We start from the raw sequence: 53,671 nt of genomic DNA on the forward strand, positions 1-53,671 counted from the left end.
TACTTCCTTCTGAAAGTCCACCAGCACTGCGGACTCCTCAACCAAAGGCGCTTCAACTAAAAAACGAAAGACTCTATTAATAAGTGCTTTTGATAAAGTCAGCCTAACAAGCGGTGCAGGACTACCGAGAGGGTTAAGTATAAGCTCAACTCTTGCTGAAATTGTAATGAGAAGTTTCGATAGGTATGTGTCACAGCTAAATGGGGTATACTTTTATTCAAGATACGTTGACGATATTATTATTTTTAGCCACCGTGATTCGGGCTACATATATACTGATGTTGTGAATTTCTTGAAAGAAGAGCTAGGAATGATCCTTAATAACAATAAAACAAATCTTATTAAATTTAACTGTTATTGCGACGAGTTATGCAAATGCACTATTTCAGGATCATGCAAGCTTGTATGTAAGTGTTCTAAGCAAATAGGTTGTGAGATTTGCTTTGAATACCTTGGCTATGGATATAGGTTGAAAGTTTCTGCTGATATAAAAAAACCAAATACTCCGGTAGTCTATTTGTCAGAAACTAAGGTAAAAAAATATAAGTCAAGATTGATTCATACTTTATTATCACATGCAAATAACCCTGATTTTGACTTACTTAAGAAACGGATTAGTTTTTTGACAGGGAATTTTTTTGCTGATCCTGAATCAGACAAAAATATCATTAAATCTGGAATTTATTACAATTATCGAATGCTCACGGAATTTAGCGCACTCGATGAATTGGACAAGTTTTATCATAAATCATTATTTTCGAGAAATGGGAGCCTTGGCAATAAAATAGCAATATCATTGCTGCCAGCGCAACAGTCAGAACTAGTTAGATACAGTTTTAAGAGTGGATATGCCAACAAGATACTTCATAAGTTTACTAGAAGCGATATGGCTAAAATTAAGGAGTGCTGGCAAGCATGAAAGTAGATAAAAAAGATTACTACCGTGTTTTATTAACCGAAGTACTTCCATATGAAATACCTCTTTGGTTTTCTAATAGAGGTATTCATTGTTTTTACACATCTACAGCAAGCAAGACTTGTCCAACTCTGGTTAACTTACTACTTGGAATCAAGAAAACACTTATATATTCGCCATTTAAATACAAAATAAGAAAAAATCAACACAGTTATCGTACGTTATCGATTATACATCCAATAAGGCAGCTAGCAGTTGTAGAATTTTATAAGAAGTATGATCATTTAATTCTTGCCTTTTGCAATAGAAGTCCAGTCTCTCTAAGGCATCCAAAATCAATTGCCGCAACTTATTATGAAGGTTCTCTTAAAAAGAAAGAATCATCATATGATTCTGACCATGTAGAAATATCTAGGGATGGTTTTGACCCGCAAAATACACATTCTAGCTCATATTTCTGTTATGAGCATTATCCTTTTCTATATAAGTTTTTCGATTCATACGAATTCAATAATCTGGAAAAGAAATATACATATTTGACCCGATTCGATATTGGGAACTGCTTCAATAGCATATATACGCATACTGTCTCATGGGCTGCAAAAGACAAAGAAACAATAAAGGAAACACTAAATTATTTTTCGTTTGAAAATGAATTCGACAAGTTGATGCGTGAATCGAAGGCTAATGAAACTAACGGTATCGTGATCGGTCCCGAAATATCTCGAATATTTGCGGAAGTCATACTGCAGAAGATTGATATATTGGCTATAGATAAAATAAAGACTGAACTGGGATTGATACATAATTATAATTATTCTCTTAGAAGATATATTGACGATTATTTCTTATTCACACACACAGATGGTGAATCTAACAAAATAAGAATCATAATTGAATATGTATTGGACGAGTTTAACTTTAGCTTAAATGAATCAAAAACAAAAAAACTTGTAATTCCATTTGTAAGTGACTTGTCTCTTGCAAAAAGCGAAATCAATGCCGTTTTTGAACGACTCGACACTCTTTTAACTAAATCAATTGACTCGAGTTCTGACTTGATAAGGCCATTAAGATCATCATATGAATCGACAAAATATACGCAATCGTTCAAATCACTAATATCTAAGTATAATATTCCAGTAGAAGGTATATCTACCTATATTATGGGTAGACTTAGGGGTATGTTTTTTAAATTAATAGATCATATTGACGAAATGGAAACATCTTCAATCTCTAATATTGTGAAGGAAAATATTGGAAATATATTTCTTATACTAATAGATATTGTTTCCTATTTCTTATGCGTTGATACTCGTCCTAGATCAACTTATATTTACGCGCAAATTGTAACAAAATTAGAGAAATCAGTACTGATAAGTAATGACGTAATACTAACTAATTTGATTTCAAAAAAAATGTCTGATGAAGTAATTGCAGCTATAAAAAAGGTGTCATTAAAAGAAGATTCCTTTAGCTTAGAGATGATAAATATGTTAGCTATTCAGAGACAAATCGACAAAGAATTTAGTTTCAGTCCTGATGAGTTCGACAAACTAACTAAAATATCAAAACTAATTGAACTGAAACTGATAGATTATTTTCAGACAATTGCAGCATTGAAATATTATGCTGATAAACATGAATTTATGCCTTATATGAAAACTCTTTGTGATTACATAGTAGAAGTATTCACACTAAATCCTAAAATTATGAATGATGCTGGTTGGTACTGCCTAGTCTTCGATTTTTTAGCCTGCCCATACGTCGATAACAATTATAAAATAAAGCTATCTGATAAACTTTTTGAACATTTTAAAATACAAAGCACACCTGTAAAAATTCAAGAAGCGATTAACTATATGAAAAAACGTGAATGGATGACTAATTGGAATCCAAAATTGAATTTAGAAGTTCTCCTTGAGAAATTTGAGTTGAATCAAGCCTATTAATCTTCTATATTGGGAATGGAATCGGTTAGGAGTGCAAAGTGGTGATGATGAATAATCACCATGAATACCATTTCAATTACTTTTATGCTTTGCTAGCTTTTTTTATAGTGTGAAGGTGATTGGATATGGGGTCTGTTGTTTTTAACAATGGACACACACACAACTCTCCAAATCGATTTCAAAAGGCGGCCAATTGGCCGCCTTTGCTGTTTGTCATGGCTGAAAAAAACCTCTTGACCCGTCTACCACTTCACAGTTTAGCGTTGTCCTTGTCATGGCCATGATACAATTACAAACGAGATGAAAAGGAGAACGAAAGAGGTGGCCCCCATCAGTAGGACGGGTTGGCGGCGAAAATAAGGTGGATTGCAGTTGCCGTTATGCCGCCTCTTGAAGACAAGGGCCGGCGTAGCCGGGCCGGGGTCTTTGCCAATATGCTTCATCCGGTGTGCGGTCGTCCAGACTGGAGTGAGGACGGCGCGTGTTGTAGAAATCGATCCAACGCTTCAGGCCTTGCCGGACTTCGCTGCCGGTTTCGAAAGTGTGCAGGTAAATGCACTCGTATTTCAGTGAGCGCCATAGACGCTCGATCATGACGTTGTCCATCCAACGTCCCTTGCCGTCCATTGAGATGCGGATGTTGGCATCTTTGAGCACTGTTGTCCAGGCGTCGCTGGTGAACTGGCTGCCTTGATCAGTGTTAAAGATCTCTGGCTTGCCGTAGCGCTCCAGCGCCTCTTCGAGGGCGGCTACGCAAAAATCCGCCTCCATGGTGTTGGACAACCGCCAGGACAGGACCTTTCGGGTGGCCCAATCCATGATCGCCACCACACAGAATCTACGGGGTCAGGTCTTGAATTATAAGTTTTTACTGTTACCCTTTTCCCCATGGCTCGCCCCTTACGCATAGAATCCCCCGGCGCCGTCTATCACGTCACCTCCCGCGGCAACGCCCGGGCGGACATCTTCGCCGATGACCACGACCGCCAGACCTTCCTTGCCATCCTCGGCCAGACCGTCAAGCGCTTCAACTGGCTCTGCCACGCCTACTGCCTCATGGGCAACCACTACCACCTCCTCATCGAAACCCCGGAAGGAAACCTTTCCGCCGGCATGCGCCATCTGAACGGCGTCTATACCCAGGCATACAATCGCACCCACCGGGTGGATGGTCATCTCTTCAAGGGGCGGTTCAAGGCCGTGCTGGTGGAAAAGGAGAGCCACCTGCTGGAGCTGTGTCGCTATGTGGTGCTGAACCCGGTGCGGGCCGGTATGGTCGAGCGGCCGGACCAGTACCGGTGGAGCAGCTATCTGCCGACCCTTGGCAGGGCCCCTTTGCCCGGGTTTCTCTGCACTGAGTGGCTGCTGGCCAATTTCTCCGCCACCCTGGCCGAGGCCCGGCGTCGCTACTGGCAGTTTGTCAAGGAGGGGATGGGACAGCAGGAATCACCATGGGAAAAGCTGTGCGGTCAGGTCATCCTCGGAACGGAGCTGTTTGTCGAGCAGGTGCGAGAGCGTCTTGGCGGAAAGGAGGAGATCCATGAAATCCCGCGCCATCAGCGCCATGCGGGACGCCCGGCACTGGATCTCCTGTTTCCGCCTGGCGAAAAGCGCGCGAAGGGGGAACGCAACCGGCTGATCCAAATCGCCCATGGGCAGCACGGCTACACACTGACGGAAATCAGCCGGGCTCTCGGTATCCACTACACCACGGTCAGCAAGGTGATCAACGCGGAAAAGTGATAATTCAAGACCTGACCCCATGGATGCTTGACCCCATGGATGCTCTGACCCCATGGATGCTCTGACCCCATGGATGCTCTGACCCCATGGATGCTCGGGAGGTGGTGGCCGAGGCCCTGGGCCGCGACTACAACAAGGTGGCCAATTACCACCGCGAGGGGATCTGCGGCGAGCGGACGAAGGAAGAGATCGGCATGCAGACCGTGCGCGGCGGCGACATTGTGGGCGAGCACACCGTCTACTTCATCGGCATGGGGGAACGGATCGAGATCAGTCACCGGGCCATGACCCGCGACATGTTCTCCCGCGGCTCCGTTCGCGCCGCCCAGTGGGTGGTGGGGAAGGCGCCGGGGCTCTATGACATGCAGGATGTCCTGGGTCTGAAATAACTTAACTTCTGCCACAGAGACACAGAGGCACAGAGAAAACCTGAAGACTTATAGGTTTAACCCCAACGTCCGGTTTTGGTGAAGCCAAAAAAGTTTTTTGCTTTTCTCCGTGTCTCCGTGTCTCTGTGGCAAATTTTTTTGGAGGGTTTTTCGTGGCAAAAATCAACGACAACTACCTGAAACTCAAGGCAGGCTACCTCTTCCCCGAGATCGGCCGCCGCGTGCGGGAGTTTTCCGCCGCCAACCCCGAGGCCAAGGTCATCCGCCTCGGCATCGGCGACGTGACCCGCCCCCTTGCCCCGGCAATCATCAAGGCGTTCCACGACGGCGTTGACGATCTGGCCACCATTGACAACTTCGCCGGCTACGGCCCGGAGCAGGGGTACGACTGGCTCATCAATGCCATCATCGAGAAGTCCTACCAGCCCCTGGGCGTTTCCCTCAAGACCGAGGAGATGTTCATCTCCGACGGCTCCAAGTGCGACTGCGCCAACATCCTCGACATCTTCGCCCTGGACAACGTCGTGGCCATCGGCGACCCGGTCTACCCGGTCTACAACGACACCAACGTTATGATCGGCCGCACCGGCGATGCCGACGAGAAGGGGTACTACAAGGGGATCGTCTATATGCCCTGCACCGAGGCGAACGGCTTCATCCCGTCGCTCCCCACGGAAAAGGTGGACATCATCTACCTCTGCTTCCCCAACAACCCCACCGGCACCGTGGCCACCAAGGCCGAGCTGAAGAAGTGGGTCGATTACGCCAACGCCAACGACGCCGTCATTTTCTTTGACGCCGCCTACGAGGCCTTCATCACCGATCCCGCAATCCCCCACTCCATCTACGAGATCGAAGGGGCCAAGAAGTGCGCCATCGAGTTCCGTTCCTTCTCCAAGACCGCCGGCTTCACCGGCGTTCGCTGCGGCCTCGTGGTCGTTCCGGAAGAGGTAATGGGGACCACGCCGACGGGGGAGAAGTACAGCTTCAACAAGCTCTGGCTCCGCCGCACCACCACCAAGTTCAACGGCGCCTCCTACCCGGTGCAGAAGGCCGCCGCAGCCGTCTACTCCGACGAGGGGTGGAAGCAGAACAAGGAAATCATCGATTACTACATGGAGAACGCCCGGATCATCCGCGAGGGCCTTGCGGCCGCCGGCCTCACCGTCTACGGCGGGGTCAACGCCCCCTATATCTGGCTGAAAACGCCGGGCGGCATGAGCAGCTGGGACTTCTTCGACAAGCTCCTCACCGAGTGCAATGTCGTGGGGACGCCGGGAAGCGGCTTCGGCCCCAGCGGCGAAGGGTTCTTCCGGCTCTCGGCCTTCGGCCATCGCGAGAATGTGATTGAGGCGGTGGAGAGGATAAAGAAGAATTTGAAGTAGGATGAGCAATTGCGAAGGGCAGCCGATGGGCTGCCCTTCTTGCGTTTCGGGAATCGCGGAAGTATACTCCGGTTAGAATATTTCAAGGGGTGGCGCTATGGTCAGGAACAAAAACGATATCATCATGTTCTTGCAAAAGCACAAGGATGAACTTGCGCAGCGTTTTGGCGTCGTGAGTGTCGGTCTCTTCGGCAGTTACGCCCGTGGTGAGGCACGCGAAGATTCAGATATCGACATCGCCATCGAACTGACCCCCGACAAGAAATCCCTGAGCAATTTTCTCGGTATCCGGCGGTACCTCGAAGAACAGTTCGGCAAGACGGTAGATCTGGGGATAGAAAGCACCTTAAAGCCGTTGGTTCGGGAACTGGTTGCCAAGGAAATAATCCATGTCTAAACGTTCACCGCTGCTCTATTGTCGGAATATCCTCGAATCCGTTGGAGCTGGTGGAAAAGGATGAGGAGAGCCGGCTCTTCGTCCCCTGGGACGAAATCGATGCGACCTTCCGTCTGGCGACGTGAGGGGAGTTAAGCAAGCTTTGCCGGGAATTTCAGGAGATCCACATGGCTACTTCAGCTGATATTCAAAATATTTCCGATCAGATCCGCAGGGAGTTCTCACCCCGGAAAATCATCCTGTTCGGTTCCCATTCTTGGGGTACGCCGTCGGACGATTCGGATGTCGATCTTCTGGTAATTGCGGATTTCGAGGGGAAACCGTGGCGTTTTGCCGTTGAGATCAGGGAGCGTATCAGAGCCACTATCCCGCTCGATTTGATGGTGCGTACACCGGAGCAACTCCGGGAACGTCTGGCCAAGCACGATATGCTGCTGACCGAAATTGTCGACCGCGGCACGGTGCTGTATGAAGCCTGAGACTGCCGAATGGACGAGCAAGGCTGATGCGAACCTTGCCACGGCGCAACGTGAGGCCTCTGTTGATGACGGGCCGAATTACGATGCGGTCTGTTTTCACGCCCAGCAGTGCGCCGAGAAATATCTGAAGGCCATTATGGTTGAGACGGGCATGCGCGTACCGCGCATCCATGATCTTGAGGCGTTGGTCAATCTGTTGTTCGGGGAATATGCCGACTTGGAGCGGATTCTGCGCTTCGCCAGAATACTGTCGGCAATGGCGGTTGAGGTCAGGTATCCGGGAATGACGGCGGATGAGGATGATGCTGCGGAGTCGCTCAAAGCTGCGACGTTGATTCGTGAGGCAGTGCAGGAGATTTTGTGCAGTTTTGGGGATGATGGAATTAAATAAGGTGTCACCGGAATTTCCGGAATTTCTTTCATATACATCACATCAGGAGGTGCATAGCATCATGTTGAAATGGCATATCCGCAACTTCATCTTATTTGCCGCTACCGTTTTTGCTCTCGGAGGTTGCGTCACTCCCTACCCGCAGCAAGGTGCTTCTGCCGGTGCCGCTATCGGGGGGATTACCGGGACAATTCTTGATGAGCGCTATCCTTGGCGTGGTGGAATAGTTGGTGCTACCATTGGGGCCATCGCTGGTGCAACCCTTTCAGAAATCTCTGCGCAGGGGGCACGCGAAGTCGCCTATGCGGAGCGGCCGGTAGAATATCGCATGGAGGGAGGTGGCGGTTACTACTATGCTGAGCCGGCCGGGTACGATGAGCGTCGCTGCAAACGTGTGAGGGAAAAGATCTATGACGATGGCCGACTGATTCGAGAACGGATCAATGTAATCTGCGATGAAGATAACAGCCATTATCGCCACCGCCATCATCACGAAGATGATCAGGGTGAGGATGACGATGATGACTGATATGCCTTTATGGTTTACAGAATTCCGGGGACAGCATTCTTAACGTAAAAGGCGGCCAAATGGCCGCCTTTTACGTTTCCTGCGTATATGTGACAATGAATTACAGCGTCACGTCCAGTTCGTTCTGGGTCAGTTGCTCCCGGTCCTGCTTCTTCCGGATGAGCACCAGTTCGCCGGTTTTGGTCCTCATGACGGCCCCCGGCTTGCGGTGGGAGTTATAGTTCTCCGGCGACATGCTCTCGGAGTAGGCGCCGGTGCCGCCGATGACGACGTAGTCGCCGATCTCCGGCTCAACAATCATGACCGGTACAATGTTCCCCTCTTTGTCGAGGCGGACCGAGTCGCCGCTCTCGCAGCAGCGGCCGACGATGCCGAAGGGCTTCAGGCCCGCCGTGGGGGTCTGGTCGTACTCGCTGGAGAGGAGCGTCCCGTCCTGGCGGACGATGGCGATGGGATGCTCGGAGCCATAGAGGAGTGGCCGGGTCAGCAGTTCCATGCCGCCGTCGACGATGAGGAAGTTCATCTCATTGGTGAACTTCTTGTCGATGATGCGGGTGACGATGTGCCCAGAGTTGGCCACCACAAAGGTCCCCGGCTCGATCTCCATCATCAGTTCGCGGCCGGTGGCGGCCTTGAACTCTTCGATCCGCTGCTTTGCATAGGCCCCCAGGGAGGCGATGTCGGCCTGCTTCTCGCCCGGCATGCGGGCCACCTTGAGGCCGCCGCCGAAGCTGACGGTGACTGCATCGGGGAAGTAGGTTTTGACGAAGCCGAGCTCCCGGTCGATGTTCTCCTGCCACTTCTCCGGGGCTCCGCCCGAGCCGATATGGACGTGGACCTGGGTGAAGCGGAGCCCCTTCTCGTCGGCCAGGGCTTTCACGGTTGGGACGTCGCGAAGATGGACGCCGAAGCAGGAGTACTCGCTGCCGGTGTCGCGGGTGGCGCTTTCGCCGCCGCCGGCTGCACCCGGATGGACCCTCATGGAAAGGTCGATCTTGTTCTGGGCGGCAAAGTCGGCGATCAGCTGGAACTGCAGCATGGAGCAGACGTTGTACCTGAGACCGTCCTTGATCATGGCTTCCAGTTCGGTCCGCTCCTCGCCGGTGGGGACCTCCTGGGTGGTGAGCATCATCCGGCTGTAGGGGATGCCGGCGGCATGGGCCCGGGCCGCTTCGTCCAGGGAGGAGCAGTCCAGATCCAGCCCCTTGCCGGTGACGATGCGCAGGACGGTGCGGTCCGAGTTGGCCTTGATGGCGTAGCGGACGTGCAGGCCGTAGGCATTGGGCATGGCAATCAGCTGGTCGCAGCTGTTCTCGATGTACTGCTGGTCGTGGAGGTAAATGGGGGTTCCCCATTCCCCGGCGATCTTCGGGATAAGCGTTGCGTCGAGTCCGGTCGGACCAAAGGAAGTCATTGTCATTCGATCAACCTCATGGATGTGATGGTGATGTTTGGTTCCAAGATGCCGTCACGGCGGCATGAAAATGTTAATTCACTTTTTTAGCATTTTACATGGTTGCGGCGCAATAGCTCTTTCACAGGCGTTCAGGAAATGACCTGGGGCATGCGAAGGGATTCCGGGCCTAATTCCGGAGAATTCCGGCGGACAACTATCTCGAATAGTTCAAAAGGCGGTCAAACGGCGCCTCTGCCGTATCTGGATAAACTTCTTGCCGCCTGCTACTGGCTGTGGCACACTGTAGGTACTTAATTTGGTACCTAAAGGAGTGCCGATATGAATACCATTCCGGCCCAGGAACTGAAACGTCGCGGCATTGCGGCGGTTGACGGCTTGATTGAATCGGGTGATATCCACGTGATTCGCAACAACCGGCCCGAGTATGTCATTCTCTCTGAGGAGCGCTACCGTGAGCTGGTGGCCGAGGCCGAAGAGGCATATCTGGCCAGGGTGAAGGCATCGCTTGAAGATGTCAGGGCGGGACGGGTGAGGCGATTTGCCTCCGCCGAGAAACTGTTGCGGGCGCTCGACGCTGAGGGGAAGTAACCGTGTACAGTATCACCACATCGGAACAGTTTCTCCGCCAGGCGCGAAAATCCTTCAATAAACACCCCGATTTGAGACCCTGCTTTGCTGCCATCTTCGAGGCGCTCAAGCTGGATCCCTTTCAGCCAGGCCTCGGGCTGCACCCGCTTTCCGGCAAGCTTGCCGGCTGCCATGCCGTCAGGCTGACCTATTCCTACCGAATTACCCTGACCCTGCTGATCACCGAAAAAGAAATCATTCTTCTCGACATCGGCAGCCATGACGAGGTGTACCGGTAGTCAGTTCTGAAATGACAGGCGGCCAATAGGTCGCCTGTGTCGTGTCTGGAGGAGGAGCGTTGAGCCTCCCTGCTACTCCCGTACCCAGTGACAGGTATACCCTCCCGGGTTCTTCACCAGGTGATCCTGATGATACTCCTCGGTCCGTCACCAGCGGCCGGCCGGAACGATCTCGGTGACGACGGGCCGATTCCACTTCGCCCCGCCCGCCAGGGCGAGCCTCGTTGGTCCCATCCTCGGCAGCATCATCCCCCCGGCTGCGGCAGCAAGGCCCAGGAAGCAGATGGCGAGGCTGAAGACCCATGCCACCTGGCTGTTGGTCCAGTGGGTGTCGCAGAACGGCTTCTGGAAGAAGCTCCAGGCGTACACGGTCCCGAGGCAGACCATGAGCAGCGTGCAGATGATTGCGATCCCCCAGCGGTTGGGCGTCTTTTCCACCAGTCATCTCCTTGAGGGCTGCCCCACGGAGTCAGGAGAGGTGTGGGGCGTATAGAGGGGGAGGATAGTTTGTCGAGTCATATTGACGCCCGGAGACTCGCTAGCGTATTTTTGTGCATGGGATTCTTTACTGATAAACGAAATCGTCGAGAAGCTCGAGGGAGGATAGTGGTAGGGAAATGAAAATACAGAGATTGACGCCCGAAAATCGCCCAAAGGTCTACGCGCTCCTGCGCGGCGCCTTTCCCGGCAGTGACTATGAAGCCGCACTGGTGCAGAAACTCCATGATAATGGCAGAGTTATCCATGAATGGGTGTGCATCCATACCGGGAAGGCCATCGCCTACATCGCCTTTACCAACGCCTACCATGGCCGCGACATCTGCGGGCTGCACCTGGCGCCCATGGCCGTGGCCCCGGAATTCCAAGGGCGGGGGGTGGGGTCGGAACTGCTCAGGTTCGCCCTGCGACAGGAGACGATCAGCAGCCAGCACCTCTTCGTTCTGGGTGAGCCAGGCTATTACAGCCGGTTCGGCTTTGAGCCGTGCCGTGTGCCCATCTGCCCCTTCGACAAGAACAATGCGCATTTCCTGAGCATGCGCAACGCCACCGCCATCAATTTCGTGGTGGGCTATGAGCCCGAGTTTACGACCGCTGCCGCACCGGCGGAATCTCCCCGGAGCAGGAAGCGTGGGAGACGGTGATCGTCGGGAAGGCTCCGGATTCCGGGGACAGTCACGCATGAATAAATGGCGGCCAGTTTGCCGCCTTTATGGATGTGAACCGACGCCGTGCCGCTGTCTCAAGAACAACCAGACCAGCGGTGGCAGCACCAGCAGGTAGACGAGGAAGAGGAGCCGGAAGCTGTTCCCCACCCCGTGGGCATCGGCAAATCGGCCAAGGAGGGGGGCAGTGATGGCGAACAGCAGCCGGAAGCAAAGGGACTGGAGCGAGAGCATGCCTGCCCGGTTGGCCGACGGAATCTCGGCCTGAGCCACGTGCAGCAGGAACGGCCCCCGCATCCCCCGCATGGCCGTCAGCAGGTAGTAGAAGAGAAATCCCCACACTCCCGCCGCAAGCCCCAGCCCCAGGTATCCGCCCCAGACGAGGATTATCAGCAGGAAGATCATGCCGCGGTCGCGGAGCTGCTCCCGCAGCCGGTGGCTGAATACGGCAAAGATGGCCACGGTGAGGTTGGCCCCGGCCCAGATCGGGCCGAAAGAGGCGAGCGGCACGCCGGCGTCTCGCATGTAGGGCTGGATCAGCCAGACGGGGTAGAAGGAGGAGAGCCCGAGGGCGATGCTGAGGAGGACCGTCACCCGGAGGCGCCGGTTCTCGATGAAGACGTAACGCGCCGAGGCAAGGGACTCCTTCAGGTGGTTGACCTGGTGGTGCCGCTCGCGGGGCGGTTCGGCCATGCCGCGGGTGAGGAGGAGCGCCAGGACCCAGACCGCCACCTGGAGCATAAAGGGGAGGAGCGGATAGCGGGCGTAGAGCACCCCGGCGAAGAGCGCCCCGGCGGCCTCGCCGGTCTGGCCGAAGAAGGTGGAGCGCCCCTCGAACCGGCCGTATGCCGCTTCATCCCCCTTCTCCTTGAGGGATTCGTAGAGGAGCGCGCTGTCCGTGCCGCTGATGAACGAGGTGGAGATGCCGAGGAGGGTCTCGGCGATGAGGACATCCCGGAACGACGAGGCGACCGTGTAGACCCCCCAGCCGGCTATGCCGAGAACCGACGCCAGGGTCAGGGCGGTGCGGTAGCCGACCCGGTCGCTGATGTAGCCGGAGGGGTACTCCATCACCACCATTGCCACGGCGAAGATGCTCTGCAGGAGCAGGATCTGGGAGAGCGAGAGCCCGATGTGGTCCTTCCAGAAGAGGGTGATGACCGCCATGGGGAACAGGGTCATCTGGAGGAAGGAGAAGCCGTAGAGGAGGGGAATGTTGCGCCGGAGCGAAGTCATGGCGGCATTATGAAGCATTCCGGACCAATTATGAAGCGGGAAGGTAAGGCAGCCGACGGGCTGCCGTTGTCGATTCCCCTCTTGCAGTTTTGCCCGACTTTGCACCACAATGGTTGGGACGGCTGAACTTGGAACGTACGTTCATCCATGGACAGAAGGCGAGGCGGGCACGAAGATGTTTGACGGGATTTTCTGGGACAACGACGGGGTGTTGATGGAGACCGAGCACCTCTACTATCAGGCCAATGCCGAGGCGTTGGCCCAGGCGGGGGTGACGCTTACCCTTGACGACTTTCGCCGGATATCCCTGCGCCAGGGGGAGAGCGTGCTTGGCTTGGCCGCCGGCGCGGGGCTGGGTGACGAGGAGGCTACGGCGCTGCGCCGGGTGCGGGACGGAATCTATTACCGGCTTCTGGGGGAGGAGGCCCGGGTGATGTCCGGGGTGCGGGAAACCCTGGCGCGGCTCCACGGCCGGCTCCCCATGGCGATCGTCACCAGTTGCCGCCGGGAGAACTTCCTGCAGATGCACCGGCAGAGCGGACTCCTCGACTACTTCGATTTCATCCTCACCCGCGAGGATTACGGCGCCTCCAAGCCCGATCCCGAGCCATACCGGACCGCCTGCTCCCGGGCCGGGCTCGACCCCGGTCGCTGTCTGGCAATTGAGGATTCGGAGCGGGGTGTAACCTCCGCCGCCCGGGCAGGGCTCGTCGTTGCCGCGATCCCCGGCGACATGAACCGGGGGGGCGATTTCGGGGCCGCCCGCTGGCTTCTGGACGGCGTCCACGAACTGCCGACGCTTCTGAAGCTCGACGAGGCGAAAGGATTGTAATACCACGCGGCGCCGCCTTCACCAGGCGTTGACAAAAACACCGCCGCCATGTCATAAATCAACTGCCTGACGGGAAGCCGCTTCCACCTCATGAAGCGGCTTTCGTTCGTCATGGGCAGGCGCGAAAAAATGATCCGGAGAACGTGTGTGGACACCAGAAAGCAAGCATTGATCAGAAACAAGACCATAGCAACGGGATTGATGATTGGCGCGGCGATCCTGTTTTTAATCGCCCGCCTGCAGAAGGGGCATGGCGCCTGGGAGTGGGTGGCCGCGTTCGCGGAGGCGGCCATGGTGGGCGCCCTGGCAGACTGGTTTGCGGTGGTGGCCCTGTTTCGCCACCCGCTGGGGGTGCCGATTCCCCATACGGCGATCATCAAGAACAAGAAGGACGCCATTGCCGGGAACCTGGCCGGCTTCATCCGTGACAAGTTCCTTGCCACCGACACGCTGATCGCCAAAATGAGGGCCTACAACCCGGCCGAGCACCTGGCCGTCTACCTGATTGCGCGGGACAATGCCGCCGGCCTGGCCAGGGGGGTGACTCGGCTCTGCGCCGACTCCCTGGATTTTATCGATGACGAGCGGGTGCAGCGATTGCTGAGAGCCGCGCTGAGCAACCGGGTCGACAGCTTTGATGTCTCGACCTCCGCCGGAACGGTTCTCGATGCCCTGCGCAAGGACAATCGCCACCAGGTCGTGCTCGATGACCTGCTGCAGCGCTGTGCCGGGTGGCTGGCCGGCGAGGAGGCCCAGGCGCGGCTGGCCACGGCCATCGACGACCTGTGCGCCAAGGAATACCCGCTGCTGATGGCTTTTCTTCCCAACCGGGACAAGTTCGCCCGGGGGGCGGGGGAGAAGATCGTCAAGAGGATCAACGCCTTCATCCAGGAGGTCAATGCCGACCCCGGCCATGAGGTCCGGTACCGCTTCGACACCGCCGTGACCGGCTTCATCGCCCAGCTGAAGACCGACCCGGTGCTGCGCGACAAGATCGAGGCGATCAAGCGCGACGTCGTCCATAACCAGGCCATCAGCGATTATGCGCAGAGTATCGGCAGCGACCTCAAGAACTGGCTGAAGAACGATCTGCAGCAGCCCGAGTCGCAGGTGCGGGAGAAAGTTGCGGCGGCGGTTGCCGGCCTCGGTACGACCCTGGCGCACAACAAGGAGCTGCAGGAGTCCCTGAACGCACACCTGGAAACGCTGGTGCTGCACTACGGGGATACGCTGCGCACGGCGATTGCCGGCCACATAACCGGCACCATGCAGCAGTGGGAACACGAAGACTATACCAACGAGATCGAACTGAGCATCGGTTCCGACCTGCAGTTCATCCGGATGAACGGCACCCTGGTGGGAGGGGTGATCGGTCTGCTGCTGCACGCCATCTCGCTGCTGCTGTAAGTGGCAGCTGCGACGTTATGCTCAATTGAACAGGTGGCAGGCCGCCCCCCTTCAACTGCATGTGCGCCATGCATGGGGCGTTGCACTCCGTTCTTCGAATAATCAGATCGGCACGTCATCGACCACGTCGGCAGCGCTGTCGATCCCGTCATGGACCGCATTGCCAGCTACCGGAATGATTGAAATCACCGCACCGGTCACCCGCATGGGAACCGATACCAGTTTCGTCAGCACGCACCCCTGCAGCATGAGAAGCATCCCCATAATAATCATCATTCGTATCATCGTGTGTCTCCCTGGACTGTGTGTGCGGGGGCGTTTCCCTGCCGACCTGACGTATCTGCACAAGGCTGGTCATACCCCCATGAGCTGAATGCTCCAGAAGATGAGAAAACCGGCGAAGAGAACGAGGGTGGAAATCGGCTTCTCCTGTACCACATGGGCTTCCATCAGCAACTCCTCGGTGACGAGGTAGAGAAGCGCGGCGGCACTGAAGGCAAGGGCTGCGCCGATTACCGTGTGCGAGGCACCCGCAAGAAGGAGATTCCCGAGAACCGCGCAGAGCAGTACCGTTACGCCGAGCCCCCCTGAGACAAGGACGATCTGCCGATCGCTGACCCGGTCGGAGGTGAGGGCCAATCCCAAAAAGAGCAGTTCCACCGACAGGCCGATGGCAAGTATCGGCCCAGTCGCCCCGCCGGCGGCGAACCCGGCGCCGATGATGAAACCATCCACCGCCACGTCGATGAAGGTTGCCAGCAGGAGACCCCGTCCGATGCCTGCCCGTATCCCGGCCAGCTGATCCTGATGTTCGAGGTGCTCGGTCCAGAACTTCAGTCCGTACATGAAAAGGCTCCCCAGGGCGAAGGCTCCGATCAGCACCGGGCCGGGCGCGTGTTCCCGCCCGATTTCCGGCAGGAGTTCCACTGCCAGGGCCGCCAGAACCACGCCGGCAGCGAAATGCTGAATGAGGCTCCGACTCTGATGGTTCGGTTTCCAGTATGCGGCAAGGAACCCCCCGCACAGGGCGACAACGGCCGGAATCGAGATGAGGAGAAGATTATGCAGGGTCACGGGGCACCTCTTCGAGGAGTAAGACATCATTGAACGCATGAAACCGATTGATACACGCATGTCATGCCGAAAACAATAAGCTTTCACGGCGCGTGCGTTCAAAGTTGTCGCGTTGCGGGAAAAGAATAGAGGAGGATTGTCTCTCTGAAGAGTAGCCTCTCCCTGATTGCTCTCCTCTCAGTGGTGTGAGCTGCGGAGCGTTCGCACTACCGGCCTAGCGGCTGGAAGCCTTCCTTCTGGCACCGTGCATCAGGGAGTCAATGCTCCAGATGCCGCCCCCCTGCGAGGCGATGAACAGGAACGCGAAGCAGTAGAGCACGGCAAGCTCCCCCTTGTTCTGGATCGGCAGGAGCGCCGTGGTCCCGTGCACCATCCAGTAGGCAACGGCCATCTCCCCGCTGGTTATGAAGGCTGCCCAGTGGGTGAACAGGCCGATCATCACGAGGAATCCGCCGATCAGCTCGATGGGGCCGGCAACGTAGGTGATGAATGCGGGAACGTTACCTGGCATTCCGATTGGGAAGGCGAACAGCTTCTGGGAGCCGTGCCACAGGAACAGAAAACCGGTAACGATCCTCATCAGCGCGTAGCAGTAGGAACTGTAGAGCGACATGAACGATTTCATGGTGAAACCTCCTTATCGGTACATGGTCGTCCGGAAACAGCGTGTGCTTCAAGACTATTTTAGTCTCTTTTGTGTCTGCCGCAACCCTCGGAAATGCGGTTTGCTTGCCAGCATCTCTGCCGGTCACTGCTGGCGGTGATATAATGGGAATCAAAAGGAGCCAAAAGAGATAAAGGAATCGGTGATCATCATGAAAGCTATTCGAGTGCATGAATTTGGCGAACCGGAAGTGATGGGGCTTGAAGACGTGGCCCCCCTGACCCCGGGACCGGCAGAGGTCGTGGTCAGGCTGCACGCCGTGGGAGTGAACCCGGTTGATGCCTATATCCGCTCCGGCCAGTACTGCCCCGACCTGAAACTTCCCTACACGCCCGGCCTCGACGGGGCCGGCGTCATCAGTGCCGTCGGTTCGGAAGTCAAGCACCGGCACGTGGGGCAGCGGGTCTATGTCGCCTGGTCCCTGAGCGGTACCTATGCGGAGGAGGTCCTCTGCAAGGAATCCCAGACCCATCCGCTTCCCGACGGGGTCAGCTTCGCCCAGGGCGCGGCCATCGGCGTCCCCTATGGCGCCGCGTTCCGGGCGCTGTTCCAGCGTGCCCATGCGGTGGCAGGGGAAACGGTGCTGATCCATGGCGCGAGCGGCGGTGTGGGGATTGCGGCGGTGCAGCTCGCCCGGAGGGCCGGCATGTGGGTGATCGGTACCGCCGGCACGGAGAAGGGCGAGGCGCTGGTGCGGGCCCAGGGTGCCCACCATGTCCTGAACCACCGTACCGAGGGGTATCTGGACAGGCTGCAGGAGTTCCCCTGCGGCAAGGGGGTGGACGTCATCGTGGAGATGCTCGCCAACGTGAACCTGGACCGCGATCTTGGGGTGCTGGCAAATGGAGGCCGGGTGGTGGTGGTCGGCAGCCGCGGCCGGGTGGAGATCGATCCCCGCACCGCCATGGGAAAGGAAGCCGCGATCATTGGCATGACCCTCTACAACGCCAACGACAAGGAACTGGCCGGCATGCATGCGGCATTTGTCGAGGGGCTGGCCAACGGTACCCTCAGGCCGGTGGTGAGCCGGGAGCTCCCCCTTGCCGCCGCGGCTGAGGCCCATCACGCGGTCATGGAGTCGAGCACCTTCGGCAAGATCGTGCTGCTTCCGTAAGTGGGGCAGACGGCACTCACGAGGCGATGGCATACACCTCCGAGGAGATCGTGAGGTTCCCCTCGTCGAGCGCAAGGGGATGGGCACTATGCCCGATCAGTTCGTAGAGCCGCTGATACCGCTCCACTTCCGCGTGCTGGGCTGTTTTGCGCCCGTAATATTTCCCTGGCTGGGCGAAGACATCGGTCACCACCTGGTCGTCGTAGATGGCAAAGTTGCAGGAGCCGGTGGTGTCCCGGCCGTTGATGTCGGTGGCGGCGGGGAGTTCGTCGCGGAAGGCGACCCGCACGTTGACGCCGTCCCCATGCTGCGCGAGGAGCACCTTTTGCACTTCGGGGTCGGCAAGATCGTCGCGGTTGACGACGAAGATCCGGGTGATGGCCACTCCCTGCCCCAGGGCGCGGAGATTGGCCTGGTAGAAGTTGAGGAGGGTGCCGCGGTTCCCCCACCCGGGGGTCATGGGGTCCACCGCCTTGACGGAGTGGGTTGCCGCGTCGGAGAGTTTGGCCCCTTCCAGATAGAACTCGGTGTCGTCCAGGGGGATGTACCCCTTTTCGAGCATGAGGAGCGTCCGCCGGGTCGAGGCCATCAACTCGGTGGCCCGGGCATGGCATTCGGCATCGCAAATCCGGGCGATGGCCGCGGGGATCTCGTGGGCCTCCCGATACTGCTCGATGAGGGCATCCCGTGATTTCTCCACATCCTCCCGCAGCAGCCAGGTGGCGAGGGAGAGGAGCACGCCCACGGCAAAGGTGACGTAGGCGACCTCCTCGTGGCGGAGTACCCAGTGGAAAAAGATCGCCAAGCCGGACCCGACGAGGAATTCGATAAATACCGCCATGTTGTGGATTTTCTTGTTCATGATTCGTGACCTCCTGCGTGGTTCCAGAAAACGAAAAAAGCCGGGTTGCCGAAAAAATATTTCGGCAACCCGGCTGTCTCGGTGAGACCCTATGGGCTTTCCGCCCCATCCTCGCGGATGGTTTAGTATTGTCGTCTATTCTGAAACCTGATTTGATTCGCTGAGCTATCTTTTACCCCTTCCCTCTCGGCATGTCAACCTGACGGGAGCATGTTTTCCCCCTCCCGGGCATGCCGGATTTTGATTTTGCCGGTAGATCGGGAACATACGCCCCCGAAGGGGGACCATGTTCGTTGTCGTTTTTTGTCAACACGATAATCTGTCGAGCGTTTATACTAATAACGTCTCGCGGAACCCCCAATGGGTAATCGGAGGCGAGGCGTAAATCACGACGGTGGAAGGAGGCTTGTATGTACAGGATCGCGTGCGGTATCTTCGCGTTGACGGTTGCGCTCATGGTGAATGTCCTGCCTGCCCATGCGCGGGACGGTTATTATGGGCATCATGGAGGAGGGGTGAGGTTCGGCGTACATGTGGGGCCGGGGGCGTGGTGGCCGGGATGGTGGGGACCATACGGCTACGGCTATTATCCCTATTATCCGCCGCCGGTAATCGTGCAGCCCCCATCCGATCTCTACGTCGAACCGGCCCCCGCGCCCGAGGCGGAGGAACCCCGTTACTGGTATTACTGCAAGGAAGCGAAGGGATACTATCCCGATGTGAAAAAGTGCCCAAAGGGGTGGATGAAGGTTGTTCCTCCTGAAAATCCACCGGAGGAAGAGGAGGAGTGATGCCATGGTAGTCAATCGGTTGCAAAGATATGCGACAGTGGCGGCATTGATGGTGCTGGGGGGGTGTGCGACGGTGCCGTCCGGTCCGAGCGTACTAGTACTGCCGGCCCCGGGAAAACCCTTCGAGCAGTTCCAGGTGGAAGACGCGACCTGCCGGCAGTGGGCCGGGCAACAGATCGGCCTCTCCGCCCAGGAGACGGTCAACCAGAATACCGCCCAAAGTGCCGCCGTGGGAACGGCACTAGGGGCCGGCGCCGGTGCGCTCCTCGGAGCCGCGGCCGGCAATCCGGGTGCGGGCGCGGCCATTGGCGCCGGCAGCGGGTTGCTCGTGGGGACGGCGGCTGGTTCCGGCGCTGGGGAGGCGTATGGATGGGAGGCGCAGCAGAAATATGATTACGCGTACGTGCAGTGCATGTATGCCAAGGGGAACCAGGTTCCCGGCCGGGTGCACCGGTACCGGCTGAAGAGGGTCGCCCCGTCGCCATCATCTCCCGACAGGTATTCCGTGCCGCCTGACTACGTTCCCTGATCTCCCGTTTTCCCCTGTCGGCATGCAGATGCAAAAGGCCAGACCCGTTTCAGGGTATGGCCTTTTGTGTCCGAACCATCTTCCTCCCTAGCTCAACATGTCAGTGTCACCGCTCACATGGACAAAACCGTCTCTCCTTACTTCATGGTCGAGTTTGGGAATCGTCTCACATGCTTCGCAGAGATACTTTTCTTCTTTGTCGCTGAAAGAGCCGTGTTCACAGGCACCGCTCCACACTTTGATATCACATCTCTCGGTTCTCATGATCTTTCGCCTCCCTTCTTCTTGAATATATTATACCACCGGGGAAGAAGTTTACCGTGGGGAAAGATTAGCCTTACAACGTCCCGGAGTCCCATGCTATCCTGCGCGGAACAAGCACTGGGGCATCCGTGGAGGATAGCATGGAATACACTGAACAGCCTGGACTCTGTCGTCTGCACACCCTGAAGGTCGTCCGCGTTGACAAGCAAGGCGTCTGGCTGGAGGCCGGCGGGCGCCTGGCACACCTGCCCCGGCGGGAGGCGCCTCAATCGTCCCCCGGTGACCCGGTGGAAGTATTTATCTATCAGGACGGGGTTGGAGAGTTGCAGGCCACGTGCCGTCTCCCGCTGGCCCAGGCCGGTGAGTTTGCGCTGCTGACGGTCAAGTCGGTCGGTTCCCACGGGGCATTCCTCGACTGGGGCCTGGCAAAGGATCTGCTGGCGCCGTATCGCCTCCAGCCCGAGCGGATGCAGGTCGCCAGGAGCTACCTCGTGAAGGTCGATCTCGATCCGCAGGGGCGCCCCTTTGCCAATGCCCGTATTGACGACTGCCTTGACCGTGGGCGGCCCGATCTGCGTGAAGGGGATGCGGTGACCCTGCTCGTCTGGCAGTTCACCGACCTGGGCGCCAAGGTCATTGTCAATCACCGGTATCCCGCCCTCCTCTACCGGGACGAACTGCCGGCCGGGGCCATTGTCGGCATGCCGCTGTCCGGTTATGTGAAGCGACTGCGCGAAGACGGCAGGCTCGATGTCACCCTCCGCAAGGTGGGGGCCGAGGCGGTGTCGGACGCACGGGATACCATCCTCGCGGCGCTGGCTGCCCATGGTGGCACCCTGCCCCTTCATGACCGGAGCGCACCGGCGGCCATTGAGAAGGCTCTGGGCATGAGCAAGAAGAGCTTCAAGAAGGCGGTGGGGGGGCTCTACAAGGACGGTCTGGTGACCTTGAACGATGAGGGAATTAGGCTGACGGGGAAAGGCACGGCCAATATCCAGTCCCCGGAAAGGGACCGTCCGTTGCCATGACAAAAGTGCAGTTGCTGAACCAGATTACGGCGGCCCTCGATGCCGATCTTGCTGTCCTCGCCACCGCAGCCCGGTTCGCCCACGAGGCAGCGACCCACGAGGAGTGCATACCCGACAACAAGTACGACACCACGGCGCTGGAGGCATCCTACGTTGCCCAGGGACAAGCTAACCGCGCCCAGGAGATACGGCGGGCGCTGGAAAGCTACCGGGTGCTGGAGTTGCGTGAATTCGACGACGAGACGCCGGTCCGGCTGACGGCCCTGGTTATCCTGGAGGATGAGGAAGGGGAAGCACGGCGTGTCTTTCTCGGCCCGGAAGCGGGTGGACTCAAAATCGCCGATGGCGCGGAGGAGATCGTAGTCATAACCCCGCAGTCACCCTTGGGCCGCGTCCTGCTCGGCAAGGTGGTCGGGGATCAGCTGCAAGCGGGCATGGGGGGTACGCGAAAAACCTTCACGGTCGTCGAGGTCTGCTGAGGATTGAAGTCCGGCCAAGCAGTTGGCTGTCGTTCGTTATTTCGCCTCTTCCTCTTCGGGGGATTGTCCGGAGACTTCTTCAGGGTGGGAGTCTTTTCTTGCCAGTTTGCGCTGAAGCTTTTCGTCGTTCTTTTTCTTCCGCTCTAATTCCTTCTGCCGTTTCTGAAACTGGAAATTGGGTTTTGCCATCGATTCACTCCTGCGTGCGTGGGATAGGGGGTCAGGTCGGTCGTGAGGGCATGATCCCGCGGTGTCTTTTCCTTGGGGTGCCGGCAACTCCCGAAACAAAAAAGCCCCGAGGTTTTCCCGGGGCTTTTGAGGTCTGCTGGAGGGTTGTTATACTCTGGTTACGTTCGCGGCCTGGAGACCTTTCGGCCCCTTGGTTACTTCAAACGTTACCCTATCGCCTTCAGTAAGGGATTTGAATCCGTCACCCGCGATGGCGGAGAAGTGACAGAACACATCCTCACCGTTATCCTGCTCGAGAAATCCAAAACCCTTGCTGTCGTTGAACCACTTTACTGTTCCGTTTACCATGTGCTTACTTTCTCCTGATACTTCCTGTTGTTTTTGCCCGGCATCATGCCGGATGCTTTTTCGACAGTAACAGCTTTGTTCTGATGAAGTCAATCTATTATATTTATCTGGATATGGGCCTCATTAATTTAAGGTGCCAAATCTGAGGTGCAATTTGTAATCATGTTCCTCATTAACGAGCTGTCATAATCGTACAGCTTCGCAACTATTTGACTGTTGTCAGCTTTGTTCATGATCGTGTCAATATCAAAGTAATAAATTAACGACAAGATTCCTTGCTAATTCAGAATCTTGTCGTATATTATAGAAACAAGTTATAGTTGTATTGGTGATTTTTCGGGTTTTGTTGGTAAGGGCAGGTTTGTGAGTTGAGAATTATGACTCATTCACCTCTACAAAAAGAAAGCGGTATGAGACAATGACAATCAAAGTCGGAAACATTGTAAGTCACCCAAGAGGCCAGGAATGGGGCGCTGGTAAGGTTCTGGAAGTAACATCCACCTTGGCGATGATTCAGTTCAGCGACGGTATAAAGCGGAAAATTGCAGTATCTCACTTCAGTACGTTGGAGCCTGCTGCTCCTGGCTCTTATTTGCCTCCTGTTGAAGTTCCTGTTGTGGCAAAACCTTCCCGGGCACCCAGGGCAAGCAAAAAGAAAATATAATTACGAGAGTTTATTCTAGGAATAGATATATACTTAATTCAAAAAGGCGACCAATAGGTCGCCTTTTCTGTCTCTGTGCAGATCGTTGATATGGACCGAAAGCCCTTTGGGGTGAAGGGGGTAACCTGATGCTGCATCTGTCGATGCCGTTGCCCGAATGGGCCCGGACGTCCGTGGGGAATTCGGGCATTTTTGCAGGGGATGCCGAGAAAATGGCCTTTGCCATCGGTCTTGCTCGGAGCAATGTGGAAGAGGGGACCGGAGGCCCGTTTGGTGCGGCCATATTCAACCGGGAAAGCGGCGAGCTGGTGAGTGTGGGGGTGAACCTCGTGGTTGCAGGCATGAACTCCGTACTCCATGCCGAGATGGTGGCCATCATGGCGGCCGAAGCGGTGTTGGGGACCTATACCCTGGCAGTCAGGGGACGTTTCGAGCTGTTCTCCTCCTGTGAACCGTGCGCCATGTGCCTCGGGGGGATCCTCTGGAGCGGGGTGGAGAGACTGGTGTGTGCCGCTGCGGCCGACGACGCCCGGGCAATCGGCTTCGATGAGGGGCCGGTGTATCCTGAGTCGTACCGCTACCTGGAAGAGCGTGGAATCGAGATTGAAAGGGGTTTCATGCATGAAGAAGGGAAAAGGGTGCTGGAACTCTACCGGGAGCGGGGGGGTATCCTCTACAACAGGCAGTAGCCATTGCCCGCGAGTTGCTTCGGATTGTCGGATCAGCTCGGATAGGATCCTGAAGAATCAGGAGGTATTCTCACTCCTGGTCGTGCCCCTGTCGCTGGCGGATGGCGAAGAGCGGTTCGAAGATGAACTCGTCGCGGCAGACGGGGCATTTGCCGGGGGAGGTGAGGCGGTCGCGTTTGGCGAAGACGAAGCCGCAGGAGCGGCATTCGGCAGGGGTGACCTCCAGGTATCCTCCACTGGCGTGAATGCTGAGACGGATATGCTCCAGGTGGTTGTAGACTTCCTTTTCCGCCAAATGTGCCTGGCTCGAAATCTCTCTGGCCGAGAGGGGGTGATCGCGAATCAGCTCCATGACGGCGTGGCGGGCCGTTTCCTGGGCAGGGCGCGGTACGGCCGGTTTCCGCGGTATCTGTTTCATGGGGCCTCCCACGGGAACCTCCTCTGATGGGGGAAAGAACAGGGGAGGCTTTCATGGCCTCCCCCGTATCGGGCGTCAGGGTGTCGGGATCAGATGAATGGCGCCGAGGTCGGTGGTTGCCTTGGATGCGACGGAAACGGCGGCGGACGAATAGAGCTGGAAACCGTTGGCGGCGACGAATGCCTTGTAGGCGACTGTCGCGGTGCTGGGCGGAACAAATACCGCAAAGGGGGCCTGCCACGCGCCGCCGGTGTAGTTGCTGAAGATCGTGCCGGCGGCAATGGGGTCGGTGTCATTGATGGTGCCGCGGCGCTTCACTAATACTGTGGCGCTCGACCAGTCGCTTGCCGTGGAGATGACGTTCCCCGAAACGGAGCCGAACTGGGAAAGGCCATCGGGCATCCGTACGATCCGAATCCCGGTCGGTTTCAGGATGTAGTCGCCGTTTCCCATGGCAACGATGGCGGTGTTGGGGTCGAAATCGATCATAAATGCATTGATGACGCCGGCCCTTACCTCGATGGGACCCAGAACCTTCAGTCCCGATTGCTTGCCGCTAGGGGTTTTAAAGGGGACTTTGATGTTTGGCGCCGTGTTGAGGGTCAGGTAGTTTGCCGGTTCAGGGTCGAGAACGAGCCTGATCTGGCTGTAGGTTCCCGCCGGGATGACCACCTCGCCGAGGGCCTGCTGCACGAACTGCAGCTGCATCACGTCGATGACCATTGGCGTGTCAAAGTGCTTAACCACCGGCAGCCCCGGGTCATTATCGGCTGCACCTTCTCTCCCCGCCGGTACGACTCGTATTTCCCGGATGCTGATGATCACTTTGGCGAAACTATCGCTCTGCTTGTCGGTTATGGAAAGTTTCAGGGTCCCCGTGGACGCCATTGTGCTGCTTCCCCCGCCTCCTCCACACCCCTGGATCTGAAGCACCGTCAGGGTCGCAGCGACGAGGATCATCAGTACTTTCAGGATTGACTTCATTTTTCCCACCATGTTTTTCTCCTTTCCCGACTTATGTGCGTCTGCGCACAAAAAAACCGGGCTTCCGAAAATATGGTGACATTTCGGCAACCCGGCTGTCTCGGTGAGACCCTGTGGGCTTTCCGCCCCATCCTCGCGGATGGTTTAGTATTATCGTCTATCACGCTGCCTGTAGGAAATAGTGTATCGGGGGAAGACGGTTAGTCAATCCGCTTCAACGCGAACAAGAGGCACGGAGTTTATGGGCAAATGCGTTCGAAAAATGGCATCAATTGGAAATTGCGGTAGACTTGATTGGCGTGGGCTCATGACGGGGTGTGGCCAGAGGTGTCCACCGCTCCCCATCATGAAGGATCACATTGAGGAGGGACGATATGGAAAACATGGGACAGTACCAGCAACTCGTCATCACCTACGCCACGGAAATCGGGACCAAGATCATCGCCGCCATTATCTTCTGGATCGTGGGTCGCTGGCTCATCCACCTGGTGCAGCGGATGCTCCAGCAGGCCTTGGAGAGGCAGAAGGTGGACCCGAGCCTGATGCGCTACATCGGCAGCTTTGTTGGTGTTACCCTGAACATCGTGCTGGTGGTTGCCATCCTCGGCTACTTCGGTGTGCAGACCACCACCTTCGCCGCCTTGGTGGCCGGTGTCGGTATCGCCGTTGGTGCCGCCTGGGGCGGACTTCTCTCCAACCTGGCGGCCGGCGCCTTTCTCCTCGTGCTCCGTCCCTTCAAGGTTGGTGATTTCGTCACTACCGGCGGCATCACCGGCACCGTCAGGGAGATCGGCCTCTTCGTGACGGCCATCAACACCCCGGACAATGTCATGACCATGATCGGCAATGCCAAGGTCTTCAACGACACCATTCAGAACTACACCACTAACGATTACCGCCGGGTGGAGCTGAAATGCCAGCTGGCCGGCAGCGCCGATCACGTGGCGGCCATGAAGCTGTTGCGGGAGAAGCTGGCGGCGGTCCCCAACGTTCTGGCAACGCCGCCGGTGGATGTGGAGATTCTCGAGTTCACCCTCGTGGGGCCGGTGCTGGTCGTGCGCCCCTATTGCCACAACGACCACTACTGGCAGGTCTATTTCGACGGCAATCGCACCATCCGCGAGGCCCTGGCCGCGGCCGGGTTCCCGGCGCCCATGCCGGCCCAGGTGGTGCTGGTCCAGAATCCGCAGGGGTGATGCATTGGCTGCCACGTTTCAACGGCATCGCCGGGTTGCTTGCTGCTGGATAGGCAAATACGAAAGGATGATCGTCTGATGCTATTCTTCAGAAAAGGCACGATGTCATCGGATTTGCCCAAAATCTAAAATGCACAAAGGCCCGCCAGAAAATCATGACGGGCCTTTGTTTGGGGGCGTGCCCTATTGGGTTCTCGGCGGACCTCGAATCCCTACAAATAGTCGCCGGCAATGTGGTGGAGCCTTATCCGCAGCACTTCGCCGAGCATCCGGAAGGAATCCCGTACCAGGCGAACCTTTGTCCCCTCCACATCAGACCAGTTTACCGGCACCTCAACGACCACATACCCCAAACGCCGGGCCAAGAAGAGGAGTTCCACGTCAAACCCGAAACCGGCACTCCTTTGCCGCGGGAAAATGTCTTCGGCGGCAGAGGCCGTGAAGAGCTTGAAGCCGCACTGGGAATCGTGAATGCCCCGTACTGCAAGGGCTCGTATGAGCCCGTTGAAAACCGTTCCCATGATTTTGCGGTGTACCCTTCCCTGTACGATGCACTCGTCGGACCTCATGGCCCGTGAGCCGATGGCAATGTCGGCCCCTTGCTCACGGGCATCGAGCAGCCGTCGGATCTCTTCGACGGGCGTTGCCCCATCTGCATCGGCAAAGACACGGAGTTGGCCCTTTGCGGCGCTCATCCCGGTTTTCACCGCAAACCCCTTCCCCCTGTTCCGGTCGAGCGTTTCCAGCCGCAGGCAGGAATGCTGCGCCATGAGCGCTTTCACCAGCGCCGTCGTCCCGTCGGAGCTGCCGTCATCCACGACAACTATCTCGAATGAATAGGGCTGCCCGGCGAAAAAACCGATTACCCGTTCCAGGTAGGATGGGAGGCGCTGTTCTTCGTTGTAGGCAGGTATGATGAATGACAGGAATGGAGTTTTCACGGGGCCACCAGACAAGATGTCACTGCCGGACAAACCGGTAGACAATATAGGGGAGTCCGCCCGGCTCCTGGCCGATGTAGACCGCTTCAATGCCGGGAAGAGGCGGGGCGCTGCCGCCCGTCCCGAAAAGGGGCTGATAGAGTATCTCCAGCTGGGGGCGCATGGAGAGGAGCTGGATTGTCGCAATGAGGTAGTCCGCATGATTCTTGTCGGCAAAGGCGATTATTTCAGCGAGGCTTCCCTGGGGAGGCATCAGGTAGGCGCGCTGGGAGTAGAAACCGATCCTGCCGGAGCGGGTTATGATTGTCGCCCCCGGGGGAATGATGCTTCTTAGCCGGAGCCCGACCTGCTTGTCGTCATACCGGGCGCCGTCCTGGGTGTAGTGGTAGGGGGGCTTTGGCGCGGGGATGCCGCTGTAGACGTACCAAAGCCCGAGAACCGCAACGATGGGGAGGGAGATTCCCGTTTCCCGGGGGGTAATCCGGCGGACCCATGAATCGATCCGGGCGAGGCCGCCCCCCGTTGCCATGAGGAAGACCGGCACATAGGCGTAAAATCCCCGGGGCTGCACAAAATACACCACATACAGGGCCAGGGGCGAGCAGACGGAGGCCAGGAGCAGGCGGTCCATGAGCCCCTGGCGGGTGGGTGTCGCGCGCTCTCCCCCATCCTCCGGTTCACAGCGGGGGAGCCACAGGTACCCGATGCATGACAGCACAAACAGGAACCACGGAAAGGTGCCGGCAAGTTCCCGGGGGAGGGCGTGGAGATTATCGCGGATATTGCCCCAGAAAATATCCGGGGATTCCTTCATCAGGTCAAGCAGCGTCGAATTGCCTCCCCCTACCTCCTGCCCCTGCTCGTTGAGCCGCATGTGCTGGTCGGGAGGGGTTTGGCCCCGGTATTCGCGAATAATGCTGGAGTTCAGGCCCGTCTTGCCGCTCAACTGCCAGGCACCGGTCACGTTGTGGAGGTAATTCATGTACGGTGCGGCCGGCACCAGGAATCCGCACCAGAAAACCGCCAGAAGCAGGGCCTGCCCCATCCGCCCTTTCCGGGGGGGAAGAAAAAGCAGCAGGAGCAGGATGCCGGCAAATGCCGCGGCGACAATGAATCCTTCGGGGCGCGCCAGGTAGGCGATTCCGAGGAGCGCCCCGGCGGCGAAAGCTGTGCCTTTGCCGTGGGCGGCAAGGCATCTTCTGAATACCCACGCCGCGGCAAGGGCAAAGAAGGTGTACGTGGGTTCGGTGATGTCGATGCCGGACATGCCGTGCAGAAAGGGGAGGGTGATGAACAGGATGGACGCGCACAGGGCGGCGCGCCTCCCCCAGAGGTCCAGGGCGAGGCCATAGAGGGGGATCAGGGTAAGGGCGTTGAAAAAGACGGAAACCATCCTGGCCGAGGTTTCAAGATTGTCGAGTGCCAGATTGAACAGGCCCACGAGAAACGGATACAGCGGCGGGAATAGCGTCCCGAAACAGCGGGGATCACCGGTTTTGAAAAAGGCTTTCCCCGAGCTGGCATAACCGGCGCCGTCGGCCGATACGACATCGTACTGCCGCAAGCCGTAAACGCTGTACGCAGCGGCAAGTGCAATCAGCAGCAGTACAAGTGCCGCGTCAACCGATTTTATCCTGCCTATGCCCGGCAGCTGGAAAGTCCGCTTATCCCCTGTCATTGCTCCAATGCCCCTTATCCTTTCATTAAACACCATCCGGTTCCTGTGATTCCTTTATCACAGGCAATCCGAAAGGGAAAGGGGTTCAGTCCGCGGCAATCATCGTGGTTTCCGCAAAAGTGACGGGAACCCTTCTCGGCAGCCTGCCGGGGAGCACGCAATTATATCTCCTGCCAATCTTTGAGCATCGCGTAAAATAGTGCTTGCATTGCGAAAAACTAAAATGGTACAAATAAGACCTAAATAGTCCTTTTGTGGAGGGTAACCATGTTCGCATCAGTGAAAAGAGCGGTCCTGTCGTTCGGTGCCGCAGTTTGCATGATTATTTCTTCGGCAATTGTCTCCTGGGGGGCCGGGCCGCTGGTGGTGGTTGACCAGGGGCACGGCCAGCGTTTTCTCGTTGAGCAGAAAGGTGAATTGCACCTTTCTGGCCTGGCGGCTACCCTCGGGGAGGAGGGGCTGCAGGTAACCATCGGTCGGGAGCGTCTCACCGACGAATCACTTGCCAAGGCGGCGGCGTTGGTGATCTCCGGTCCCTTTGAGCCCCTGGCGCCGGAGGAGGTGGATGCGGTGGTCCGCTTCCTGGAGCGCGGGGGACGGGTGGCCCTCATGCTCCACATCGGGCAACCCCTTGCCGGGCTCATCCACCGGGTGGGAGGTGACTTCTCCAACAGCGTCCTCCACGAGCGCCAGAACGTCATTGACGATAACGACATCACCTTCCGGGTGCGGGATCTGGTGACCCATCCCCTCTTTAGCGGGCTGGAGCAGTTCAGCCTTTACGGCGGCTGGGCCCTCAACGGCCTGACTCCCCTTGCCCGGACCAGTGCCGAAGCCTGGGTCGACCTGGACGGGAACCGCAAACTGTCAGCCGGTGATGCGGTGGATCGCTTCACGGTGGTTGCGGAAGGGAGCATCGGTTCCGGCCGCATCCTCATCTTTGGCGACGATGCCATCTTCCAGAACCGGTACCTGGACGACAGCAACAGCCGCCTGGCCCGAAACCTGGCCCACTGGCTGGCAGGAAGGTAATCTGCGGTATTAGCCCGGGCGGTCTTCACGGGCCGCCTTGCCTCTCTCTTCAGTTTCCCCCATAATGGAGCCATGCTCCTCATCCATCCCCCTGTTGCCAAACCCGGCGAGCCCCCCGCCGGCATTGCCCGCCTTGCCGGGGCGCTTCGCGTCAATGGCCTCCCGTGCCGCGTGCTCGATGCCAACTTGGAGGGGCTCCTCTGGCTCATGGAGCAGCCCGGGCCCGGGACCGACACCTGGACCCGCCGAGCCGTAAAGGGGCGGGTTGGCCACCTGGCGGCACTGCGGGAACGGCAAACCTACCGTTCCTCCGACCGTTACGTACGGGCGGTTATGGACCTGAACCGCCTCCTGGCCGTGGCCGGTGAAGAGAGCGGAGCCACGGTGGGGCTCGCGGACTATGAGCAGGCCGACTTTTCGCCGGTCTCCAGCGCCGATCTCCTCAGGGCAGCGGCGGAGCCGGAGCGCAATCCCTTCTTCCCTTGGTTCAGCAGGCGCCTCCCGGAGCTGCTGGACGACATCCGGGTCGTGGGTATCTCCCTCAACTACCTGAGCCAGGCGGTCACCACCTTTGCCCTCATCGGCTTCATCCGGCAGCGGTTTCCGGATCTCACGGTGGTGCTCGGCGGCGGGCTCGTGACCTCGTGGCTGCGGCGCCCTGCCTGGCGCAACCCCTTCGGCGGTCTCGTGGACCACATGATCGCCGGGCCGGGGGAAGAGCCCCTCCTGGCCCTCCTCGGCGCCCGTCCGGAAAGCCGGCAGCCACCGCTGCCGGCCTACGACCTCCTCCCCCTTGCCGACTACCTCTCCCCTGGCCTCGTCCTCCCTTACAGCGCCGCTAGCGGCTGCTGGTGGAACCGCTGCTCCTTTTGCCCCGAGCGGGCCGAGGGGAACCCGTACCGTCCCCTCCCGGCCTCCCAGGCCCTCGACGAGCTGCGGACTCTTGCCGACCGGTACCGGCCGGCCCTCATCCATCTGTTGGACAACGCGGTCAGCCCCTCACTGTTGCGCAGCCTTGCGGACACCCCGCCCGGCGCGCCGTGGTACGGCTTTGCACGGATTGACGACACCCTGGCTGATTACGATTTCTGCCGGGCACTCAGGCGTTCGGGGTGCGTCATGCTCAAGTTGGGGCTGGAGTCGGGGGACCAGGGGGTTCTGGACCGCCTCCACAAGGGAATCGACCTGGGGATGGCGGCACGGGTGCTGGAGAACCTGCGGCTTGCGGGAATCGCCGTTTACGGCTACCTCCTCTTCGGCACCCCGGCCGAGGCGGAGGAGGACGCCCGGCGAACCCTGGATTTTGTGGTCCGCCACCGGGAGGCCATAACCTTTCTCAACCTGGCGGTCTTCAATATGCCGGCGTTTGGAGATGAGGCCATCGACCACGGGACCGAGCCCTTCTACGGGGGAGACCTTCCCCTCTACACCGGCTTCCGCCACCCCCGGGGGTGGGGCCGCAGGGAGGTGCGACGTTTCCTGGACCGGGAGTTCACCCGCCACCCCGCCGTGGCGGAAATTCTCCGCCGGGATCCGCCTCTTTTCACCTCAAACCACGCTCCGTTTTTCGCAGGCGGGTGAATCCCTTGGTTGCGTGGGCGATTGGTGGTATGGTGCCGGTGGTTCCATTAATCGCCATGTTCAGGAAGTGACAGCCCCATGCCCCACCGCACCCACCCCTTCAGCACCCTTACCCCCGCCTTCATCATGGATGCCGTGGAGAGCCAGGGGTTCGCCTGCGATTGCCGCACCCTGGCCCTGAACAGCTACGAGAACCGGGTCTATCAGGTGGGGATCGAGGAGGGGGAACCCCTCGTGGCCAAGTTCTACCGCCCCGGCCGCTGGACCGACGAGCAGATCGTGGAGGAGCATGATTTCTGCGCCGAGCTGGCGGCCCACGAACTCCCCGTTGTGGCCCCCTGGCGCAACGCCGACGGCCACAGCCTCTTTCGCCACGACGGCTTCCGCTTCGCCCTCTACCCCCGCCAGGGGGGGCGCGCGCCGGAGTTCGACAACCTGGACAACCTCCTGGTCCTGGGGAGGATGCTGGGGCGGATGCACCGCATCGGCGCCGTGAGTCCCTTCGTCCATCGACCCACCCTGGACAGCCAGAGCTTCGGCCACGGGAGCGTGGCCCTGATCCGCGACCGCTTCATCCCCCCCGAGCTGCGGGAGAGCTACACGGCGGTGACCGGCCTGCTCCTGGAGGCCGTTGAGGCACTATTCGCGGAGGCGGGGGAGGTCCGATACCTGCGGACCCACGGTGACTGCCATGCGGGGAACATCCTCTGGCGCGACGACGCCCCCCATTTCGTCGATTTCGACGACGCCCGCATGGCCCCGGCCGTGCAGGACCTCTGGATGATGCTTTCGGGCGATCGCCCCCGAAAGCTCGCCCTGTTGGACTCGCTGCTGGAAGGGTACACGGAGTTTAACGATTTCGACCCCCGGGAGTTGAGGCTTATCGAACCTTTGCGGTCCCTCCGGGTTCTCCACTACAGTGCCTGGCTCGCCCGCCGCTGGGAAGACCCCATCTTTCCCGCCACCTTCCCCTGGTTCAACACCCCCCGCTATTGGAACGACCAGATCATCGAGCTGCGGGAGCAGGTTGCGGCCTTGGCAGAGCCCCCCCTGGAGCTTCCCTGACGGACCGTTCGGGAGATCGCCTGTTGTGGCGCACCGTATTGTGTGCTACAAGAAATAAGAGTTGAACCTCCTGATTTGTATGCGAAATTTACCTACAAGGGGAATGTGCTGCCATGAAACTACTGGACGGAAAAAAGTGTGCCGAGAGCCTGGTTGCCGATATAGCCAGGAAAGTGGCGGGGTATGAAGAATCGGGGCTCCGGAAGCCCCACATGACGGTCATTCTCGTGGGGGAGCACGCACCGAGCGAGTCCTACGTGAAGTCCAAGATCAAGTCGTGCGGGAATGCCGGGTTCGAGGGGACGCTCCTGCGCTTCCCGGACACCATCACCGAGGCGGAGCTTCTGGAGAAGATCCGCGGGATCAACGCCGACCCCACCACCGACGGCCTCATCGTGCAGCTCCCCCTCCCCCGGCACATCAACCAGCAGCACATCATCAACGCCATTGCCCCCGAGAAGGACATCGACGGGTTCCACCCCACGAACTTCGGCCGCATGACCCTGGGGCAGAAGGCGTTCCGCCCCGCCACCGCCTACGGCATCTGCAAGCTGCTGCAGTTCTACGAGATCCCGGTCTGGGGGAAGCACTGCGTGGTCATCGGCCGCTCCAACATCGTGGGAAAGCCCATCTCCATCATGCTCTCCAACGACTTCGACATCGGCAACGCCACCGTGACCCTGACCCACATCGAGACCCCCCGGGAGCTCCTGTTGGACGAAACGCGCCGGGCCGACATCGTCATCGTGGCCGTCGGCATCCCCGGCTTCGTCACCGAGGACATGGTGAAGGAGGGGGTGGTTGTCATCGACGTGGGGATCAACCGGCTGGAGGACGGCAAGATTGTGGGGGACGTGGACTTCGAGAACGTGAAGAAGAAGTGCTCCTGGATCACCCCGGTCCCCGGCGGCGTGGGGCGCATGACGGTGGCCGCCCTCATGATCAACACCCTCATGGCCTACCAGAACAATTTCGACCTGGTCTGAGGATATCCGGCGCCCGCCGGAACCCTAACGTGACATCCCCCGTGAACGGCGGCCCCTGGCCGCCGTTTTCATTTTTGTGCGGCGACTGTTGCCGGGCAAGGTTGCGAACCGGGCGAAGAACGGTAAGGTATAGGGACACACGATCTCGGTCACAGGGTGGTGGCCCATGGCATGGTTACACGGTCCACGATGGACCGCCTTTCGATGCTTCCTCTCTATAATGCTGGTGGCGTTCGCACTTCTCCCCGCTCCTGCAACGGCCCACACGGAGGAGGATCTCCACAAGCACGGCCCCTTTGGCACGGATGCCGGAGCGGGTGACGCGGCAAAGTTCGGCCTCACCGAACGACTGGGAGAGAAAATCCCCCTCGACCTCACGTTTCGGGACGAGACCGGCGCGCCGGTCCGTCTGGCGGCTCTGGTGACCGTCCCCACCATCATCCTTCCCGTCTACTACAGTTGCACCAACGTCTGCAATTTCCTCCAGGGGGGGCTCGCCAGCGTCCTGAAGGATGTCAGGCAGAGGCCGGGGGAGGAGTACCGGGTAATCTCGGTCAGTTTCGATGAAACCGAGACGCCGGAGCTGGCCACCAAGTACAAGCGGACGTATCTGGCATCCATGAACGCCCCCTTCCCGGAGAACGGGTGGCGGTTCCTGACCGGGGATGCGAAGAACATCCGTCGGCTGACCGATGCGGCCGGCTTCCGGTTCGAGCGCCGGGGGAGGGATTTCATCCACCCGGTGGCGAGTATTATTGTCGCCCGGGACGGGACTATCGTCCGGTACCTCTACGGGACGACTTTTCTCCCCAAGGACCTCTCCCTGGCGCTGCTGGAAGCCCGGAGCGGGAAGGTGGGGGCGACGATCCGCCAGGTGGTGGGGTACTGCTTCACCTTCGACCCCCAGGCGAAGACCTACGTCTTCAACCTGCTGCGGGTGAGCGCCACCATCGTCATCATAAGCACGGGGGCCTTTCTCGCCTTCCTGTTCCTGACCGGGAAAAAACGCCCCGCGTCTCCCCGAGGTGGCCATGAAACCCACTGACCAGACCATGACCCCCGCCGCCAGCTTCTGGAACGACACCGGCAGGAGCGGCATCGCCTCCTGGATCTTTTCCACCGACCACAAGCGGATCGGTCTCCTCTACTTCTTCTCGGTGTTCGGCTTTTTCCTCGTGGGCGTCGTGCTCGGCCTTCTGATCCGCATCGAGCTGATGGCGCCGGGCCGGACCATCATGGGCCCCCAGACCTACAACGCCCTCTTCACCGTCCACGGGGTGGTGATGGTCTTTCTCTTCATCATCCCCGGATTCCAGGGCTCCTTCGGCAACCTCATCATGCCGATCCAGATCGGCGCCCGGGACGTGGCCTTTCCCCGCCTGAACCTCTTTTCGTGGTGGCTCTACATGGCAGGCGCGGCAATCATCCTCACGTCGCTCTTCACCGGCGGCGGCCCCCCCGACACCGGCTGGACCTTCTACCTCCCCTTCAGCGGCCGGACCGGGACCAACGTCTCCCTGGCGGTGTTCGGCGTCTTCGTCGTGGGGTTCTCGTCCATCGCCACCGGGGTCAATTTCGTCACCACCATCCACCGCCTGCGGGCCGAGGGGATGACCTGGGGACGGCTGCCGCTTTTTGTCTGGTCCCTCTACGCCACCGCCTGGGTGCAGATTCTGGCGACCCCCATCCTCGGCATCACCCTGGTGCTGATCATCGCCGAACGGCTCCTCGGAACCGGCCTCTTCGACCCGGGGCGAGGGGGAGATCCCCTCATGTACCAGCACCTCTTCTGGATCTACTCCCATCCCGCGGTCTACATCATGATCCTGCCGGCCATGGGGGTGATCTCGGAGATTATCCCGGTCTTTGCCCGCAAGCCGGTCTTCGGCTACAAGATGATCGCCTTTTCCAGCCTCGCCATCGCCGCGGCCGGTTCCCTGGTCTGGGGGCACCACATGTTCACCAGCGGCATGAGCGATACGGCGGTCCTGGTATTCTCCTTTCTTACCTTCGTCGTCGCCATCCCGTCGGCCATCAAGGTCTTCAACTGGGTCTCCACCCTCTACAAGGGGTCCATCTCCCTGGAAGCACCCATGCTCTTCTCCCTCTCCTTCATCTTCCTCTTCTCCATCGGGGGGCTGACCGGACTGATCCAGGGGGCGGCGGCAACCGACATCCATGTCCACGACACCCAGTTCGTGGTGGGGCATTTCCACTATGTCATCTTCGGCGGCTCGGGATTCGCCTTCTTCGCCGCCATGCACTACTGGCTCCCCAAGTTCTATGGCCGCCGCTACGCCGAAAAACCGGCGATCATTGCCTGGGCGCTCATGTTCGTCGGCTTCAACATCCTCTACTTCTCCATGATCGTGCTGGGGCTGGAGGGGATGCCACGGCGCTACTACGACTATCTCCCCGAATTCGCTCCCCTCAATCTGGTCTCCACCATCGGGAGCTGGATCCTGGCCTCCGGCCTCGCGCTGCTCTTGGTGAACCTGGTCCGGGGGCTGAGGAGCGGGGAGCGGGTCGGGAGCAATCCATGGGGAGCGGCGACCCTGGAGTGGAGCATCCCGACACCCCCCCCCACGGAGAATTTCGAGGAGGAGCCGGTGGTCACCCACGGCCCCTATGATTACCGGGGAGCCGGCATCCCATGAGTCATCCGACCCGAAAAGACCATGCCGGCGCCAAGCTCGGCATGTGGCTCTTCCTCTTTACCGAGCTGTTCCTGTTCGGGGGGCTGTTCCTTCTTTACGGCGTCTATCTGGCCCGCTACCCCCGGGAGTTTGCCGCCGCGGGGCGGGAGATGCATCTGGGGTTCGGGACGGCCAATACGGTGATTCTCATCACGAGCAGTCTCCTGGCGGCCATGGCGGTCACCGCCATCCAGCGGAGCGGCCGGAGGCTGGTTCTGTATTTGTTGGGGGGGACGGTCCTCTGCGGCGCCGTTTTCCTCTTCAACAAGTACCTGGAGTGGAGCGACGAAATCGGCCACGGCATCTATCCCGGCTCGCCCCGGCTGGCAGCGGGACCGCCGGGGGAATCGGTCTTCTACAGCCTCTACTACCTGACCGTTGGCCTCCACGGCCTCCATGTCCTGATCGGCGGGACGCTGCTGGCGGTGGTGGCGGCGCGGGTGGGGCGGGGGACGATCCATGCCGGGGATTTCGCGTGGCTGGAGAACGGCGCCCTATACTGGCACCTGGTGGACCTGGTCTGGATCTTTATCTTCCCCCTCTATTACCTGGTCCTGTAGTGTGGGGGGCTGCGGCTTTTACGCCATCTCGACGCCGTCCTCGTCGCTCCCTTGTGCGGCGTAGCGCTGCTACGCCTCCGCGGTCTCTCCTGCGGGTGCGACGATCTGGCGCAAAATCCGCAGCCCTGCAGTTATGCAAGTAGTCGGATTTTAGGAGAAACGATGGGGAACGATACCCATAACGCCACGACGCATATCATCGGCTATAAAGCGCTGACGGCGGTCTGGATCGCTCTTCTGGCCCTCACCGCCCTCACGGTCTGGGTCGCCCTCAACGCGCCGGGGATCGGCCATGTGTGGGGCTCCCTTGCAATCGCCGCTGCCAAGGGGGGGCTGGTGATCGCCTTTTTCATGCACATGCGCTACGAGGGGAGGCTCCTCCGCTGGCTGCTCTTCGTGGCCCTGGTCACCCTGGCGATTTTCATCGGCCTCACCTTTTCCGACGTGCTCTACCGATAAGGAACTGTCGTGGACCCGAACCTCTACACCACAACCCGTGCCGTGGACCCTGTTTTTATCTGGATCTTCGGGGTCAGCCTGGTGCTTCTCCTGGGGATCACCGCCACCATGGTGGGATTTGTCATCCGCTACCGTCGTTCCCGGGCCCCGGAGCCCACTTCCCAGGTGGCAAGCAACATCTGGCTTGAGATAATCTGGACAGCCCTCCCCACCATCATCGTCATGGCGATGTTCTACTACGGCTGGGCCGGCTACCTGACGCTCCGCAATGTGCCGAAGGACGCCCTGGAGGTGACGGCCACGGCCCGCATGTGGTCCTGGAGTTTCACCTATGCCAACGGCAAGACCAGCCCGAAGCTCTACGTCCCGGTCGGGAAGCCTGTGCTGGTGCATCTCGTCTCCCAGGACGTGCTCCACGGCTTCTATGTCCCCGCGTTCCGGGTCAAGCACGACGTGGTGCCGGGAATGAAGAACCACGTCTGGTTCGTGGCAGACAAACCCGGCTCCTCTGATCTTTTCTGTTCCGTCTACTGCGGCCTCGGCCATTCCGGTATGGTCTCCACGGTGGATGCGGTCCCCGAGGCGCAGTTCCAGTCGTGGCTCGCGAAGCCGGAGAAAGAGGAGAACCAAGGAGGGGGGAGGGCGCTCCTGGAGAAGAACGGCTGCCTCGGCTGCCATTCCCTGGACGGGTCGCGAAAGGTGGGGCCAAGCTTCAAGGGGATCTGGGGGCGGAACGTAACGGTTATGACCGGTGGCGCCGAGCGGACCATCACCGTGGACGAGGAGTACGTGAAACGCTCGATCCGCGAGCCGGGGGCCGATGTGGTCAAGGGATACCCGCCGGTCATGCCCCCCTATTCAGCCCTCTCCGATAAGGATATCGAGGAAATTATGGATTTCCTGAAGGATCTCAAATGATTGCGGAGGCCAGTCGGCTGCTTCGACCCCGTCTCGCGCTGCTGAACGGCATCGCGGCAGTGGCGGGGTGTCTCCTCGCCCCGGAGGGAGCGGCGATGTCACTCATCGTCGCATCCCTGGCGGGGGTGACGCTTCTTGCTGCCGGGGGATCGGCCCTCAACCAGGTGATGGAACGGGACCTGGATCTCCTCATGGAGCGGACCCGGCAGCGCCCCCTCCCCACGGGAGAGCTCTCTCCTCGGGCGGCAACGGCCATCGGCGGCATCAGCATCATCGCCGGCCTCGTTGTGCTTGCCGGGACCGGGGGGATATTCCCCCCCCTCATCGGTGTCGGCGCCCTGGCCTGGTACCTGGGGATCTACACCCCCCTCAAGCGCCGCACTTCCTGCTCCCTCCTGGCCGGAGCCGTGAGCGGAGCTGTTCCACCCCTTGTGGGCTGGACCATAACCGGCGGGAGTCTCGTCGATTTCCGGATTGTACTCGTGGCAGGCCTTCTCTATCTCTGGCAGATCCCCCACTTCTGGTTGCTCCAGTGTCGCCACGCAGAAGACTACCGGCGGGCGGGGCTCCCGCTCTTCGCTCCCGGCGTTACGGCCGGCTCACCCGTCTTCAGGGTCTGGATCGGGGCATTCGCGGCAGGGACGCTCCTGCTGCCGCTGTTCGGCATCATCGGAGGCAGTGCCGCACCCGGTTTTTGCGCTTTCCCTCTCCTCCTGGTCCTCCTCGCATTCTCCCGAGCCGAGGGTGCCCTCTTCTCCAGCCTTAACCTCTTCCCGCTTCTGATGGTCCTGGCTCTCTATCTCCAGCGGTAAATTCCATCAGCTCCTTCATCATATTGCGCGACGCTCATGCGTTTCGCTCGCCCCCGGCCCGGGGGAGGGACCAGTTGTAGCGGATGGCCAGGAGCCGCACCACGATGACCGTCATGGCGGCGGCGAGAAGGGACAGGGTGCGGGGAAAGGAGATCCGGTCCAGCAGGAAGAGAAGAGCCGCGCCGGCGATGCAGGCCGAGGCGTACACCTCCTTCTGCAGCACCAGGGGAATATGGGTGGAGAGGACGTCACGGATCATCCCTCCGGCGGTGGCGGTCATCACCCCCATCATCACCGAGCCGACAAACCCCATTTTGAATGCCAGGGCCTTACCCGTGCCGATGACCACGAAGGTGCCGAGCCCCACGGCGTCGAAGTAGAGAAGGGGGTGATGGAGGAATTCCAGGCGCTTGTGGAAGAGAAAGATAGCCAGGGAAACGGCGATGGAGAGGTAGAGGTAGGTTTCGTCCTTGAAGATGAAGGGGGGGGTGTCCCCCAGGAACAGGTCGCGCAGGGTTCCGCCACCCGTAGCGGTGACGAGGCCGAGCATGAGCACGCCGAAGAGGTCCATATCGCGGCGGATGCCGGCCCAGGCGCCCGAGGCGGCGAAGGCGGCGGTTCCGAGCAGGTCGAGGGCATAGAGCAGGTTCATGGGTTCTCCTTTTGCCGAGAGCTTACCTGCTCTCCAAGGGGAACGCAATGCGAAGTTTGTGAGCCCGAGGTTCAGGGATTGCACTCCCCCGGGCTTTCATTCATTATGCTTTGACGACCGCGTGGCCTCCCGTCTGCGGCGGAGGGCGCCTCGCAGGGCGAAGAATCCGCCGATGGCCGTCAGAAGCCAGATGATTGCGGTTACGATTATCTCGCTGGAAGTCATGGTGTTCCTCCCGGTCCGTGGGTGTGCGTTCGGTGAATGGTAGCACCGGGGGGCATGGGCGGCATTGATGCAGGTCAAGGAAGGAGAGGGGCGTTGGGGGAATGGGGGACCGACAGTGACTGAGGTGAAAACAGCCGCGCCACTGCGGACGCTGGAGCTTTTCTGCGGGATCGGCGGGTTTTCCGCCGCAGTGGAGGGGGGAAACGTGCGGATCGTGGGGGCCTTCGACCAGGATCCGGCGGCCCTGGACACCTATCGGCTCAACTTCCCCGGCCATGGGGCAAGGAAGGTGGACCTGGAACGGGTAAGCGCCTGGGAGCTGACGGCCGGTGGCGTTGATCTCTGGTGGCTCTCTCCCCCCTGCCAGCCTTACTGCGAGCGGGGGGCGCGTCGGGATCTGGCCGATCCCCGCGCCCGGAGCCTCGTCCATATCCTGGAACTGCTGGAGCGGATTCCCGACGATCTCCTCCCCCGCCATCTGGCCCTGGAGAACGTGGCCGGCTTTGTGGGCTCCGAGGGCCACGGCCTGCTCACCGAAGTCCTTACTTCCCGGGGCTTCCAGGTGCGGGAGCGGTTTCTCTGCCCCACGGAACTGGGAGCCCCCATGCGGCGGCCCCGCTACTACCTGGCCGCCTCCCGCGACGAGATGCGACCCCTCGTAGCCCCGGAACCTCGTCCTCTCCGCCCGCTGGCCGGGTACCTCGACCGGCGGTTTGACGGCGAGGTGCCCACTGAGCTGCTCCTTTCTCCCGACGTCGTTGCCCGTTTCGGCGGAGCCCTTCCCATCCTTGACTCTGGCGACGGTTCAGCCTGTGCCACCTGCTTCACCGCCGGGTATGGGAGATCCATCACGTCCGCCGGCTCCTACCTGCAATGCGCAAGCGGCGTGCGCCACTTTTCTCCGGAGGAGATCGTGCGGTTCATGGCGTTTCCGGAGGGATTCCGCTTCCCCGACGAAGTCCCGCTCAGGAAGCGGTGGCACCTGATCGGCAACAGCCTCTCGGTGGCTGCGGTGCGCGAGGTGCTCCGGGTGTTCCCCTCTCTGGGATTGTCGCCGTGAATCGATGATGAAAATCCGTCCAACCATCCCGAAAACATGATATAACCCGGCAGGTTGTTATTTATTTTCGGCCTTCTGCCCGGCCCCAGGAGCCCCCATGTCCGACCCCCTCATTCCCCGTACCCCCTCGGCCTACGACTATCCGCTGCTGATCAAGAACCTCCTCTTCTGCCCCGTGGTGGACAACCCGGACCAGGAGATCGTCTACCGCGATCTCTACCGCGGCACCTACCGCGGCCTTCGGGAGCGGGTCCGGCGCCTGGCCAGCGTCCTGACCGGGCTGGGGGTGAAGCCCGGCGACACCGTGGCGGTCATGGACTGGGACAGCCACCGCTACCTGGAACTCTTCTTTGCCGTGCCGATGATCGGTGCGGTGCTCCATACCATCAACGTCCGACTCTCGCCGGAGCAGATCCTCTACACCATCGACCATGCGGAGGACGACCTCCTCCTGGTGAACAGTGAATTCCTCCCGATCCTGGAGCAGATCCGGGGACGGCTCGACGCGGTGCAAGGGTACGTGCTCCTTACCGACGAGGCGAAGGCGCCCGAAACCGCCATCCCCTTCCTCGGGGAGTACGAGGCGCTCCTGGCGGCAGCAGCGCCGGAATTCGAGTTCCCCGACTTCGACGAGAACACCCGGGCCACCACCTTCTACACCACCGGCACCACCGGCATGCCCAAGGGGGTCTACTTCAGCCACCGCCAGCTGGTCCTCCACTCCTTCGGCGTCATGACGGCCTTGAGCACGGCGGTGGGGCACGGCACGTTCCGCCGCACCGACGTCTACATGCCCATAACCCCCATGTTCCACGTTCACGCCTGGGGGATGCCTTACGTGGCCTCCATGCTGGGGGTGAAACAGGTCTATCCGGGGCGCTACGTGCCGGACCAGCTCCTGGAGCTCATCGAGCGGGAGAAGGTGACCTTTTCCCACTGCGTCCCCACCATCCTCCACATGCTCCTGAAGCATCCCCATGCCGAGCGTATCGATCTCTCGGGGTGGAAGGTGATCATCGGCGGCGCGGCCATGTCCCGGACTCTCTGCCTGGAGGCGCTGCGGCGCGGCATCGATGTCTTCACCGGCTACGGCATGTCCGAGACCTGCCCCATCCTCTCCCTTTCCCATCTCACGCCGGAGATGCTGGAACTTTCCCCGGAGGAGCAGGCGACGATCCGCTGCAAGACCGGCCAGGCCCTGCCGCTGGTGGATCTGCGGGTGGCGGGGGGCGAGCTGCGGGAGCTTCCCCGGGACGGGGTGAGCAGCGGCGAGATCGTGGTTCGGGCCCCCTGGCTCACCCAGGGGTACCTGAAGGACCACAAGGCCTCGGAGCGGCTCTGGGACGGAGGATATCTCCACACCGGCGACGTGGCGGTCCGGGATGGGTTGGGATACGTGCGGATCACCGACCGGACCAAGGATGTCATCAAGGTGGCGGGGGAGTGGGTCTCGTCCCTGGAACTGGAGGACATCTTCGCCCACCATCCGGCCGTGGCCGAGGTGGCGGTCATCGGCCAGCCCGACGAGAAATGGGGGGAGCGCCCCCTGGCCCTGGTGGTCGCGAAGCCCGGCGAAGCCGGCCGGGTGACGGAGAAGGAACTGGTCCACCATGTGCGGGAGTACGCCGACAAAGGGGTCGTCAGCAAGCAGGTGGTCCTTGCCCGAGTCCGCCTCGTGGAGGCCATCGACAAGACCAGCGTGGGCAAGACCAACAAGGTCGCCCTGCGGGAAAAGTACCTGTAGCCCCCAAGGCTGCGGGATGGAGAGCCAATGAGCAATACCAGCCGTATCCGCCGCCAGCGCTGGGTGATCTTCTCGGTGCTGGCGCTCATGTATATTCTCGTCTATTTCTACCGGGTCTCCCTGGCGGTGGTGGCAGGGGACATCTCCCGGGAACTGCGGCTCACCCCCCAGCAACTGGGCTCCCTCTCGGGGATCCTCTTCTACGTCTATGCCGTGGCCCAGCTCCCCCTGGGCCCCATGATCGACCGGCTGGGGAGCCGGCTCGTCATCAGCGGCTGCGGCGTGCTGACCACCATCGGCGGCCTCCTCTTCTCCCAGGCGGACACCCTCGCCATGGCCATGGCGGCCCGGGTGTTCATCGGCATTGGCACCGCGTCGGTGCTCATGGCCACCTTCACCATCTTCAGCCACTGGTTTTCCAAGCAGGAATTCGGCCGGGTCTCCGGCTTCATGGTGGCCATCGGGAACCTGGGAAACCTCTCGGCCACGGCCCCTCTGGCCCTGGCGGTGGCCGCCATCGGCTGGCGCTCCTCGTTCCTGGTAATCGGCATCCTCCAGGCGGTGGTGACGGTACTGGTTTTTAGCATGGTAAAGGATCGCCCGCCGGTGGCGGACCCCGGAGACGCCGCCGACGCCGCCAGACCCGCCGGCATGCTGGATGCCTGGGGAGAGATCTTCTCCAACCCCCATTTCTGGCTCCTGGGAGGGGTCTCCTTCTTCTGGTACGGCAATTACCTGGCCCTCCAGGGGCTGTGGGGCGGCCCCTACCTCATGGAGGTGATGCGCCTCTCCCGGGCCGCCACCGGCCAGATGCTCATGTTCACCTCCCTGGGGTTCATCTCCGGGAGCATGGTGGTCGACACCGTGGCCCGCCGGCTCTTCCGCTCCTACAAGAAAACCCTTCTGGCAGGGCAGATAGTGCTTCTCATTCTCATGTCCGGCTTTCTCGGTACGGCCGAGACGCTTCCCCGCCCGCTCCTGGCGCTCCTCTTCTTCGCCATCGGCCTGGCCGTCTCCAGCGGAGTCATGATCTACCCTATCATCCGCTCCATGTTCTCCGTGCGGATCGTGGGGACGGCCCTCACCTCCCTCAACTTCTTCGTTCTCATGGGGGCGGCGATGACCCAGCAGATCATGGGGGTGATTGTCGGTTCCTACGGGCGCGGTGCTGCGGGCGCATCTCCCTCTGCCTACCATGCCGCCTTCCTCTTCCCCGTGGCGGGTCTGGCCGTTGCCATCGTAGCGTATTTTTTTGCGCGGGATTATTCGGAGAAGGGGTAAGCCCCAGCCGGTGAGCGCCGTGACCCCTGCTACGCTCAAAGTGCCGCTCGCACCGCCGCTGTAGGGCTCATTCCGCGCCGCCCCATCAACTCGCCCTGCGGGCTCAGACACGATGGGTCGGCTTTGCTCCATTTCGCCTACAGCGGCTGGCGCTCGGGCACATTCGCTTCGCATGGCCCACGGCGCTCACCGGCTGGGTAAACGTGAAAAGGCCCGCCAAATGATTCGGCGGGCCTCTCTTGTCTCAACTTCTGTTCTCCCCATTTCAGGGTCATGCCGGCTCGGTACTTCAGCCGGCCACGTGCTGCCTCAGATTGTGTTCGGGAGTAGCTACCTCTATAACGGGGCCCTCCTTCTGGTGACAGTCTGTTGCACTTCTGTTGCCGGTAGCGCTACCTGATTCAACTATACCTTTGGAAAAATTCCCTGCACAGACTGTAAAAAAAATTTTTTCCCGGTATAATGTGACATTGTGCCAAAGGGGGCGGGAAACTGCTCCTTTTCTCATTGGATGTCTCTCAGGGTGGAGGCGAAGGCCGCGACAGTCCGCGCTTTCTTGAGCTGTTTGAGCCCCTTTGCCAGGAAGGGATCGTCCATGGTGGCCATGACTCCCTTGATCTTCCCCAGAATCTGCGTGTCGCCGCAGAAGATTTCGCCGTATCCCTCCAGCAACTCCCCCAGATAACGCTTGAGCATTGCCACCCGTTCCTCACCGGTCGGTTCGGCCGGCGCCTTGCCCCTGAGCCGCTGGAACAGCAGGGGGTCGGCGATGGCTCCCCTCCCCAGCATGAGTCCCGTCGCCCCCGTTTTCCGCAGGACCCGCAGACCGTCGGCGGCGCTCCGGACGTCGCCGTTGGCGATGACCGGGAGCCGGGTCTGCCGCACCACCTCGGCGGTAACGGCATGGTCGGCGTGGCCGGTGTATTCCTGCACAACCGTCCGGGGATGGAGCACCAGGAAGTCGACCCCCGCCTCCTCGAACAGGGGGAGGAGGGTCATTATCTGCCCGGAGTCGTCGTAGCCTGCCCTGACCTTGACGGAAAATGTCCCCGCAATGGCCCTCCGCAGGGCTGGGATGAGCTCTTCCAGGGCCTCGGGGCGGTGCAGCATCCCTCCGCCGGTGAGGCCGGAAGTCATCCGTCCGTAGGGACAGCCGAGATTAAGGTTGATGTGGACTGCCCCGGCCTCCTGAGCCGTCCGGGCAGCGGCCACCAGGGCTTTATGGTCGTGACCGATGAGCTGTACCACCAGGGGGACGCCCCCCTCCACGGCGGCCACCTCCCGCAGATCCCCCGCCCTGATCGGCTGCCGCGCTCCGCCGGGATTGACCCGCATGAACTCGGTAAAGACCACATCGGGCCGTACCCAGTTGATGAACAGGGCACGCAGGGCGCGGTTCGTCAGCCCCTGCATGGGGGCCAGCATCAGGGGGGTGTGGCCGGTCGGCCAGGGGAGGGGAGTGCGTGGAGTTGTAACGGGTGATGGAGTTGTGTCGTGCATAGTGGCTAAGGGGGAAAGACGACAAAGGCGGCCATGGGCCGCCTTTGCTGTTCTCGTACGCCGATTTTTCGGGAAAATCCTAGAGGATCTCCACCAGCTCGAATTCGTAGGTAAGATCTTCGCCTGCCAGGGGATGGTTGGCGTCGAAGGTTACGCTGTCGGCGGTCACTTCAACCACGGCCACCCCGATCTCCTCTTCGTCGTCGTTGGCGAGCACCAACTCCAGCCCCACCTCGGGAACCAGGTCCGCCGGGAGGTCGCTCTTGGGGACCGTGAAGACCTTTTCCTCGTCGTACTCGCCGAAGGCGTCCTCTGCGGGGATCGTGACGGTCTTCTTCTCGCCGGGGGCCATGCCGATCAGGGCCTCCTCCACCTGCTCGAAGAACTCCCCTCCGCCGATGGTGATCTCCATGGGGCCCGCCTCGCAGCTGCAGTCGTCGTCATCGCAGCCGTGGTCTGATTCGCAGCCGCAATCATCGCTCTCGCAGCATTCCACTTCACGGGTGCTGTCGAAAACCGTTCCATCTTCAAGCTTGCCGGTAAAGTCTATTTTGACCCGGTCGCCCTTCTGTGCCTGTTTCATTAATGTAGTCCTTCCGTACCCTTATGATATATCCGGCCCGTGGCCGATTCCGCCATCGTACGCGGTCTTGCGCCCTGCAGTCCAGTGAAAATATCTTTATCCCTCTCCCATCATTCGGTGAAGGCCAGTTTCCGTTCCAGGTCCATGGAGCGGGTGATCTGCTTGGCCTGATCGAAGGTGATGATCTCCTTCTCGCAGAGCTCCAGGAGGTGCTGGTCCAGGGTCTGCATGTGGTAGAGGGAACGGCCGTTCTCGATGTGCTTCTCGATCTCGTCGAGGCGCCCCTCGCGGATGCATGCCTGGATGGTGGTGGTGGCCCGCATGATCTCCACCACCGGGAGGATGTTCTCGCCGCTCTTGTCCTTGATGAGCCGCAACGACACCGTGGCCACCAGGATGTCGGCCAGGCGCTGGCGCAGGACCTCCTGGGCGTCGGGGGGGAAGTGGCCGATGAGCCGGTTGATGGTGGAGACGGCGCTCTGGGTGTGGAGGGTGGAGAAGACCAGGTGCCCCGTTTCCGCCGCCTTGATGCAGGAGTCGATGGTCTCCAGGTCCCGCATCTCCCCCACCATGATGACGTCGGGGTCCATCCGCAGCGCCGAGCGAAGCGCCGCGCTGAAGTTTTCCGTGTCGATCCCCACCTCCCGCTGGATGATGCAGCTCCGGTCAGAGGTGAAGAGGAATTCGATGGGATCCTCGATGGTGATGATGTTGAAGGAGCACGTCTCGTTCAGGTGGCGGAGCATGGAGGCAAGGGTCGTGGACTTGCCGTTGCCGGTGGGACCGGTGACCAGCACGAGCCCGTTGGGGGCCTTGGCGATCTCCCCTAGGACCGGCGGCAGGTTCAGTTCCTCGAAGCTCCCCACATGGGGAGGGATCACCCGCATGACGATGCCGATGGCCCCCCGCTGGCGGAAGATGCTGACCCGGAAGCGGCCGCCGTTGGGGAGGGAATAAGAGGCGTCCAATTCCCGCAGATTGTCGGGGAAAGTGCGCCGGTTCTGCTCCAGGACGGTTTTGGCGATGAATTCCGTGTCCTGGGGGGTCAGCCGGGGGAGCTTGGAGCGGAGCAGTTGCCCCTTGGCCCGGAAGAAGGGGGGATTGTCCACCTCGAAATGGAGATCCGACACCCGCTTCTCGAAGGCGATACCCAGTATCTGGTTCAGAAGGTTCATATCCATGAAAGTACCTCGCTAACGTCTCGTTCCATCAGGGGTGCGGCTTTTCACGCTTTCGGCGGTAGACGGCGTTTTCCAGCACGATCCCTGCCTCCCCGGCCAGGATTTCCAGGAAATCCACCGGGACCGGGGCCGGCTCCCCTTGGCCGAAGTCCCCGTAAATGAGGGAGACGGTCTTGCCGAAGCTCTCGAGGGGAAGGAGAAAGACCGTGGGGTTAAGCGGTGCCCCGATGGCGGCGAAAAGATGTCCCCGCACTATCTCATCGTCAGTTTTTCCGAAAAATGCACCTCTTTTTTCAATGACCTTGGTAAAAAGCGACGGCTGAGCCAGGGGAATCGTGAACCGGAGCGGCGGGCTGGCGCCGTCTTGCCGGTCGCCGCGGATCCCGATGGAGCGCTCGGCAATCAGTTCCGTATCGCGGACGATGAGGGTGAGGGCCCGGTCGAGTTCTCCCGCCACCGACTGCAGCAGGGAGAGGGCGATCTCCGGGGGCTCCCCCAGCCCCCGCAGCGCAGCGACGCTGGTGGCGATCCTGGCGGCCGGCGTACTCCCCTGGTCGCGCCCCATGGCCCGCAGGTAGGCGGGAAGCGCTCCCAGGAACCGGAGAGTGTCCTCCAGGAAGGTCTCTCCCCGCTCCTCGCGCACGGGGCGCGGGAACACGGCCCTGGCCCCTTCCTTGAGGGAGTCGAGGGTGAAGACGTAGTCCCCCGGGGAGACCAACTGCAGCATGGCAATCTGGGGATGGGCCTTCTGTTTCAGGAGCCGCAGCCCCTCCAGCTTGTGGGGGGAATACTGCACGCCGACGCTGTCGGGGGTGTCGAAGACGATGACCGGGAGGGCCTTTTTCGTCAGGAGTTGGTCGATGATCGGGTCCAGGTCCTGTTCGTCAGAGGTGGCGAGAACAGAGATTCCGTCCTTTCGGCAGGCCGTGGTTACGCAGTAGGCCATGAGTTCGTCGGCGCTGAAAAAGACCACCGACGGGACGGTCCCCTCCCGGTCTTCCACCATGCCGGAATAGCTGCCGAGGAATGCCAGGAGCTCCTCCCGTTCCTTGTCCGAGAGGTCGGCGCCCAGTTCCTGGATCTTCAGGTGGGGAGTGCGGTCCTCCAGCCCCGCGAAGACCTTGGGGATCGACTTTTCCAGCTTGTCCACGTCGGCCAGCCCCAGGTCGTCGGCGGAGATGACGAACCCGCCCTCCTCGGCGGAAGTTTCTGGGGGCAGGGGCTCGTCGGTGATCTCTTCCACCACCAGAAGCCCGTCGCGCATCTTTTCGTCGAAAATCCGCAGGGCGTCCATCAGGACGTTCTCGGCGTGGAGAGTGATTTCCTGGTGGAGGTTTTCGGGGAAATAGCGGTACTCGTCGGAGACCGTGACGTTTGAGACGTCCAGGTCGAAAGTCCCCCGCTTCCAGGTGAGGATCTCCACCACCGTCAGCTCGATGAGGGCCTCCAGACCCCGGTAGGCATCCTCCTTCCGGACCCGCCCCCCCTCGATCAGGGTGGCCACCAGGGGCCGGCGGTTCGCTCCGGCGTTCCGCTGCTCCTCCAAAGCCGTCGCCAGGGTTTCGGCGGTGATGACCCCGGCCTCCACCAGGATGTTGCCGATCCGGAGGCTGTTGTCGTAATGGTTCGAGCTGATGATGTAGCCGTCGCTGAAGACGAGCTGGCTCTCACCCTTGCGCCCCTTGACCGTCAGGGCGCCCGACTTGCGGGTCGCATGGAGCAGTTGAATGACGTCAACAATGGAAAGGTGTTCAAGGTCTCCGGTGAATGACATCCCGTGCGGCGCTCCTCTCGTGGCAGGTTTCGGCAAAGATTCTATTAAACTCGAAAAAGGTGCGGCATTCAAGCACTAACCGGCGGGAATCGTGGAGTTTGTTTCCCGTCGGGAGCCCACGACCTTCTTGACCCGGACCACCGGACCCTGTATGGTTTGGGCAGATTATGACCGGTGCTCCACCGGAAAGGAGATCCCCCATGGAAACCGTCCTGAATTCCTGCGAAATCCGCGTTCTCGGTTGCCTCGTCGAGAAGGAGCTGGCAACCCCCGAGTACTATCCCCTCACCCTCAACGCCCTGACGGCGGCCTGCAACCAGAAGTCGAACCGGGATCCGGTCATGGCCCTGGAGGATGCCGACGTGGTCCGGGCCCTGGACTCGCTCCGCATGAAGGGATTCGCCCGGCAGTCGGCCGAGGGGGTGCGGGCCATGAAATACTGCCACTGCCTGGCCGAGAAGTTCCTCCTGGAGCCCCCGGATCTTGCGGTCCTGGCGGAGCTCCTCGTGCGGGGACCCCAGACCGTTGGGGAACTCCGGACCCGGGCCGAGCGGATGCGCCCCTTTGCCGACCTGGCGGCGGTGGAGGAAGTCCTGCGGATGCTCATGGAGCGGGAGGAGCCCCTCGTCACCCGACTTCCCCGCCAGCCGGGGCGCAAGGAACAGCGCTATGCGCACCTCTTGGCGGGAGCGCCCGAGGCGGAGGGAGAGGAGAGCATGGCCCCCCCCGAGGGGGCGCGGCTTCAGGTGCGGGCCGAGAACGAGCGGGTGGCGAGGCTGGAGGAGGAGGTGACGGCGCTGCGGGCCGAAGTGGCCGAGCTGCGCCGGATGATGGAGGAGTTCCGGTCCCAGTTCGAGTAATGGGAGGCAAACCAGGCACGGAGGCACACCATGAACACAATCATCAACGGCATCACCCTGGCCTACGACGACCATGGCAGCGGACCGGCAGTGGTTCTTGTCCACGGTTTTCCCCTCTGCCGCCGCATGTGGCACCCCCAGATCAAGGCGGTGACCGACGCGGGCTTTCGGCTCGTGACCCTGGATCTGCGGGGATTCGGCGAAAGTGATGCCCCTGAAGGCCCCTATTCCATGGAGCTCTTTGCCGATGACGTGGCGGGGCTCCTGGACTACCTGGGGATCAATCGGGCGGTGGTGGGAGGGATGTCCATGGGGGGATACGTCCTTTTCAACCTCGTGGAGCGCCATGCCGGAAGGCTCGCGGGGGCCGTCTTCATCACTACCCGCGCCACGGCCGACGACGAAGCGGCGAAGGCCCGCCGGCTCCAGTTGGCCCAGGAAACCATGAAATTCGGCCCCCAGATCATCGCCGATGCCTTCGTGCCGCTTCTCTTCGCCGAGGAGTCCCTCACCGGGCGGCCGAAACTGGTGGAGGAGGTTGGGGGGTGGATCGTGGGGACCGACTCGCGGGGGCTTGCGGGGGGGCTCCTCGCCATGCGGGAGCGGAAGGACTACAGCGGACTGCTGGGCACCGTCGGGATACCGTCCCTGGCCATAGGGGCCGAGGGGGACCGGGCCGCGCCCCCGGAGACCGCCCGGGCCATAGCCGCCGGCATCCCCGGCTGCCGGCTCGAAATCGTAACCGAGGCGGGGCACATGGCCAATCTGGAGCACCCTGGGGCCTTCAACGATGCCCTGGTGGGGTTCCTGAAGGGGCTGGGGGCGTGGTGATTCCTGTTAGGGGGGGCATTTGCCGCAGACGGACCGGAAGAGCACCGTGCTGAGGTAACGGTCCCCTCTGTCGGGGAGAAGGACGACGATGGTGCTTCCGGCCGGGGCATCCTTGGCCACCCGGATGGCGCCAGCCATGGCCGCGCCGCTGGACATCCCCACGAAGAGCCCCTCGCGGACGGCCAGATCCCGCGCCGTATCGAAGGCGGGCTCGTCCTGGACGGTGAGCTTCAGGTCGAGGGCAGCGGGGTTGTAGATGGCTGGGACGATGGCTTCCTGCATGTTCTTGAGCCCCTGGACCTTGTGGCCGAGCCGGGGCTCCACGCCGACGATGCGCACGGACGGCTTGGTTTCCCGAAAGTAGCGGCTTACCCCCATGAGGGTTCCGCCGGTCCCCATCCCGGCCACGAAAAAGTCGACGGTGCCGTCGGTGCCGCGGTAAATCTCCGGACCGGTGGTCTCGTAGTGGGCGAGGGGGTTGTTGGGGTTGGCATACTGGTTGGGCATGTAGTAGCGGTCGGGTTCTTCGTCGAGAATCCGGTGCGCCAGGCGGATGGCGCCGTCAGTGGCCTCCTCTGCCGGAGAGAGAACCAGTTCGGCGCCGTAGGCCTCCAGCACCGCCCGCCGCTCAAGGCTCACGCAGGCAGGCATGACGAGCTTCACCCGGTACCCCTTGGCCGCGCCGAGCATGGCGATGGCGATGCCGGTGTTTCCCGAGGTGGGCTCCAGGATCGTCCTCTCAGGGGACAGTTCCCCGGCAGCCTCGGCCTTGGCAAGCATGTAGAGGGCGGGGCGGTCCTTGACCGAGCCCCCCACATTATTCCCCTCAAGCTTGGCGAGAATTCTCACCTTCGGGTTGGGGTTCAGCTTTCTGATCTCCACGAGGGGGGTGGAGCCGATGCTCCCTGACAGGGAAAAGGGGGTATGTTCCATGGACGATGTCCTCTGCTCTGGTGGGTTAATAACCGCTTATGCTATAGGAATGTACGGGAAATTACAACCGTCCCGAATGCGGGGATTGCCCGCGGGAAAGAATATATGCGCCTTCACGGACCATCCTTGACATTCCCTGGCATTGCAGCCGGCCTCGCGTCCCATCCCCCCGTCGAGATTTCCTCTTCGGGGATGACGTCCGCCGCCGTGGCGCTCATCCTCCGGGAGGGGAGGGAGGGGCTTGAAGTACTCTTCATAGAGCGGGCCTCCCATGACGGTGACCCGTGGTCCGGCGACCTGGGGTTTCCCGGGGGTAAAATCGAGCCGGGTGACGCCGGACCCCGGGGTGCCGCGGAGAGGGAGACCCGGGAGGAACTCGGCATCGATCTCGCCACCGCCCATTATCTGGGGCGCCTGGCCGACGTCGCGGGGGCCCACCTGCCAATCCGGGTATCATGTTTCGTCTATGGTTTGATCGGGAATCCCCCCTTGACGCCGGGGGGGGAGGTGAGGGACGCTTTCTGGGTCTCCCTTACCGATCTTTGCGATCCGGACCGCCACAAGGACGCCACGGTTCGCTTCGGTGGCGAAACCTTCGAGCGGCCGGCCATAATCCTTCCGGCGGAGGGGAAACCGGCCCTCTGGGGGATCACCTACCGGCTGGTCATGCAGTTCCTTGCGCTCGTGACCGGAGAGGGCGTCCCGTAGGTCGGGACGGGGGAGCGGGAGGGTTACGTGGTGATCCCCTCCTTGCCCGGGGCAAGGGTGTCGGCGTGGGCGAGGAATTCTTCCATGAGTTGCGGAGGGTCGTAGCCGAAGGAAAAGACCGATTCGTAGCTGAGGATTTGGAGCGGGTCCAGATGGGGTGAGGCGAAGCCGATACCGTTGGAGGCGGTGCGGACGATCCGGCCCGGCATGGTGATGGTGAGGGTGGAGGTGCCACTGAGAAAGTAGATGGAGACGAGGGCCTCTTTGCCCGGTTCACAGTCTCCCCGCATGGACAGGAAGAGGCCGTGATGGCTGATGTCCCGCACCTCGCCGTAAGTGATCCGCGAATCCTTCTCCAGGAATGCCGGTGCCGAAAAGGGGACCCGGGGATGCCGCCGCCGTTCGAACTGTCCCATGGCTTCCTCCTGCATGTATCGGTCATTTTTGAGAATCAATAAGCCTCTAAACTATAACGCAAATACTTTTCATTTGCAGGTTTTTTTTTCGCGGAAAAAACGATGCTATCTTCAGGAGCCACCGTGGAAATCCTTTACCGCGACGAGCATCTCGTGGCAGTCCACAAACCGCTGGGACTACTCGTCCACCGCTCGCCCATAGACCGGCACGAGACCCGGTTTGCCCTCCAGGAAGTGCGTGACCTTCTGGGGCGGCGCGTCTATCCGGTTCACCGACTCGACAAACCCACCTCAGGTGTCCTCCTCTTCGCCCTCGATCCAGCTTTCGCCCGGGGCCTCGTCGGCGCCTTCGCGTCCGGGAGCGTGACCAAGACGTATCTGGCGGTGGTTCGGGGAACCATGCCGGAGGAAGGGGTGATTGACCATCCCCTGGCAGAGGAGCCCGATCGTTTCGAGCAGGGACGGGGGAATGCCGGAGAGAGGGCGCCCCAGTCGGCAGTGACCGGCTATCGACGCTTGGCAGACGTGGAGCTTCCTGTTGCCGTTGGACGCTATCCCACGAGTCGCTATTCGCTGGTGTCGCTCTCGCCGCGCACGGGTCGCCGTCATCAGCTTCGCCGCCACCTCAAGCACCTCTTCCACCCCATCGTTGGCGATACGAAATACGGCGAAGGGCGCCACAACCGGTTCTTTCGGGAAGAGCTTCTGACGGTACGCATGCTTCTGCACGCCGTTGAGCTTACCGTTCCTCACCCGGCAACCGGTGCGCCGCTGACGGTCTGTGCCCCGGTCGAGGGGGC

At 60.1% G+C, this 53,671-nt stretch carries 59 protein-coding genes, 3 pseudogenes and 2 riboswitches (1 of these 64 cut by a window edge); of the genes and pseudogenes, 39 read left to right on the forward strand and 23 right to left on the reverse strand.

Annotation, left to right across the window (positions count from 1 at the left end; all coding sequences use genetic code 11):
* Nucleotides 1-70: 70 nt before the first annotated feature.
* Together drt3a and drt3b are read left to right on the forward strand one after the other, a co-directional pair.
* Nucleotides 71-919: pseudogene (gene drt3a, locus KJB29_RS16060) on the forward strand (antiviral reverse transcriptase Drt3a); the annotation flags it as partial.
* Nucleotides 916-2,868 carry an antiviral reverse transcriptase Drt3b gene (gene drt3b, locus KJB29_RS16065; protein WP_215735401.1) on the forward strand — a complete coding sequence of 651 codons (1,953 nt, stop codon included), beginning with the start codon at nucleotides 916-918 and terminating at the stop codon, nucleotides 2,866-2,868. The pseudogene drt3a and the gene drt3b, both read left to right, overlap by 4 nt.
* Nucleotides 2,869-3,246: 378 nt before the next feature.
* Here drt3b and KJB29_RS16070 read toward each other — a convergent pair.
* A pseudogene (locus KJB29_RS16070) lies at nucleotides 3,247-3,699 on the reverse strand (IS3 family transposase); the annotation flags it as partial.
* 57 nt (nucleotides 3,700-3,756) lie between these two features.
* Here KJB29_RS16070 and KJB29_RS16075 point away from each other — a divergent pair.
* From KJB29_RS16075 to KJB29_RS16105, 7 genes and pseudogenes are all read left to right on the forward strand, one after another.
* Nucleotides 3,757-4,611, forward strand: a complete 855-nt coding sequence (locus KJB29_RS16075; protein WP_215735402.1) for an REP-associated tyrosine transposase — start codon at nucleotides 3,757-3,759, stop codon at nucleotides 4,609-4,611.
* A gap of 98 nt (nucleotides 4,612-4,709) precedes the next feature.
* Nucleotides 4,710-5,000: pseudogene (locus KJB29_RS16080) on the forward strand (4-hydroxy-tetrahydrodipicolinate reductase); the annotation flags it as partial.
* Between the two features lie 152 nt (nucleotides 5,001-5,152).
* The gene (locus KJB29_RS16085; RefSeq protein ID WP_215735403.1) at nucleotides 5,153-6,385 is read left to right on the forward strand and encodes an LL-diaminopimelate aminotransferase; all 1,233 of its coding nucleotides are present in this window, start codon (nucleotides 5,153-5,155) and stop codon (nucleotides 6,383-6,385) included.
* A gap of 97 nt (nucleotides 6,386-6,482) precedes the next feature.
* On the forward strand, nucleotides 6,483-6,782 hold the full coding sequence (locus KJB29_RS16090; protein ID WP_207164799.1) for a nucleotidyltransferase family protein: 300 nt from the start codon (nucleotides 6,483-6,485) through the stop codon (nucleotides 6,780-6,782).
* Between the two features lie 167 nt (nucleotides 6,783-6,949).
* Nucleotides 6,950-7,261, forward strand: coding sequence for a nucleotidyltransferase domain-containing protein (locus KJB29_RS16095; protein ID WP_215735404.1), 312 nt, complete (start codon nucleotides 6,950-6,952; stop codon nucleotides 7,259-7,261).
* Nucleotides 7,251-7,652, forward strand: coding sequence for a HEPN domain-containing protein (locus tag KJB29_RS16100; RefSeq protein ID WP_215735405.1), 402 nt, complete (start codon nucleotides 7,251-7,253; stop codon nucleotides 7,650-7,652). Before KJB29_RS16095 ends, KJB29_RS16100 begins: the two co-directional genes overlap by 11 nt.
* Nucleotides 7,630-8,181, forward strand: a complete 552-nt coding sequence (locus tag KJB29_RS16105; protein ID WP_215735406.1) for a hypothetical protein — start codon at nucleotides 7,630-7,632, stop codon at nucleotides 8,179-8,181. Before KJB29_RS16100 ends, KJB29_RS16105 begins: the two co-directional genes overlap by 23 nt.
* A gap of 100 nt (nucleotides 8,182-8,281) precedes the next feature.
* Here the strand turns inward: KJB29_RS16105 and KJB29_RS16110 are convergent, their stop codons facing one another.
* Nucleotides 8,282-9,601, reverse strand: a complete 1,320-nt coding sequence (locus KJB29_RS16110; RefSeq protein WP_215735407.1) for a diaminopimelate decarboxylase — start codon at nucleotides 9,599-9,601, stop codon at nucleotides 8,282-8,284.
* Between the two features lie 315 nt (nucleotides 9,602-9,916).
* Here KJB29_RS16110 and KJB29_RS16115 point away from each other — a divergent pair, with 315 nt between their 5' ends.
* Together KJB29_RS16115 and KJB29_RS16120 are read left to right on the forward strand one after the other, a co-directional pair.
* Nucleotides 9,917-10,186, forward strand: coding sequence for a type II toxin-antitoxin system Phd/YefM family antitoxin (locus tag KJB29_RS16115; protein ID WP_215735408.1), 270 nt, complete (start codon nucleotides 9,917-9,919; stop codon nucleotides 10,184-10,186).
* A 2-nt stretch (nucleotides 10,187-10,188) separates the two neighbouring features.
* Entirely contained in the window at nucleotides 10,189-10,464 is a 276-nt protein-coding gene (locus KJB29_RS16120; protein ID WP_215735409.1) for a type II toxin-antitoxin system RelE/ParE family toxin, read from the forward strand.
* Between the two features lie 147 nt (nucleotides 10,465-10,611).
* Here the strand turns inward: KJB29_RS16120 and KJB29_RS16125 are convergent, their stop codons facing one another.
* Nucleotides 10,612-10,902 carry a hypothetical protein gene (locus KJB29_RS16125; protein WP_246561760.1) on the reverse strand — a complete coding sequence of 97 codons (291 nt, stop codon included), beginning with the start codon at nucleotides 10,900-10,902 and terminating at the stop codon, nucleotides 10,612-10,614.
* A 179-nt stretch (nucleotides 10,903-11,081) separates the two neighbouring features.
* Here KJB29_RS16125 and KJB29_RS16130 point away from each other — a divergent pair, with 179 nt between their 5' ends.
* Nucleotides 11,082-11,606 carry a GNAT family N-acetyltransferase gene (locus KJB29_RS16130; RefSeq protein ID WP_215735410.1) on the forward strand — a complete coding sequence of 175 codons (525 nt, stop codon included), beginning with the start codon at nucleotides 11,082-11,084 and terminating at the stop codon, nucleotides 11,604-11,606.
* 66 nt (nucleotides 11,607-11,672) lie between these two features.
* Here the strand turns inward: KJB29_RS16130 and KJB29_RS16135 are convergent, their stop codons facing one another.
* Nucleotides 11,673-12,881 (reverse strand): MFS transporter, encoded by a 1,209-nt coding sequence (locus tag KJB29_RS16135; protein ID WP_281412964.1) that lies wholly within the window; start codon nucleotides 12,879-12,881, stop codon nucleotides 11,673-11,675.
* A gap of 157 nt (nucleotides 12,882-13,038) precedes the next feature.
* Here KJB29_RS16135 and KJB29_RS16140 point away from each other — a divergent pair, with 157 nt between their 5' ends.
* Nucleotides 13,039-13,695 (forward strand): HAD family hydrolase, encoded by a 657-nt coding sequence (locus tag KJB29_RS16140; protein ID WP_215735411.1) that lies wholly within the window; start codon nucleotides 13,039-13,041, stop codon nucleotides 13,693-13,695.
* Between the two features lie 147 nt (nucleotides 13,696-13,842).
* A complete protein-coding gene (locus tag KJB29_RS16145) occupies nucleotides 13,843-15,102 on the forward strand; it encodes a DUF445 domain-containing protein (RefSeq protein WP_343213574.1) in 1,260 nt (419 codons plus the stop codon).
* 102 nt (nucleotides 15,103-15,204) lie between these two features.
* Here KJB29_RS16145 and KJB29_RS16150 read toward each other — a convergent pair whose 3' ends face one another.
* From KJB29_RS16150 to KJB29_RS16160, 3 genes are all read right to left on the reverse strand, one after another.
* Entirely contained in the window at nucleotides 15,205-15,387 is a 183-nt protein-coding gene (locus KJB29_RS16150; protein WP_004512818.1) for a DUF6726 family protein, read from the reverse strand.
* A 69-nt stretch (nucleotides 15,388-15,456) separates the two neighbouring features.
* On the reverse strand, nucleotides 15,457-16,176 hold the full coding sequence (locus KJB29_RS16155; protein WP_215735413.1) for a ZIP family metal transporter: 720 nt from the start codon (nucleotides 16,174-16,176) through the stop codon (nucleotides 15,457-15,459).
* A 214-nt stretch (nucleotides 16,177-16,390) separates the two neighbouring features.
* A complete protein-coding gene (locus KJB29_RS16160; protein ID WP_215735414.1) occupies nucleotides 16,391-16,801 on the reverse strand; it encodes a DoxX family protein in 411 nt (136 codons plus the stop codon).
* A 190-nt stretch (nucleotides 16,802-16,991) separates the two neighbouring features.
* On the opposite strand from KJB29_RS16160, the gene KJB29_RS16165 reads away from it, so the two are divergent.
* The gene (locus tag KJB29_RS16165) at nucleotides 16,992-17,954 is read left to right on the forward strand and encodes an NADPH:quinone reductase (RefSeq protein ID WP_215735415.1); all 963 of its coding nucleotides are present in this window, start codon (nucleotides 16,992-16,994) and stop codon (nucleotides 17,952-17,954) included.
* A gap of 16 nt (nucleotides 17,955-17,970) precedes the next feature.
* On the opposite strand, the gene KJB29_RS16170 is transcribed toward KJB29_RS16165, so the two are convergent.
* The gene (locus KJB29_RS16170; protein WP_004513547.1) at nucleotides 17,971-18,816 is read right to left on the reverse strand and encodes a hypothetical protein; all 846 of its coding nucleotides are present in this window, start codon (nucleotides 18,814-18,816) and stop codon (nucleotides 17,971-17,973) included.
* Between the two features lie 60 nt (nucleotides 18,817-18,876).
* Nucleotides 18,877-18,953, reverse strand: a riboswitch (cyclic di-GMP riboswitch).
* Between the two features lie 273 nt (nucleotides 18,954-19,226).
* Between KJB29_RS16170 and KJB29_RS16175 the strand changes: the two genes are divergently transcribed.
* Entirely contained in the window at nucleotides 19,227-19,607 is a 381-nt protein-coding gene (locus KJB29_RS16175; RefSeq protein WP_215735416.1) for a hypothetical protein, read from the forward strand.
* A 4-nt stretch (nucleotides 19,608-19,611) separates the two neighbouring features.
* Nucleotides 19,612-20,136: a glycine zipper family protein gene (locus KJB29_RS16180; protein WP_215735417.1), complete on the forward strand. Its 525-nt coding sequence runs from the start codon at nucleotides 19,612-19,614 to the stop codon at nucleotides 20,134-20,136.
* A gap of 87 nt (nucleotides 20,137-20,223) precedes the next feature.
* On the opposite strand, the gene KJB29_RS16185 is transcribed toward KJB29_RS16180, so the two are convergent.
* Nucleotides 20,224-20,400, reverse strand: a complete 177-nt coding sequence (locus tag KJB29_RS16185; protein WP_215735418.1) for a hypothetical protein — start codon at nucleotides 20,398-20,400, stop codon at nucleotides 20,224-20,226.
* Between the two features lie 140 nt (nucleotides 20,401-20,540).
* On the opposite strand from KJB29_RS16185, the gene KJB29_RS16190 reads away from it, so the two are divergent.
* Both KJB29_RS16190 and KJB29_RS16195 read left to right on the forward strand, forming a co-directional pair.
* Nucleotides 20,541-21,428, forward strand: coding sequence for a CvfB family protein (locus tag KJB29_RS16190; protein WP_215735419.1), 888 nt, complete (start codon nucleotides 20,541-20,543; stop codon nucleotides 21,426-21,428).
* Nucleotides 21,425-21,907 carry a GreA/GreB family elongation factor gene (locus KJB29_RS16195; protein ID WP_215735420.1) on the forward strand — a complete coding sequence of 161 codons (483 nt, stop codon included), beginning with the start codon at nucleotides 21,425-21,427 and terminating at the stop codon, nucleotides 21,905-21,907. Before KJB29_RS16190 ends, KJB29_RS16195 begins: the two co-directional genes overlap by 4 nt.
* Before the next feature lie 36 nt (nucleotides 21,908-21,943).
* Here the strand turns inward: KJB29_RS16195 and KJB29_RS16200 are convergent, their stop codons facing one another.
* Nucleotides 21,944-22,096 (reverse strand): hypothetical protein, encoded by a 153-nt coding sequence (locus KJB29_RS16200; protein WP_215735421.1) that lies wholly within the window; start codon nucleotides 22,094-22,096, stop codon nucleotides 21,944-21,946.
* Between the two features lie 147 nt (nucleotides 22,097-22,243).
* Complete coding sequence (locus KJB29_RS16205; protein ID WP_004513554.1) at nucleotides 22,244-22,444, reverse strand: cold-shock protein; 201 nt, start codon at nucleotides 22,442-22,444, stop codon at nucleotides 22,244-22,246.
* Between the two features lie 418 nt (nucleotides 22,445-22,862).
* Here KJB29_RS16205 and KJB29_RS16210 point away from each other — a divergent pair, with 418 nt between their 5' ends.
* Entirely contained in the window at nucleotides 22,863-23,108 is a 246-nt protein-coding gene (locus KJB29_RS16210) for a DUF3553 domain-containing protein (RefSeq protein WP_215735422.1), read from the forward strand.
* 128 nt (nucleotides 23,109-23,236) lie between these two features.
* Complete coding sequence (locus KJB29_RS16215) at nucleotides 23,237-23,797, forward strand: nucleoside deaminase (RefSeq protein WP_215735423.1); 561 nt, start codon at nucleotides 23,237-23,239, stop codon at nucleotides 23,795-23,797.
* A gap of 70 nt (nucleotides 23,798-23,867) precedes the next feature.
* Here the strand turns inward: KJB29_RS16215 and KJB29_RS16220 are convergent, their stop codons facing one another.
* Nucleotides 23,868-24,215 (reverse strand): transcriptional regulator, encoded by a 348-nt coding sequence (locus KJB29_RS16220; RefSeq protein WP_215735424.1) that lies wholly within the window; start codon nucleotides 24,213-24,215, stop codon nucleotides 23,868-23,870.
* 75 nt (nucleotides 24,216-24,290) lie between these two features.
* On the reverse strand, nucleotides 24,291-25,211 hold the full coding sequence (locus tag KJB29_RS16225; protein ID WP_215735425.1) for a DUF4382 domain-containing protein: 921 nt from the start codon (nucleotides 25,209-25,211) through the stop codon (nucleotides 24,291-24,293).
* Nucleotides 25,212-25,281: 70 nt separating this feature from the next.
* A riboswitch (cyclic di-GMP riboswitch) is annotated at nucleotides 25,282-25,358 on the reverse strand.
* Between the two features lie 215 nt (nucleotides 25,359-25,573).
* Between KJB29_RS16225 and KJB29_RS16230 the strand changes: the two genes are divergently transcribed.
* Complete coding sequence (locus KJB29_RS16230) at nucleotides 25,574-26,395, forward strand: mechanosensitive ion channel family protein (protein ID WP_215735426.1); 822 nt, start codon at nucleotides 25,574-25,576, stop codon at nucleotides 26,393-26,395.
* A gap of 212 nt (nucleotides 26,396-26,607) precedes the next feature.
* Here KJB29_RS16230 and KJB29_RS16235 read toward each other — a convergent pair whose 3' ends face one another.
* Both KJB29_RS16235 and KJB29_RS16240 read right to left on the reverse strand, forming a co-directional pair.
* Nucleotides 26,608-27,336 (reverse strand): dolichyl-phosphate beta-glucosyltransferase, encoded by a 729-nt coding sequence (locus KJB29_RS16235; RefSeq protein ID WP_343213575.1) that lies wholly within the window; start codon nucleotides 27,334-27,336, stop codon nucleotides 26,608-26,610.
* Nucleotides 27,337-27,355: 19 nt separating this feature from the next.
* Complete coding sequence (locus tag KJB29_RS16240) at nucleotides 27,356-29,014, reverse strand: ArnT family glycosyltransferase (RefSeq protein ID WP_246561764.1); 1,659 nt, start codon at nucleotides 29,012-29,014, stop codon at nucleotides 27,356-27,358.
* Between the two features lie 267 nt (nucleotides 29,015-29,281).
* Between KJB29_RS16240 and KJB29_RS16245 the strand changes: the two genes are divergently transcribed.
* From KJB29_RS16245 to KJB29_RS16290, 10 genes are all read left to right on the forward strand, one after another.
* Entirely contained in the window at nucleotides 29,282-30,046 is a 765-nt protein-coding gene (locus tag KJB29_RS16245; protein ID WP_215735429.1) for a DUF4350 domain-containing protein, read from the forward strand.
* 72 nt (nucleotides 30,047-30,118) lie between these two features.
* Nucleotides 30,119-31,627, forward strand: a complete 1,509-nt coding sequence (locus KJB29_RS16250) for a B12-binding domain-containing radical SAM protein (RefSeq protein WP_215735430.1) — start codon at nucleotides 30,119-30,121, stop codon at nucleotides 31,625-31,627.
* Between the two features lie 78 nt (nucleotides 31,628-31,705).
* Nucleotides 31,706-32,692: a serine/threonine protein kinase gene (locus KJB29_RS16255; RefSeq protein WP_215735431.1), complete on the forward strand. Its 987-nt coding sequence runs from the start codon at nucleotides 31,706-31,708 to the stop codon at nucleotides 32,690-32,692.
* Nucleotides 32,693-32,805: 113 nt separating this feature from the next.
* The gene (locus tag KJB29_RS16260; RefSeq protein WP_004513563.1) at nucleotides 32,806-33,678 is read left to right on the forward strand and encodes a bifunctional 5,10-methylenetetrahydrofolate dehydrogenase/5,10-methenyltetrahydrofolate cyclohydrolase; all 873 of its coding nucleotides are present in this window, start codon (nucleotides 32,806-32,808) and stop codon (nucleotides 33,676-33,678) included.
* A 166-nt stretch (nucleotides 33,679-33,844) separates the two neighbouring features.
* Nucleotides 33,845-34,723: an SCO family protein gene (locus KJB29_RS16265; RefSeq protein ID WP_004513564.1), complete on the forward strand. Its 879-nt coding sequence runs from the start codon at nucleotides 33,845-33,847 to the stop codon at nucleotides 34,721-34,723.
* Nucleotides 34,710-36,335, forward strand: coding sequence for a cytochrome c oxidase subunit I (ctaD, locus tag KJB29_RS16270; RefSeq protein WP_215735432.1), 1,626 nt, complete (start codon nucleotides 34,710-34,712; stop codon nucleotides 36,333-36,335). Before KJB29_RS16265 ends, ctaD begins: the two co-directional genes overlap by 14 nt.
* Nucleotides 36,332-36,934 (forward strand): cytochrome c oxidase subunit 3, encoded by a 603-nt coding sequence (locus KJB29_RS16275; protein ID WP_215735433.1) that lies wholly within the window; start codon nucleotides 36,332-36,334, stop codon nucleotides 36,932-36,934. Before ctaD ends, KJB29_RS16275 begins: the two co-directional genes overlap by 4 nt.
* Before the next feature lie 162 nt (nucleotides 36,935-37,096).
* Nucleotides 37,097-37,393 carry a cytochrome C oxidase subunit IV family protein gene (locus KJB29_RS16280; RefSeq protein WP_215735434.1) on the forward strand — a complete coding sequence of 99 codons (297 nt, stop codon included), beginning with the start codon at nucleotides 37,097-37,099 and terminating at the stop codon, nucleotides 37,391-37,393.
* A gap of 9 nt (nucleotides 37,394-37,402) precedes the next feature.
* Nucleotides 37,403-38,311, forward strand: coding sequence for a cytochrome c oxidase subunit II (gene coxB / locus KJB29_RS19755; protein WP_215735435.1), 909 nt, complete (start codon nucleotides 37,403-37,405; stop codon nucleotides 38,309-38,311).
* Nucleotides 38,308-39,123: a protoheme IX farnesyltransferase gene (locus tag KJB29_RS16290; protein ID WP_004513569.1), complete on the forward strand. Its 816-nt coding sequence runs from the start codon at nucleotides 38,308-38,310 to the stop codon at nucleotides 39,121-39,123. Before coxB ends, KJB29_RS16290 begins: the two co-directional genes overlap by 4 nt.
* 34 nt (nucleotides 39,124-39,157) lie before the next feature.
* On the opposite strand, the gene KJB29_RS16295 is transcribed toward KJB29_RS16290, so the two are convergent.
* Both KJB29_RS16295 and KJB29_RS19600 read right to left on the reverse strand, forming a co-directional pair.
* A complete protein-coding gene (locus KJB29_RS16295; RefSeq protein ID WP_004513570.1) occupies nucleotides 39,158-39,775 on the reverse strand; it encodes a trimeric intracellular cation channel family protein in 618 nt (205 codons plus the stop codon).
* 96 nt (nucleotides 39,776-39,871) lie between these two features.
* On the reverse strand, nucleotides 39,872-40,000 hold the full coding sequence (locus KJB29_RS19600; RefSeq protein WP_004513571.1) for a hypothetical protein: 129 nt from the start codon (nucleotides 39,998-40,000) through the stop codon (nucleotides 39,872-39,874).
* Nucleotides 40,001-40,115: 115 nt separating this feature from the next.
* Here KJB29_RS19600 and KJB29_RS16300 point away from each other — a divergent pair, with 115 nt between their 5' ends.
* The 3 genes from KJB29_RS16300 to KJB29_RS16310 all read left to right on the forward strand — a co-directional run bounded on the left by KJB29_RS16300 (nucleotide 40,116) and on the right by KJB29_RS16310 (nucleotide 44,085).
* The gene (locus KJB29_RS16300) at nucleotides 40,116-41,060 is read left to right on the forward strand and encodes a DNA cytosine methyltransferase (protein WP_261974669.1); all 945 of its coding nucleotides are present in this window, start codon (nucleotides 40,116-40,118) and stop codon (nucleotides 41,058-41,060) included.
* A gap of 97 nt (nucleotides 41,061-41,157) precedes the next feature.
* Nucleotides 41,158-42,804 (forward strand): fatty acid--CoA ligase, encoded by a 1,647-nt coding sequence (locus tag KJB29_RS16305; RefSeq protein ID WP_004513573.1) that lies wholly within the window; start codon nucleotides 41,158-41,160, stop codon nucleotides 42,802-42,804.
* A gap of 27 nt (nucleotides 42,805-42,831) precedes the next feature.
* Nucleotides 42,832-44,085, forward strand: coding sequence for an MFS transporter (locus tag KJB29_RS16310; RefSeq protein WP_004513574.1), 1,254 nt, complete (start codon nucleotides 42,832-42,834; stop codon nucleotides 44,083-44,085).
* 504 nt (nucleotides 44,086-44,589) lie between these two features.
* Here the strand turns inward: KJB29_RS16310 and KJB29_RS16315 are convergent.
* From KJB29_RS16315 to KJB29_RS16330, 4 genes are all read right to left on the reverse strand, one after another.
* A complete protein-coding gene (locus KJB29_RS16315) occupies nucleotides 44,590-45,585 on the reverse strand; it encodes a tRNA dihydrouridine synthase (RefSeq protein WP_011365642.1) in 996 nt (331 codons plus the stop codon).
* A 79-nt stretch (nucleotides 45,586-45,664) separates the two neighbouring features.
* Nucleotides 45,665-46,168: an FKBP-type peptidyl-prolyl cis-trans isomerase gene (locus tag KJB29_RS16320; RefSeq protein ID WP_004513576.1), complete on the reverse strand. Its 504-nt coding sequence runs from the start codon at nucleotides 46,166-46,168 to the stop codon at nucleotides 45,665-45,667.
* Between the two features lie 110 nt (nucleotides 46,169-46,278).
* A complete protein-coding gene (locus KJB29_RS16325) occupies nucleotides 46,279-47,349 on the reverse strand; it encodes a type IV pilus twitching motility protein PilT (RefSeq protein WP_004513577.1) in 1,071 nt (356 codons plus the stop codon).
* Nucleotides 47,350-47,377: 28 nt separating this feature from the next.
* The gene (locus tag KJB29_RS16330; protein WP_004513578.1) at nucleotides 47,378-49,123 is read right to left on the reverse strand and encodes a DUF4388 domain-containing protein; all 1,746 of its coding nucleotides are present in this window, start codon (nucleotides 49,121-49,123) and stop codon (nucleotides 47,378-47,380) included.
* Nucleotides 49,124-49,323: 200 nt separating this feature from the next.
* On the opposite strand from KJB29_RS16330, the gene KJB29_RS16335 reads away from it, so the two are divergent.
* Both KJB29_RS16335 and KJB29_RS16340 read left to right on the forward strand, forming a co-directional pair.
* The gene (locus KJB29_RS16335) at nucleotides 49,324-49,983 is read left to right on the forward strand and encodes a YceH family protein (protein ID WP_004513579.1); all 660 of its coding nucleotides are present in this window, start codon (nucleotides 49,324-49,326) and stop codon (nucleotides 49,981-49,983) included.
* A 30-nt stretch (nucleotides 49,984-50,013) separates the two neighbouring features.
* Nucleotides 50,014-50,814: an alpha/beta fold hydrolase gene (locus tag KJB29_RS16340; protein ID WP_004513580.1), complete on the forward strand. Its 801-nt coding sequence runs from the start codon at nucleotides 50,014-50,016 to the stop codon at nucleotides 50,812-50,814.
* 6 nt (nucleotides 50,815-50,820) lie between these two features.
* On the opposite strand, the gene KJB29_RS16345 is transcribed toward KJB29_RS16340, so the two are convergent.
* Entirely contained in the window at nucleotides 50,821-51,747 is a 927-nt protein-coding gene (locus tag KJB29_RS16345; protein ID WP_004513581.1) for a PLP-dependent cysteine synthase family protein, read from the reverse strand.
* A gap of 105 nt (nucleotides 51,748-51,852) precedes the next feature.
* Here KJB29_RS16345 and KJB29_RS16350 point away from each other — a divergent pair, with 105 nt between their 5' ends.
* On the forward strand, nucleotides 51,853-52,455 hold the full coding sequence (locus KJB29_RS16350) for an NUDIX hydrolase (RefSeq protein WP_011365643.1): 603 nt from the start codon (nucleotides 51,853-51,855) through the stop codon (nucleotides 52,453-52,455).
* 23 nt (nucleotides 52,456-52,478) lie between these two features.
* Here the strand turns inward: KJB29_RS16350 and KJB29_RS16355 are convergent, their stop codons facing one another.
* Complete coding sequence (locus KJB29_RS16355; RefSeq protein ID WP_004513583.1) at nucleotides 52,479-52,871, reverse strand: PilZ domain-containing protein; 393 nt, start codon at nucleotides 52,869-52,871, stop codon at nucleotides 52,479-52,481.
* 123 nt (nucleotides 52,872-52,994) lie between these two features.
* Here KJB29_RS16355 and KJB29_RS16360 point away from each other — a divergent pair, with 123 nt between their 5' ends.
* Nucleotides 52,995-53,671, forward strand: partial view of a tRNA pseudouridine(65) synthase TruC gene (locus tag KJB29_RS16360; protein ID WP_004513584.1) — the 5' portion only. Its footprint extends 136 nt past the window's final position; only the first 677 of its 813 coding nucleotides appear in the window; the start codon lies at nucleotides 52,995-52,997; the stop codon falls past the right edge of the window.

The organism is Geobacter grbiciae, from assembly GCF_018531165.1.
Lineage (GTDB): Bacteria > Desulfobacterota > Desulfuromonadia > Geobacterales > Geobacteraceae > Geobacter > Geobacter metallireducens.

Bases quoted from the DNA above. Each gene is read 5' to 3' on its own strand.
- KJB29_RS16215 (WP_215735423.1), top strand. From the start codon at position 23,237: ATGCTGCATCTGTCGATGCCGTTGCCCGAATGGGCCCGGACGTCCGTG.
- KJB29_RS16115 (WP_215735408.1), top strand. From the start codon at position 9,917: ATGAATACCATTCCGGCCCAGGAACTGAAACGTCGCGGCATTGCGGCG.
- KJB29_RS16345 (WP_004513581.1), bottom strand. From the start codon at position 51,747: ATGGAACATACCCCCTTTTCCCTGTCAGGGAGCATCGGCTCCACCCCC.
- KJB29_RS16180 (WP_215735417.1), top strand. From the start codon at position 19,612: ATGGTAGTCAATCGGTTGCAAAGATATGCGACAGTGGCGGCATTGATG.
- KJB29_RS16310 (WP_004513574.1), top strand. From the start codon at position 42,832: ATGAGCAATACCAGCCGTATCCGCCGCCAGCGCTGGGTGATCTTCTCG.
- KJB29_RS16200 (WP_215735421.1), bottom strand. From the start codon at position 22,096: ATGGCAAAACCCAATTTCCAGTTTCAGAAACGGCAGAAGGAATTAGAG.
- KJB29_RS16335 (WP_004513579.1), top strand. From the start codon at position 49,324: ATGGAAACCGTCCTGAATTCCTGCGAAATCCGCGTTCTCGGTTGCCTC.
- KJB29_RS16290 (WP_004513569.1), top strand. From the start codon at position 38,308: ATGATTGCGGAGGCCAGTCGGCTGCTTCGACCCCGTCTCGCGCTGCTG.
- KJB29_RS16315 (WP_011365642.1), bottom strand. From the start codon at position 45,585: ATGCACGACACAACTCCATCACCCGTTACAACTCCACGCACTCCCCTC.
- KJB29_RS16280 (WP_215735434.1), top strand. From the start codon at position 37,097: ATGGGGAACGATACCCATAACGCCACGACGCATATCATCGGCTATAAA.
- KJB29_RS16205 (WP_004513554.1), bottom strand. From the start codon at position 22,444: ATGGTAAACGGAACAGTAAAGTGGTTCAACGACAGCAAGGGTTTTGGA.
- drt3b (WP_215735401.1), top strand. From the start codon at position 916: ATGAAAGTAGATAAAAAAGATTACTACCGTGTTTTATTAACCGAAGTA.
- KJB29_RS16255 (WP_215735431.1), top strand. From the start codon at position 31,706: ATGCCCCACCGCACCCACCCCTTCAGCACCCTTACCCCCGCCTTCATC.
- KJB29_RS16340 (WP_004513580.1), top strand. From the start codon at position 50,014: ATGAACACAATCATCAACGGCATCACCCTGGCCTACGACGACCATGGC.
- KJB29_RS16165 (WP_215735415.1), top strand. From the start codon at position 16,992: ATGAAAGCTATTCGAGTGCATGAATTTGGCGAACCGGAAGTGATGGGG.
- KJB29_RS16175 (WP_215735416.1), top strand. From the start codon at position 19,227: ATGTACAGGATCGCGTGCGGTATCTTCGCGTTGACGGTTGCGCTCATG.
- KJB29_RS16230 (WP_215735426.1), top strand. From the start codon at position 25,574: ATGGAAAACATGGGACAGTACCAGCAACTCGTCATCACCTACGCCACG.
- KJB29_RS19600 (WP_004513571.1), bottom strand. From the start codon at position 40,000: ATGACTTCCAGCGAGATAATCGTAACCGCAATCATCTGGCTTCTGACG.
- KJB29_RS16075 (WP_215735402.1), top strand. From the start codon at position 3,757: ATGGCTCGCCCCTTACGCATAGAATCCCCCGGCGCCGTCTATCACGTC.
- KJB29_RS16275 (WP_215735433.1), top strand. From the start codon at position 36,332: ATGAGTCATCCGACCCGAAAAGACCATGCCGGCGCCAAGCTCGGCATG.
- KJB29_RS16355 (WP_004513583.1), bottom strand. From the start codon at position 52,871: ATGGGACAGTTCGAACGGCGGCGGCATCCCCGGGTCCCCTTTTCGGCA.
- KJB29_RS16305 (WP_004513573.1), top strand. From the start codon at position 41,158: ATGTCCGACCCCCTCATTCCCCGTACCCCCTCGGCCTACGACTATCCG.
- KJB29_RS16185 (WP_215735418.1), bottom strand. From the start codon at position 20,400: ATGAGAACCGAGAGATGTGATATCAAAGTGTGGAGCGGTGCCTGTGAA.
- KJB29_RS16090 (WP_207164799.1), top strand. From the start codon at position 6,483: ATGGTCAGGAACAAAAACGATATCATCATGTTCTTGCAAAAGCACAAG.
- KJB29_RS16160 (WP_215735414.1), bottom strand. From the start codon at position 16,801: ATGAAATCGTTCATGTCGCTCTACAGTTCCTACTGCTACGCGCTGATG.
- KJB29_RS16325 (WP_004513577.1), bottom strand. From the start codon at position 47,349: ATGGATATGAACCTTCTGAACCAGATACTGGGTATCGCCTTCGAGAAG.
- ctaD (WP_215735432.1), top strand. From the start codon at position 34,710: ATGAAACCCACTGACCAGACCATGACCCCCGCCGCCAGCTTCTGGAAC.
- KJB29_RS16330 (WP_004513578.1), bottom strand. From the start codon at position 49,123: ATGTCATTCACCGGAGACCTTGAACACCTTTCCATTGTTGACGTCATT.
- KJB29_RS16240 (WP_246561764.1), bottom strand. From the start codon at position 29,014: ATGACAGGGGATAAGCGGACTTTCCAGCTGCCGGGCATAGGCAGGATA.
- KJB29_RS16350 (WP_011365643.1), top strand. From the start codon at position 51,853: ATGCGCCTTCACGGACCATCCTTGACATTCCCTGGCATTGCAGCCGGC.
- KJB29_RS16295 (WP_004513570.1), bottom strand. From the start codon at position 39,775: ATGAACCTGCTCTATGCCCTCGACCTGCTCGGAACCGCCGCCTTCGCC.
- KJB29_RS16100 (WP_215735405.1), top strand. From the start codon at position 7,251: ATGAAGCCTGAGACTGCCGAATGGACGAGCAAGGCTGATGCGAACCTT.
- KJB29_RS16250 (WP_215735430.1), top strand. From the start codon at position 30,119: ATGCTCCTCATCCATCCCCCTGTTGCCAAACCCGGCGAGCCCCCCGCC.
- KJB29_RS16190 (WP_215735419.1), top strand. From the start codon at position 20,541: ATGGAATACACTGAACAGCCTGGACTCTGTCGTCTGCACACCCTGAAG.
- KJB29_RS16260 (WP_004513563.1), top strand. From the start codon at position 32,806: ATGAAACTACTGGACGGAAAAAAGTGTGCCGAGAGCCTGGTTGCCGAT.
- KJB29_RS16265 (WP_004513564.1), top strand. From the start codon at position 33,845: ATGGCATGGTTACACGGTCCACGATGGACCGCCTTTCGATGCTTCCTC.
- KJB29_RS16150 (WP_004512818.1), bottom strand. From the start codon at position 15,387: ATGATACGAATGATGATTATTATGGGGATGCTTCTCATGCTGCAGGGG.
- KJB29_RS16225 (WP_215735425.1), bottom strand. From the start codon at position 25,211: ATGGTGGGAAAAATGAAGTCAATCCTGAAAGTACTGATGATCCTCGTC.
- KJB29_RS16220 (WP_215735424.1), bottom strand. From the start codon at position 24,215: ATGAAACAGATACCGCGGAAACCGGCCGTACCGCGCCCTGCCCAGGAA.
- KJB29_RS16130 (WP_215735410.1), top strand. From the start codon at position 11,082: ATGAAAATACAGAGATTGACGCCCGAAAATCGCCCAAAGGTCTACGCG.
- KJB29_RS16110 (WP_215735407.1), bottom strand. From the start codon at position 9,601: ATGACAATGACTTCCTTTGGTCCGACCGGACTCGACGCAACGCTTATC.
- KJB29_RS16210 (WP_215735422.1), top strand. From the start codon at position 22,863: ATGACAATCAAAGTCGGAAACATTGTAAGTCACCCAAGAGGCCAGGAA.
- KJB29_RS16320 (WP_004513576.1), bottom strand. From the start codon at position 46,168: ATGAAACAGGCACAGAAGGGCGACCGGGTCAAAATAGACTTTACCGGC.
- KJB29_RS16245 (WP_215735429.1), top strand. From the start codon at position 29,282: ATGTTCGCATCAGTGAAAAGAGCGGTCCTGTCGTTCGGTGCCGCAGTT.
- KJB29_RS16095 (WP_215735404.1), top strand. From the start codon at position 6,950: ATGGCTACTTCAGCTGATATTCAAAATATTTCCGATCAGATCCGCAGG.
- KJB29_RS16140 (WP_215735411.1), top strand. From the start codon at position 13,039: ATGTTTGACGGGATTTTCTGGGACAACGACGGGGTGTTGATGGAGACC.
- KJB29_RS16135 (WP_281412964.1), bottom strand. From the start codon at position 12,881: ATGCTTCATAATGCCGCCATGACTTCGCTCCGGCGCAACATTCCCCTC.
- KJB29_RS16195 (WP_215735420.1), top strand. From the start codon at position 21,425: ATGACAAAAGTGCAGTTGCTGAACCAGATTACGGCGGCCCTCGATGCC.
- KJB29_RS16170 (WP_004513547.1), bottom strand. From the start codon at position 18,816: ATGAACAAGAAAATCCACAACATGGCGGTATTTATCGAATTCCTCGTC.